Annotated in this window: 47 protein-coding genes, 2 tRNA genes, 3 rRNA genes and 1 pseudogene (2 of these 53 running past the window's edge); 16 read left to right on the top strand and 37 right to left on the bottom strand. The window is 63.2% G+C overall.

The window, feature by feature from the left end; all coding sequences use genetic code 11:
* The 18 genes from lpxC to coq7 all read right to left on the bottom strand — a co-directional run.
* A protein-coding gene (gene lpxC, locus FAZ69_RS06015) for a UDP-3-O-acyl-N-acetylglucosamine deacetylase (RefSeq protein WP_136893038.1) crosses the window boundary here: on the bottom strand, positions 1 to 208 show its 5' end (the start). The gene continues 710 nt to the left of window position 1, outside the view; the window shows 208 of its 918 coding nt (coding positions 1-208); its start codon is at positions 206 to 208; the stop codon falls past the left edge of the window.
* A gap of 237 nt (positions 209 to 445) precedes the next feature.
* Positions 446 to 955, bottom strand: coding sequence for a peroxiredoxin (locus tag FAZ69_RS06010; protein WP_136893037.1), 510 nt, complete (start codon positions 953 to 955; stop codon positions 446 to 448).
* Positions 956 to 1,248: 293 nt separating this feature from the next.
* Positions 1,249 to 2,442, bottom strand: a complete 1,194-nt coding sequence (ftsZ, locus tag FAZ69_RS06005; RefSeq protein WP_136893036.1) for a cell division protein FtsZ — start codon at positions 2,440 to 2,442, stop codon at positions 1,249 to 1,251.
* 108 nt (positions 2,443 to 2,550) lie between these two features.
* Complete coding sequence (ftsA, locus tag FAZ69_RS05995) at positions 2,551 to 3,783, bottom strand: cell division protein FtsA (protein ID WP_136893035.1); 1,233 nt, start codon at positions 3,781 to 3,783, stop codon at positions 2,551 to 2,553.
* 33 nt (positions 3,784 to 3,816) lie between these two features.
* Positions 3,817 to 4,581 carry a cell division protein FtsQ/DivIB gene (locus tag FAZ69_RS05990; RefSeq protein WP_136893034.1) on the bottom strand — a complete coding sequence of 255 codons (765 nt, stop codon included), beginning with the start codon at positions 4,579 to 4,581 and terminating at the stop codon, positions 3,817 to 3,819.
* 31 nt (positions 4,582 to 4,612) lie between these two features.
* Positions 4,613 to 5,554, bottom strand: a complete 942-nt coding sequence (locus FAZ69_RS05985) for a D-alanine--D-alanine ligase (RefSeq protein WP_136893033.1) — start codon at positions 5,552 to 5,554, stop codon at positions 4,613 to 4,615.
* A gap of 24 nt (positions 5,555 to 5,578) precedes the next feature.
* Positions 5,579 to 6,970 carry a UDP-N-acetylmuramate--L-alanine ligase gene (gene murC, locus FAZ69_RS05980; RefSeq protein ID WP_136893032.1) on the bottom strand — a complete coding sequence of 464 codons (1,392 nt, stop codon included), beginning with the start codon at positions 6,968 to 6,970 and terminating at the stop codon, positions 5,579 to 5,581.
* Positions 6,967 to 8,073: an undecaprenyldiphospho-muramoylpentapeptide beta-N-acetylglucosaminyltransferase gene (gene murG, locus FAZ69_RS05975; protein ID WP_136893031.1), complete on the bottom strand. Its 1,107-nt coding sequence runs from the start codon at positions 8,071 to 8,073 to the stop codon at positions 6,967 to 6,969. Before murG ends, murC begins: the two co-directional genes overlap by 4 nt.
* Positions 8,070 to 9,338, bottom strand: coding sequence for a putative lipid II flippase FtsW (ftsW, locus tag FAZ69_RS05970; protein WP_136893030.1), 1,269 nt, complete (start codon positions 9,336 to 9,338; stop codon positions 8,070 to 8,072). Before ftsW ends, murG begins: the two co-directional genes overlap by 4 nt.
* Positions 9,335 to 10,879 carry a UDP-N-acetylmuramoyl-L-alanine--D-glutamate ligase gene (gene murD / locus FAZ69_RS05965; RefSeq protein ID WP_169708569.1) on the bottom strand — a complete coding sequence of 515 codons (1,545 nt, stop codon included), beginning with the start codon at positions 10,877 to 10,879 and terminating at the stop codon, positions 9,335 to 9,337. The genes ftsW and murD overlap by 4 nt, the downstream gene beginning before the upstream one ends.
* Before the next feature lie 13 nt (positions 10,880 to 10,892).
* Entirely contained in the window at positions 10,893 to 12,062 is a 1,170-nt protein-coding gene (gene mraY, locus FAZ69_RS05960; RefSeq protein WP_136893029.1) for a phospho-N-acetylmuramoyl-pentapeptide-transferase, read from the bottom strand.
* Between the two features lie 17 nt (positions 12,063 to 12,079).
* A complete protein-coding gene (locus FAZ69_RS05955) occupies positions 12,080 to 13,525 on the bottom strand; it encodes a UDP-N-acetylmuramoyl-tripeptide--D-alanyl-D-alanine ligase (RefSeq protein ID WP_136893028.1) in 1,446 nt (481 codons plus the stop codon).
* Positions 13,522 to 15,069, bottom strand: coding sequence for a UDP-N-acetylmuramoyl-L-alanyl-D-glutamate--2,6-diaminopimelate ligase (locus tag FAZ69_RS05950; RefSeq protein WP_136893027.1), 1,548 nt, complete (start codon positions 15,067 to 15,069; stop codon positions 13,522 to 13,524). The genes FAZ69_RS05955 and FAZ69_RS05950 overlap by 4 nt, the downstream gene beginning before the upstream one ends.
* Positions 15,066 to 16,976, bottom strand: a complete 1,911-nt coding sequence (locus FAZ69_RS05945) for a peptidoglycan D,D-transpeptidase FtsI family protein (protein WP_136893026.1) — start codon at positions 16,974 to 16,976, stop codon at positions 15,066 to 15,068. Before FAZ69_RS05945 ends, FAZ69_RS05950 begins: the two co-directional genes overlap by 4 nt.
* Positions 16,973 to 17,323, bottom strand: a complete 351-nt coding sequence (ftsL, locus tag FAZ69_RS05940; protein ID WP_136893025.1) for a cell division protein FtsL — start codon at positions 17,321 to 17,323, stop codon at positions 16,973 to 16,975. The genes FAZ69_RS05945 and ftsL overlap by 4 nt, the downstream gene beginning before the upstream one ends.
* The gene (rsmH, locus tag FAZ69_RS05935; protein WP_136893024.1) at positions 17,320 to 18,261 is read right to left on the bottom strand and encodes a 16S rRNA (cytosine(1402)-N(4))-methyltransferase RsmH; all 942 of its coding nucleotides are present in this window, start codon (positions 18,259 to 18,261) and stop codon (positions 17,320 to 17,322) included. The genes ftsL and rsmH overlap by 4 nt, the downstream gene beginning before the upstream one ends.
* A 27-nt stretch (positions 18,262 to 18,288) precedes the next feature.
* Positions 18,289 to 18,717, bottom strand: coding sequence for a division/cell wall cluster transcriptional repressor MraZ (gene mraZ / locus FAZ69_RS05930; protein ID WP_136893023.1), 429 nt, complete (start codon positions 18,715 to 18,717; stop codon positions 18,289 to 18,291).
* A 389-nt stretch (positions 18,718 to 19,106) separates the two neighbouring features.
* A complete protein-coding gene (gene coq7 / locus FAZ69_RS05925) occupies positions 19,107 to 19,748 on the bottom strand; it encodes a 2-polyprenyl-3-methyl-6-methoxy-1,4-benzoquinone monooxygenase (RefSeq protein ID WP_136893022.1) in 642 nt (213 codons plus the stop codon).
* 637 nt (positions 19,749 to 20,385) lie between these two features.
* Between coq7 and FAZ69_RS34415 the strand changes: the two genes are divergently transcribed.
* Positions 20,386 to 20,601 (top strand): hypothetical protein, encoded by a 216-nt coding sequence (locus tag FAZ69_RS34415; protein ID WP_136893021.1) that lies wholly within the window; start codon positions 20,386 to 20,388, stop codon positions 20,599 to 20,601.
* Between the two features lie 116 nt (positions 20,602 to 20,717).
* Here FAZ69_RS34415 and FAZ69_RS05915 read toward each other — a convergent pair whose 3' ends face one another.
* Positions 20,718 to 22,391 carry a long-chain fatty acid--CoA ligase gene (locus FAZ69_RS05915; protein ID WP_136893020.1) on the bottom strand — a complete coding sequence of 558 codons (1,674 nt, stop codon included), beginning with the start codon at positions 22,389 to 22,391 and terminating at the stop codon, positions 20,718 to 20,720.
* A gap of 154 nt (positions 22,392 to 22,545) precedes the next feature.
* Positions 22,546 to 24,624, bottom strand: coding sequence for a molybdopterin-containing oxidoreductase family protein (locus FAZ69_RS05910; RefSeq protein ID WP_136893019.1), 2,079 nt, complete (start codon positions 24,622 to 24,624; stop codon positions 22,546 to 22,548).
* A 202-nt stretch (positions 24,625 to 24,826) separates the two neighbouring features.
* On the opposite strand from FAZ69_RS05910, the gene FAZ69_RS05905 reads away from it, so the two are divergent.
* A complete protein-coding gene (locus FAZ69_RS05905; protein ID WP_136893018.1) occupies positions 24,827 to 26,026 on the top strand; it encodes a M20 aminoacylase family protein in 1,200 nt (399 codons plus the stop codon).
* On the opposite strand, the pseudogene tnpC reads toward FAZ69_RS05905, so the two are convergent.
* The 7 genes and pseudogenes from tnpC to FAZ69_RS05865 form a co-directional block, all read right to left on the bottom strand.
* Positions 25,991 to 27,562, bottom strand: a pseudogene (gene tnpC / locus FAZ69_RS05900) (IS66 family transposase). The gene FAZ69_RS05905 and the pseudogene tnpC overlap by 36 nt on opposite strands.
* 380 nt (positions 27,563 to 27,942) lie before the next feature.
* Positions 27,943 to 28,055, bottom strand: a 5S ribosomal RNA gene (gene rrf / locus FAZ69_RS05890).
* Positions 28,056 to 28,237: 182 nt separating this feature from the next.
* A 23S ribosomal RNA gene (locus tag FAZ69_RS05885) occupies positions 28,238 to 31,118 on the bottom strand.
* Positions 31,119 to 31,442: 324 nt separating this feature from the next.
* Positions 31,443 to 31,518, bottom strand: a tRNA-Ala gene (locus FAZ69_RS05880).
* 46 nt (positions 31,519 to 31,564) lie between these two features.
* Positions 31,565 to 31,641, bottom strand: a tRNA-Ile gene (locus FAZ69_RS05875).
* Between the two features lie 65 nt (positions 31,642 to 31,706).
* Positions 31,707 to 33,237, bottom strand: a 16S ribosomal RNA gene (locus FAZ69_RS05870).
* Together the 16S, 23S and 5S rRNA genes with 2 tRNA genes alongside form the textbook arrangement of a ribosomal RNA operon.
* A gap of 469 nt (positions 33,238 to 33,706) precedes the next feature.
* On the bottom strand, positions 33,707 to 34,483 hold the full coding sequence (locus FAZ69_RS05865; protein ID WP_136893017.1) for an enoyl-CoA hydratase: 777 nt from the start codon (positions 34,481 to 34,483) through the stop codon (positions 33,707 to 33,709).
* 135 nt (positions 34,484 to 34,618) lie between these two features.
* On the opposite strand from FAZ69_RS05865, the gene paaN reads away from it, so the two are divergent.
* From paaN to paaK, 5 genes are all read left to right on the top strand, one after another.
* A complete protein-coding gene (paaN, locus tag FAZ69_RS05860; RefSeq protein WP_136893016.1) occupies positions 34,619 to 36,328 on the top strand; it encodes a phenylacetic acid degradation protein PaaN in 1,710 nt (569 codons plus the stop codon).
* Between the two features lie 94 nt (positions 36,329 to 36,422).
* On the top strand, positions 36,423 to 37,625 hold the full coding sequence (pcaF, locus tag FAZ69_RS05855; protein ID WP_136893015.1) for a 3-oxoadipyl-CoA thiolase: 1,203 nt from the start codon (positions 36,423 to 36,425) through the stop codon (positions 37,623 to 37,625).
* Between the two features lie 73 nt (positions 37,626 to 37,698).
* Entirely contained in the window at positions 37,699 to 38,490 is a 792-nt protein-coding gene (paaG, locus tag FAZ69_RS05850) for a 2-(1,2-epoxy-1,2-dihydrophenyl)acetyl-CoA isomerase PaaG (protein WP_136893014.1), read from the top strand.
* A 1-nt stretch (position 38,491) separates the two neighbouring features.
* Positions 38,492 to 38,947: a hydroxyphenylacetyl-CoA thioesterase PaaI gene (gene paaI, locus FAZ69_RS05845; protein WP_136893013.1), complete on the top strand. Its 456-nt coding sequence runs from the start codon at positions 38,492 to 38,494 to the stop codon at positions 38,945 to 38,947.
* A gap of 118 nt (positions 38,948 to 39,065) precedes the next feature.
* Positions 39,066 to 40,370: a phenylacetate--CoA ligase PaaK gene (gene paaK / locus FAZ69_RS05840; protein ID WP_136893012.1), complete on the top strand. Its 1,305-nt coding sequence runs from the start codon at positions 39,066 to 39,068 to the stop codon at positions 40,368 to 40,370.
* A gap of 87 nt (positions 40,371 to 40,457) precedes the next feature.
* Here paaK and mltA read toward each other — a convergent pair whose 3' ends face one another.
* Positions 40,458 to 41,612, bottom strand: a complete 1,155-nt coding sequence (gene mltA / locus FAZ69_RS05835; protein WP_500809259.1) for a murein transglycosylase A — start codon at positions 41,610 to 41,612, stop codon at positions 40,458 to 40,460.
* Between mltA and FAZ69_RS34590 the strand changes: the two genes are divergently transcribed.
* Positions 41,611 to 41,751 (top strand): hypothetical protein, encoded by a 141-nt coding sequence (locus FAZ69_RS34590; protein WP_498063349.1) that lies wholly within the window; start codon positions 41,611 to 41,613, stop codon positions 41,749 to 41,751. The two genes, mltA and FAZ69_RS34590, sit on opposite strands and share 2 nt — an antisense overlap.
* 40 nt (positions 41,752 to 41,791) lie before the next feature.
* Here the strand turns inward: FAZ69_RS34590 and apaG are convergent, their stop codons facing one another.
* A complete protein-coding gene (gene apaG, locus FAZ69_RS05830; RefSeq protein ID WP_136893010.1) occupies positions 41,792 to 42,166 on the bottom strand; it encodes a Co2+/Mg2+ efflux facilitator ApaG/CorD in 375 nt (124 codons plus the stop codon).
* 208 nt (positions 42,167 to 42,374) lie between these two features.
* Between apaG and rpe the strand changes: the two genes are divergently transcribed.
* The 7 genes from rpe to FAZ69_RS05795 all read left to right on the top strand — a co-directional run bounded on the left by rpe (position 42,375) and on the right by FAZ69_RS05795 (position 48,787).
* Positions 42,375 to 43,061 carry a ribulose-phosphate 3-epimerase gene (gene rpe / locus FAZ69_RS05825; RefSeq protein WP_136893009.1) on the top strand — a complete coding sequence of 229 codons (687 nt, stop codon included), beginning with the start codon at positions 42,375 to 42,377 and terminating at the stop codon, positions 43,059 to 43,061.
* 2 nt (positions 43,062 to 43,063) lie between these two features.
* Positions 43,064 to 43,807, top strand: a complete 744-nt coding sequence (locus FAZ69_RS05820; protein ID WP_136893008.1) for a phosphoglycolate phosphatase — start codon at positions 43,064 to 43,066, stop codon at positions 43,805 to 43,807.
* A 363-nt stretch (positions 43,808 to 44,170) separates the two neighbouring features.
* Positions 44,171 to 45,664: an anthranilate synthase component I gene (trpE, locus tag FAZ69_RS05815; RefSeq protein WP_136893007.1), complete on the top strand. Its 1,494-nt coding sequence runs from the start codon at positions 44,171 to 44,173 to the stop codon at positions 45,662 to 45,664.
* Positions 45,665 to 45,677: 13 nt separating this feature from the next.
* Positions 45,678 to 46,271, top strand: a complete 594-nt coding sequence (locus tag FAZ69_RS05810) for an aminodeoxychorismate/anthranilate synthase component II (protein ID WP_136893006.1) — start codon at positions 45,678 to 45,680, stop codon at positions 46,269 to 46,271.
* Between the two features lie 14 nt (positions 46,272 to 46,285).
* Positions 46,286 to 47,320 (top strand): anthranilate phosphoribosyltransferase, encoded by a 1,035-nt coding sequence (gene trpD / locus FAZ69_RS05805; protein ID WP_136893005.1) that lies wholly within the window; start codon positions 46,286 to 46,288, stop codon positions 47,318 to 47,320.
* Between the two features lie 30 nt (positions 47,321 to 47,350).
* Positions 47,351 to 48,136: an indole-3-glycerol phosphate synthase TrpC gene (gene trpC, locus FAZ69_RS05800; RefSeq protein ID WP_136893004.1), complete on the top strand. Its 786-nt coding sequence runs from the start codon at positions 47,351 to 47,353 to the stop codon at positions 48,134 to 48,136.
* A 24-nt stretch (positions 48,137 to 48,160) separates the two neighbouring features.
* Complete coding sequence (locus FAZ69_RS05795; protein WP_136893003.1) at positions 48,161 to 48,787, top strand: CYTH domain-containing protein; 627 nt, start codon at positions 48,161 to 48,163, stop codon at positions 48,785 to 48,787.
* Between the two features lie 115 nt (positions 48,788 to 48,902).
* On the opposite strand, the gene FAZ69_RS05790 is transcribed toward FAZ69_RS05795, so the two are convergent.
* Positions 48,903 to 49,307 carry a fimbria/pilus outer membrane usher protein gene (locus FAZ69_RS05790; protein WP_136893002.1) on the bottom strand — a complete coding sequence of 135 codons (405 nt, stop codon included), beginning with the start codon at positions 49,305 to 49,307 and terminating at the stop codon, positions 48,903 to 48,905.
* 379 nt (positions 49,308 to 49,686) lie between these two features.
* Between FAZ69_RS05790 and FAZ69_RS05785 the strand changes: the two genes are divergently transcribed.
* A complete protein-coding gene (locus FAZ69_RS05785; protein ID WP_136893001.1) occupies positions 49,687 to 50,484 on the top strand; it encodes a uracil-DNA glycosylase in 798 nt (265 codons plus the stop codon).
* 152 nt (positions 50,485 to 50,636) lie between these two features.
* On the opposite strand, the gene FAZ69_RS05780 is transcribed toward FAZ69_RS05785, so the two are convergent.
* From FAZ69_RS05780 to FAZ69_RS05750, 7 genes are all read right to left on the bottom strand, one after another.
* Positions 50,637 to 51,350 carry a DUF1120 domain-containing protein gene (locus FAZ69_RS05780; protein WP_136893000.1) on the bottom strand — a complete coding sequence of 238 codons (714 nt, stop codon included), beginning with the start codon at positions 51,348 to 51,350 and terminating at the stop codon, positions 50,637 to 50,639.
* 50 nt (positions 51,351 to 51,400) lie between these two features.
* Positions 51,401 to 52,096 carry a DUF1120 domain-containing protein gene (locus FAZ69_RS05775; protein WP_136892999.1) on the bottom strand — a complete coding sequence of 232 codons (696 nt, stop codon included), beginning with the start codon at positions 52,094 to 52,096 and terminating at the stop codon, positions 51,401 to 51,403.
* Positions 52,097 to 52,322: 226 nt separating this feature from the next.
* Positions 52,323 to 53,084, bottom strand: coding sequence for a fimbria/pilus chaperone family protein (locus tag FAZ69_RS05770; protein WP_240702125.1), 762 nt, complete (start codon positions 53,082 to 53,084; stop codon positions 52,323 to 52,325).
* A 203-nt stretch (positions 53,085 to 53,287) separates the two neighbouring features.
* Positions 53,288 to 53,863, bottom strand: a complete 576-nt coding sequence (locus FAZ69_RS05765; protein ID WP_136892998.1) for a DUF1120 domain-containing protein — start codon at positions 53,861 to 53,863, stop codon at positions 53,288 to 53,290.
* A gap of 15 nt (positions 53,864 to 53,878) precedes the next feature.
* Complete coding sequence (locus FAZ69_RS05760; protein WP_136892997.1) at positions 53,879 to 56,461, bottom strand: fimbria/pilus outer membrane usher protein; 2,583 nt, start codon at positions 56,459 to 56,461, stop codon at positions 53,879 to 53,881.
* A gap of 322 nt (positions 56,462 to 56,783) precedes the next feature.
* Positions 56,784 to 57,380, bottom strand: a complete 597-nt coding sequence (locus FAZ69_RS05755) for an FMN-dependent NADH-azoreductase (protein ID WP_136892996.1) — start codon at positions 57,378 to 57,380, stop codon at positions 56,784 to 56,786.
* A gap of 144 nt (positions 57,381 to 57,524) precedes the next feature.
* Positions 57,525 to 57,671: the 3' portion of a M61 family metallopeptidase gene (locus FAZ69_RS05750; protein ID WP_136892995.1), read on the bottom strand. 1,668 nt of this gene lie beyond the right edge of the window; only the last 147 of its 1,815 coding nucleotides appear in the window; the start codon falls outside the window, past its right edge — the gene reads right to left on this strand; it ends in the stop codon at positions 57,525 to 57,527.

Here is a 57,671-nt window from a genome sequence, read left to right as displayed (position 1 = left end):
CGTCCTTCTGCAACACCGAAGCAAGACGCGTGTCGCCGATCGACATGGCCGATGCCGGAATGTCGACGGGAACCGGCAAATCGACGCGCGAGAACACGATGCCCGTGTTCTCGGGAGCGGGGCGAAGCGTCAGGTCGACCTTGCGGCCCGAATGCAGGCCGATACCAACGGTCTTGACGATCGATTTGATGGTGCGTTGCTTCAGCATGGTGTGTTCTGTTCGATTGAAAATCCTAATCAGGATTTTTTAGTCCATAGCTCGGATTATACTCCATTCACTCCGCTGCAGTGCGCAATGGACGTTTCAAGTTGTTTCCCTGAATTACCCGCGCAAGAATGCGGAGCGGGCCGACGCCCGGAATGGAGGCATTTCCGGTGTCGGCCCGTGTTACGGCCTGTCATAAAAGTCAGACAAAGCGTTGCCCTGCGGCAACGCTCGGCGGCTTCATGACGGGCTCAGCGTGGCAAGGATGCTGGCCGCATCGCTGACTTCGAACTTGCCGGGCGCCTCGACGAACAGCGCCTTGACCACGCCGTCGTCGATCACCATCGCGTAGCGCTGGGAACGGATTCCCATGCCGCGCGCCGACAAATCCTGCTCCAGACCGAGCGCCCGAGTGAAAGCTGCGCTTCCGTCCGCCATCATGCGCACCTTGCCCGCGGTGTGCTGATCGCGTCCCCAAGCGCCCATCACGAATGCGTCGTTGACGGACACGCACCAGATTTCGTCGATGCCGGCCGCAAAAAAGCGCTCGGCATGCTCGACGTAGCCCGGGACGTGCTTGGCCGAACACGTCGGCGTGAACGCGCCCGGCAATCCGAAGATCACCACGCGCCTGCCCGCCGTCAGTGCCTGCACCGCAAAGCCGTTCGGCCCGAGGGTGCAGCCCTCGCGAGCGTCTTCGACGAACTCGAAGAGCGTCGCGTCAGGCAGCTTGTCGCCCACTTGAATCATGCTCGATCCTTCACATCGATGCGGCCATCGACCGGCTCGCTCGTTGCCACACGTGTTAACGTGCTGCTCATAACCGCGCATTATTGCGCGTTTTCCCGCATTGCGCTTATGGCGTCGTCAGGTTATCGGCGACAGTCCAGCTACCCGCCGGGCGTTTGCGCCGCGGGCACCTGTCCGGGCCGCCCGTCCCCGCGGGACGCGGCCTCTTTCGCCGTTGCCTGCCGCGCGCCGCGCCCGGAGCTTTGCTCAGCGCTCGAAAGCCGCGCCGCGACGAAGACCCGAGCCTCGCGCGCTCAGTCCGCCTGCTTGCGCAGGAACGCCGGGATGTCGTACGTGTCGACGCCCTTTTCCTGCAGCGCCTGCACGTGCGATGCCGCCGTTTCGCGCGAGTTGCGCCACACAGCCGGCGTGTCGAGCGCACCGTAGTCTGCGGTGTGCACGTTCGCCGGCGCGTAGCTGTGCTGCACGGCGCTGATCGGCTGGTTGTCGGTGCCGGTGCGCAGGAGCGTCATCGGCGCCGATTGCTGCTTCTTCGCCGCGCGGCCGAGGCCGGTTGCGACGACCGTCACGCGCAGCGCATCGCCCATCGCATCGTCGTACACCGCGCCGAAGATCACCGTCGCGTCTTCCGCCGCGTAGCTCTTGATCGTGTTCATCACTTCGCGCGTTTCCGACAGACGCAGCGAACGGCTCGACGTGATGTTGACCAGCACGCCGCGCGCGCCCGACAGGTCGACGCCTTCGAGCAGCGGGCTCGCCACGGCCTGTTCCGCAGCGAGACGCGCGCGATCGACGCCGGCCACCGTCGCCGTGCCCATCATCGCCTTGCCCTGCTCGCCCATCACCGTCTTCACGTCTTCGAAGTCCACGTTCACGAGACCGTCGACATTGATGATTTCAGCGATGCCTGCGACCGCGTTGTTGAGAACGTCGTCCGCGCACTGGAAGCACTTGTCCATCTCGGCGTCATCGCCCATCACCTCGAACAGCTTGTCGTTCAGAACGACGATCAGCGAGTCGACGTGATCCTCCAGTTGCTGCGAACCTGCTTCCGCCACGCGCATCCGCTTGCCGCCTTCGAACTCGAACGGCTTGCTGACGACGCCGACGGTCAGGATGCCCATCTCTTTCGCGATCTGCGCGACGACCGGCGCCGCACCCGTGCCGGTGCCGCCGCCCATGCCCGCGGTGATGAACACCATGTGCGCGCCGAGCAGGGCGTCGGCGATGCGCTCACGCGCTTCTTCCGCTGCCGCGCGGCCCATTTCCGGCTTGGCGCCTGCGCCGAGACCGGTGTTGCCGAGCTGAATCACGTTCGACGCGCGCGAGCGCGACAGCGCCTGGGCGTCCGTGTTCATCACGATGAAATCGACGCCTTGCACGCCTCGGTTGATCATGTGCTGCACGGCATTGCCGCCAGCGCCGCCAACGCCCACCACCTTGATGATGGTGCCGTTGGTTTCCGTTTCCAGCATCTGGAATTCCATGTTGCCTCCGTCAAGAAAAAAGTCTTGCTCGGCCGTTATTCGGCAAAGGAGCGGGCACTCCCTTGTCGCGCGCCAGCCGCCGGCACCGGCGCGAATTTCGAGAACCGTTTAGAAATTGCCCAGGAACCAGTCCTTCATCCGCACGAAGACCTGGCCCATCGAACCCGACTGCACCGCGACCTTGCGGCCGCGCATCCGTTGCGAGCGTCCTTCGACGAGCAGACCCATCGCCGTCGAGTAGCGCGGATTGCGCACCACGTCCGCGAGGCCGCCCGCGTATTCCGGCACGCCGATGCGCACCGGCTTCAGGAAAATGTCTTCGCCGAGCTCGACCATGCCCGGCATCATCGACGCGCCGCCCGTCAGCACCACGCCCGAGCTCAAAAGCTCTTCGTAGCCCGACTCGCGCACCACCTGCTGCACGAGCGAGAACAGCTCCTCGACGCGCGGCTCCACCACCGCCGCCAGCGCCTGCCGCGACAGCGTGCGCGGACCGCGCTCGCCCAGCCCCGGCACTTCGATCATCTCGTCCGGATCGGCGAGCGCCTGCTTGGCGATGCCGTAGCTCACCTTGATGTCCTCGGCGTCCGGCGTCGGCGTGCGCAGCGCCATGGCGATGTCGCTCGTGATCTGGTCGCCCGCGATCGGAATCACCGCCGTGTGGCGGATCGCGCCTTCGCTGAAGATCGCGATGTCGGTCGTGCCGCCGCCGATGTCGACGAGCACCACGCCGAGTTCCTTTTCGTCCTCCGTCAGCACCGCCAGCGACGACGCGAGCGGCTGCAGGATCAGGTCGTTCACCTCGAGCCCGCAGCGGCGCACGCACTTGACGATGTTCTGCGCCGCGCTCACCGCGCCCGTCACGATGTGCACCTTCACCTCGAGCCGGATGCCGCTCATGCCGATCGGCTCGCGCACGTCTTCCTGGCCGTCGATGATGAATTCCTGCGTGAGGATGTGCAGCACCTGCTGATCGGTCGGGATGTTGATCGCCTTCGCGGTTTCGATCACGCGCGCGACATCCGTCTGCGTCACTTCCTTGTCCTTGATCGCCACCATCCCGCTCGAATTGAAGCTGCGGATGTGGCTGCCGGCGATCCCCGTGAACACGTTCGTGATCTTGCAGTCGGCCATCAGCTCGGCCTCTTCGAGGGCGCGCTGGATTGATTGCACAGTGGCCTCGATGTTGACCACCACGCCTTTCTTGAGCCCCTTCGACTCGCTCTGGCCGAGGCCGATCACCTCGTAATGGCCTTCGCCCTTCAACTCGGCGACGACGGCCACCACCTTCGCCGTCCCGATGTCGAGGGCAACCAGCAGGTCCTTATAGTCTTTGCTCATAGCGTGCTCATTGCGTGTGATGTCCTGTTGCCTTTAGTGCGTCAATGGCTTCTTGCCCTTGTCCGTATCGCTGATGAAGCGCATCCCCGCCGCGCGAATCGCAAACCCGTTCGGATAACGCAGGTCGGCGTATTCGATGTCCTTGCCCCAGCGCTGCGTCACGGCCGCCCAGGCCGACATCAGCCGCCGGGTGCGGTCGGCGAGCGTCTGAGGGTTGCGCTCCCGTCCGTATTCGATTTCCGTGCCGTTCGAGAGCTTCACCGTCCACGCGTAGCGCGGCGACAGCATCACCTCTTCTGGCGTCGCGTTGAGCGGCGCAAACCACTTCTTGAAGTCCTGATAGCGCGCGACGACTTCCTTGGCCGTGCCGTCCGGGCCGTCGAAGGCGGGCAGTTCCTCGTCCAGCTCGCCCTGGTTCGCCGTGAACAACTCGCCGTCGACGCTCACCAGTTGATCCGCGCCCCACGTTCCAAGCGGTTTGTACTCCTCGAGCGTGACAGCCAGCGCATTCGGCCAAACCCGGCGCACGCTCGCGCGGCGCACCCACGGCATCTGCTCGAACTGCTGGCGGGCGGCGTCGAGATCGACGGTGAAGAAATTGCCCTTCAGGTGTCCGACGACGCTCGTGCGCACCGTCGGCGAGTTGATGTGCTCGGTGTCGCCGTCGATGCTGATTTCGCGCAGCGCGAAGTTCGGGCGCTGGATCAGCCAGATGCCGCCCGCCGCCAGCAGCACGAGCGCCAGCAACGCGTACAGCGCGTTGGCGGCGAGGTTGAGCTGGCGAGCGTTGTTCCACATGGCGTTGCTTCGATCCCTATTGCTTGTTGCGTCAGTTCTTCAAGGTCAGCGCCAGCACGGCGACGACCAGTTCCTGGTAGCTGATGCCGACCGCGCGCGCCGCCTTCGGCGGCAGCGAGTGGTCCGTCATGCCCGGCGCCGTGTTCACTTCGAGGAAGTACGGGTTGCCGTTCGCGTCGAGCATGAAGTCGGCGCGGCCCCAGTCGGTGCAGCCGATCACGTCGAACGCGCGGCGCGACAGCGCCTTCAGGCGCGCTTCCTCCGCCGGAGAAACGCCGCACGGAATCAGGTACTGCGTGTCGTTGGCGATGTACTTCGCGTGGTAGTCGTAGAACTCCCCCGCCGGGACGATGCGGATCAGCGGCAAGTCGAGCTCGCCCGCGATGCACGCCGTGTACTCGCCGCCGCCCTCGATGCTCTTCTCGACGACGATGATCTTGTCGAACTTGGCGGCTTCTTCGAGCGCGGCGGGCAGCGCGTCTGCGCTCTTCACCTTGATGACCGCGACGCTCGAGCCTTCGCAGGCCGGCTTCACGAAGAGCGGCAGGCCGAGCTTCGCGACGATGTCCGCGGCGCGCGCCGCGTAGTCGTCGCCGCGCAGCACGGCTTCGAACGGCGGCGTCGGTACGCCCATCTGCTGCCACACGAGCTTGGTGCGAAACTTGTCGAGCCCGAGTGCCGAGCCGAGCACGCCGCTGCCCGTGTACTCGATGCCGTAGAAGTCGAGTGCGCCCTGGATCTGGCCGTTCTCGCCGTAGCCGCCATGCAGCGCGTTGAACGCGCGCGCGAAGCCTTCGTCCTTCAAGGACGACAGAGGCCGCTCGGACGGATCGAACGGATGCGCGTCGACACCCGCATCGCGCAGCCCTTGCAGCACGAGCCGGCCGGAATTGAGCGACACCTCGCGCTCGGCGGACACCCCGCCGAGCAGCACTGCGACCTTGCCAAAGAGTTTCGGATCGATACCGCTCATGTCACACCTTCGCTTGTTGCACGCTCATTGCGCGCTTGATTGCGCCAGCCGGCCGGGCACGCCGCCGATCGAACCCGCACCCATCGTGATCACCACATCGCCGTCGCGCACCACCGTCGACAGCGCCTCCGGCACCTCCTCGACCGTCTCGACGAACACGGGCTCGACCTTGCCCGCCACGCGGATCGCGCGCGCGAGCGCGCGGCCGTCGGCGGCGACGATCGGCGCCTCGCCGGCGGCGTAGACCTCGGTCAGCACCAGCGCGTCGACAGTCGAGAGCACCTTGGCGAAATCCTCGAAGCAGTCGCGCGTGCGCGTGAAGCGGTGCGGCTGGAACGCCAGCACCAGGCGCTGATCGGGGAACGCGCCGCGCGCGGCCGCGATCGTCGCCGCCATCTCGACCGGGTGATGACCGTAGTCGTCGATCAGCGTGTACTTGCCGCCACCCGCCGCGGCGACTTCGCCGTAGCGCTGGAAGCGCCGGCCGACGCCGTTGAATTCCGCGAGCGCCCGCTGGATATCGGCATCCGAGACCTCGAGTTCAGTCGCGATCGCAATCGCCGCGAGCGCGTTCTGCACGTTGTGCGTGCCCGGCATGTTCAGGACGATGTCGAGCGGCGCCGCGTCTTCGCGCATCGCCGTGAAGTGCATCCGGCTCTCGTGCGCGGTCACGTTGACGGCGCGCACCTGCGCGTCGGGCGCGAAGCCGTAGCGGATGATCGGCTTCGAGACAAACGGCAGGATCTCGCGCACGTTCGGATCGTCGACGCACAGCACGGCGATCCCGTAGAACGGCAGCCGGTGTGTGAACTCGATGAACGCCTGCTTGAGCCGCGCGAAGTCGTGGCCGTAGGTGTCCATGTGATCGGCGTCGATGTTCGTGATGACTTCGATCACCGGGAACAGGTTCAGGAACGACGCGTCCGACTCGTCCGCCTCGGCGACGATGAAGTCGCCCGTGCCGAGCCGCGCATTCGCGCCCGCGCTGATGAGGCGCCCGCCGATCACGAAGGTCGGGTCGAGCCCGCCCGCGGCGAGCACGCTCGCCACGAGCGAGGTCGTCGTGGTCTTGCCGTGCGTGCCGGCGATCGCGATGCCCTGCTTCAGGCGCATCAATTCCGCGAGCATCACCGCGCGCGGCACGATCGGAATGCGGCGGTGGCGCGCGGCGAGCACCTCCGGGTTGTCGCTGCGCACGGCCGTCGAGACGACCACGGCGTCCGCGCCTTCGATGTTCGCGGCGTCATGGCCGACCACGACGCGCGCGCCGAGCTTCGTCAGGCGGTCGGTGACACCGTTGTTCGTGAGATCGGAGCCGCTCACGTGGTAGCCGAGATTGACGAGCACTTCGGCGATGCCGCTCATGCCCGCGCCGCCGATCCCGACAAAGTGGATATGTTTGACGATGTGTTTCATTTCGTTCCTTCCTGGCGCGCAAGCGCCACAGCCGCGCAGACCTGCGCGACACGATCGGTGGCATCGGGTTTCGCGAGCGAGCGCGCGCGCCCGGCCATGTCCGCGAGCGTCGCGCGCGACTGGCTGCGCAGCCAGTCGGCGAGCTTTTCCGCCGACAAGTCGCGCTGCTGCACCAGCACCGCCCCGCCCTGCTCCGACAGGAATTGGGCGTTCGTCGTCTGGTGATCGTCGACCGCGTATGGAAACGGCACGAACAGCGCCGCCACCCCGACCGCCGCGATCTCCGCGACCGTCATCGCGCCCGAGCGGCAGACCACGAGATCGGCGGACTCGTAGGCCTTCGCCATGTCGTCGATGAACGGCACGAGCTGCAAATCGTCGCCCGGCTGCAAACCCGCTGCTTCGTAATTCGCGCGCAATGCGTCGATGTGCTTCGCGCCCGCCTGATGCACGATGCGCGGACGCTCTTGCGGCGCCAGCTGCGCGAGCGCGCGGGGCACGACTTCATTGAGCGCCGCCGCGCCGAGACTGCCGCCGACGACGAGCACGTTCAACGGACCGCTGCGCGCCGCGTAGCGCTCTTTGGGTGCCAAAATGCGCGCAAGTTCCTCGCGAATCGGATTGCCGGTCCATTCGGCGTCCGGCAAGGCGTTCGGGAAGGCGACGAGCACGCGGCGCGCGAGCTTCGCGAGCACTTTGTTCGCGAGGCCCGCGATCGAATTCTGTTCGTGCAGCACGAGAGGACGGCCGGAAAGCGCGGTCATCACGCCCGCCGGGAACGTGATGTAGCCGCCCATGCCGAGCACGACGTCGGGCTTCACGCGCTTGAGCGCCTGGCGGCTTTCGAGGCACGCGCGCAGCAGGTTCAACGGTAAGGCAAGCTTGGTGCGCAAGCCTTTGCCGCGCAGTCCGCCGAAGCGCACGAATTCCATCGGAATGCCGTGCTTCGGCACAAGCGACGCCTCCATGCCGGCCGGATTGCCCAGCCACACGACGCGCCAGCCCCAACCGCGCATCCGATGCGCGACCGCGAGCCCCGGGAACACGTGTCCTCCGGTGCCGCCGGCCATCACCATCAGTGTGCGCTGCGGGGTCGAGCTCATACCTTCCCCCCACGCATCAGCACACGATTTTCGTAGTCCACACGCATCAAAACAGCGAGCGCGACGCAATTCAGCAAAATGCCCGAGCCGCCGTAGCTCACGAGCGGCAGCGTCAGGCCCTTGGTCGGCAGAAGGCCGAGGTTCACGCCCATGTTGATGAAGGTCTGCGCGCCGAACCACAAGCCGACGCCCTTCGCCATGAGGCCGGCGAACGTACGGTCGAGCGCGAGCGCCTGGCGGCCGATCTCGAACGAGCGGCGCACGATCCAGTAGAACAGCAGGATCACGACCATCACGCCGACGAAGCCCAGCTCCTCGCCGATCACCGCGAGAATGAAGTCGGTATGCGCTTCCGGCAGGTAGTTGAGCTTTTCGACGCTGCCGCCGAGCCCCACGCCGAACCACTCGCCACGGCCGAACGCGATCAGCGAGTGCGTCAGCTGATAGGCCTTGCCCTGCGCGTAGCGGTCGTCCCACGGATCGAGGTAGGCGAAGATCCGCTCACGCCGCCACGGCGACGCCCAGACGAGAATCGTGAAGGTGCCGACCGCCGTCGCAACCAGACCGCCGAACAGCTTGCCGTTCACGCCGCCGAGGAACAGCACGCCCATCGCGATCGCGGCGATCACCATGAACGCGCCCATGTCGGGCTCGAGCAGCAGCAGCGCGCCGACCACGCCGACCGCGAACGCCATCGGCAGGAAGCCCTTCGCGAAGCTGTGCATGTACTCCTGCTTGCGCACCGTGTAGTTCGCCGCGTAGATGGTCACCGCGAGCTTCATGATTTCCGACGGCTGCATGTTCGTGATGCCGAGCGGAATCCAGCGGCGCGCGCCGTTCACGCCCTTGCCGATGTGCGGGATCAGCACGATCACGAGGCCCAGCAGCGCGAGCAGGAAAAGCTTGGGCGCGTACTTGTCCCACACGGACACGGGAATCTTGAACGTGACGATCGCCGCGATCACGCCGACCGCGAGCGAGGCGATATGGCGCACGAGGAACGCGTAGTCGTGATAGGCCGCGTACTTCGGCGAATCCGGCATGGCGATCGACGCCGAGTACACCATCACGACGCCGAGCCCGAGCAGCGCGATCACGACCCACAGCAGCGAGTGATCGTAGTCGAGCATCCGCGAGCGCATCGGACGCATGCCGCTGACCGCGCTCGCGAGGCCGCTGCCCGATGTGTGCGCGCCCTCGGCCGCCTTGCCGACTGCACCGCGCTGCCCTGAAAGGCGCGAGCCGAAGCGTTCGGACCAGCTCATAGCATCGTCCCCCGTTCTGCGGCAATGTCCTCGACCGCGCTCTTGAACACCGCCGCGCGATGCGCATAGCCCTTGAACATGTCGAAGCTCGCACAGGCCGGCGACAGCAGCACGGCGTCGCCCGGTTCGGCGAGCTGGGCCGCCGCGCGCGTCGCGGCTTCCAGCGTGGCGTGGTCGGCGAGCGTCACGCCGGCGCCGGTGAGCGCCTCGCGAATGTGCGGCGCGTCGCGGCCGATCAGCATCACCGCGCGGCACCAGCGCGCCACCGGCGCTTCCAGCGGCGCGAAGTCCTGGCCTTTGCCGTCGCCGCCCGCGATCAGGATCACGCGCTGCGCGAGGCCGTCGAGCGCGGCGACGGTCGCGCCGACGTTCGTGCCCTTGCTGTCGTCGACATAATCGACGCCATCGAGCGAAGCAATCAGCTCCACGCGATGCGGCTCGCCGCGGTACTCGCGCAGCCCATGCAGAAGCGGCGCGGCGGGCAGGCCGATCGCGCGCGCGAGCGCGAACGCGGCGAGCGCGTTGGCGGCGTTGTGCAAGCCGCGGATGCGCAGCGCGTCGGACGGCATCAGGCGCTTCATCGTCAGCTCGCGCGGGCCGGTTGCTTCACGCTTGCGGCGGCGGGTCGACGCAGGCTCTTCGACGGGGTCGCGATCGTGCGCCTCGACGAGCCAGGTCATGCCGTTCTCGCGCAGCAAGCCGTAGTCGCCTTCATGCACCGGCTCGTTCAAGCCGAACGTCACCACCTGCGCTGCGCTGTCGTCCGAGGGCGCCTGCTTCGCTGTATCAGCCGCGGGCGCGAGCGCCATCACGCGCGCGTCGTCGCGATTGAGCACGCGCACTGTCTGCGGCCCGAAGATGCGGCCCTTGGCGGCCGCATAGGCATCGAGCCCGCCATGCCAGTCGAGGTGGTCCTGCGTGATGTTCAGCACGACGGCCGCATCCGGTGCGAACGTATGCGCCGTTTCGAGCTGGAAGCTCGACAGCTCGAGCACCCAGACATCGGGCAGCGCGGTGTTGTCGATTGCTTCGGTGAGCTTGTCGAGCGCGGCCGGGCTGATGTTGCCCGCCACCGCCACCTTCTTGCCCGCGCGCTCGCACAGCAGGCCGGTGAGGCTCGTCGTCGTGGTCTTGCCGTTCGTGCCGGTGATCGCGATCACCTTCGGCGCGTAGCCGCTTTCGCCGAGCTTCTTCAGCGCCTGTGCGAAGAACTCGAGCTCGCCCCACACCGGAATGCCGCGCTCGCGCGCGCTTGCGATGAGGGGGCGCAGGTCGTCGGCGAGCGGCGAGAGGCCCGGGCTGATCGCGACGAGCTCGATCCCGCCGTCGAGCAGCGCGGGCGAAAACGTGCCGCCGATGAACTCGGCGTCGATCCGGTGCGCCTCGAGCGCGGAGAGGTTCGGCGGCGTCTCGCGCGTATCGGCAATGCGCAGCCGGCACCCGTGCCGCGCGCACCAGCGCGCCATCGCGAGGCCGGATTCGCCGAGCCCCAGCACGAGCACCATCGGACTTTGCCGATCGACAAACATCTCGCCAAACATCGCTTGCTTTCCTTTACCGCAGCTTGAGGGTGGACAGGCCGAACAGGCACAGCATCAAGGTGATGATCCAGAAACGCACGACCACCTGCGTCTCCTTCCAGCCGGACAACTCGAAATGGTGGTGCAGCGGCGCCATCTTGAAGATGCGCCTGCCTTCGCCATAGCGGCGCTTGGTGTACTTGAACCAGGTGACCTGCAGCATCACCGAGACCGTCTCCGCGACGAAGATTCCGCCCATGATGAAGAGCACGATCTCCTGGCGCACGATCACAGCGATGGTGCCGAGCGCGCCGCCGAGCGCCAGCGCGCCGACGTCGCCCATGAAGACCTGCGCAGGGTGCGTGTTGTACCAGAGAAAAGCGAGGCCGGCGCCGCCCATCGCCGAGCAGAAGATCATGAGCTCGCCCGCGCCCGCGATGTGCGGAAACAGCAGGTATTTCGAGTAAATCGAGCTGCCCATCACGTACGCGAACACGCCGAGCGACCCGCCGACGAGCACCACGGGCATGATGACGAGGCCGTCGAGGCCGTCGGTCAGGTTGACCGCGTTGCTCGCGCCGACGATCACGAAATAGGTGAGCGCGATGAAGCCCCAGACGCCGAGCGGATAGCTGATCGACTTGAGGAACGGCAGCATCAGGTCGGCGTGCGGCGGCAGGCCCATCGAGAACCCGCTCTTCACCCAGTCCATGAAGAGGTCGAACACGCGCACGTTGCTCGCCTCGGACACGCTGAACGCGAGATAAACCGCCGCGAAGATGCCGATCACCGACTGCCAGAAATACTTCTCGCGCGAAGACATGCCGCGCGGATCCTTATAGACGACCTTGCGATAGTCGTCGACCCAGCCGATCACGCCGAAGCCGAACGTGACGAGCATCACGATCCAGATGAAGCGGTTCGTGAGATCGGCCCACAGGAGCGTCGAGATGGCGATGCCGATCAGGATCAGCACGCCGCCCATCGTCGGCGTGCCGGATTTGACGAGGTGCGTCTGCGGGCCGTCCTTGCGCACGGCCTGGCCGACCTTCATCGCGGTCAGCTTGCGGATCACCCACGGGCCGAGGACGAGCCCAATGATGAGCGCGGTGATGCTCGCCGCGACCGCGCGAAACGTCAGGTAACTGAATACGCGCAAGAAGCTTGCGTCATTCTGCAGCCATTGCGCCAGTACCAATAGCATTGCCGGGTCCTTCTCTTTCAGTGTGCGCCGGGCGCTGCGCCCGGTGCGGCAGGTTGCAATTGCGAAGCGGTAACCGCTTCCACGACGCGCTCCATCTTCATGAAGCGCGAGCCTTTGACGAGCAGCGTCGCGCCTGCGCCGAAGCCCGCTTGCAGCAGGTGCGCGACGAGCGCGGAGACGTCGTCGAAATGGTGCGCGGCTTGGGACGCGCTCGCGCCGCCGGTGCCAACGCTGAACGCCGCGCAGGCGTCGCGCGAGGCGTCGCCCAACGCGTAGAGCGCGTGGATGCCGCGCTCGCGCGCGTAGGCGCCGACTTCGCGATGAAACTCCGGCCCATGGTCGCCTACTTCACCCATGTCGCCCATCACGAGCACGCGCGGCGCGGCTTGTGCCGCCAGCACGTCGATCGCGGCGCGCATCGAATCGGGGTTCGCGTTATAGGTGTCGTCGATGACGGTGGCGCCCGCGAGCGCGCCGAGCGCCGCGCGCTTCACCTGCAGACGCCCTTTCACCGGCTCGAACGCTTCGAGACCGCGCTTGATCGCCTCGAGCGGCACGCCGGACGCGACCGCCGCCGCCGTCGCCGCGAGCGCGTTGCGCGCGTTGTGCTCGCCGAGCACTTGCAGCGTCGCTTCGAACGCGCCGTCGGGCGTCGCGACGCGCAAACGGTTGCCTTCGAGCTCGCCCGTTACCGCCGCGGGCGTTTGACGGTCCTCCGCGTGCAGCGCGAAATCTACGATGCGGTTACCCGTCGCGGCAATACGCCAAATAGCCGCGTAGGCGTCCTCGGCAGGAAACACCGCGACGCCCGCAGGCCCGAGCGCGTGGATCACGCTCGCATGCTCGAGCGCCACCGCCTCGACGGTCGCCATGAATTCCTGATGCTCGCGCTGCGCATTGTTCACGAGCGCAACGGTCGGCTCGGCGATCTTCGCGAGCACGGCGGTTTCGCCGGGATGGTTCATCCCAAGCTCGACGACGGCAAGCTTGTGTGCCTCGCTCAGGCGGAACAGCGTGAGCGGCAGGCCGATCTCGTTGTTGAAATTGCCGGCGGTCGCAAGACGCGCCTCCATGCCGGCCGCTGCGGCGAAGATCGACGAGATCATTTCCTTGACCGTCGTCTTGCCGTTGCTGCCCGTCACGGCGACGAGCGGAATCGCAAAGCGCCGGCGCCACGCGCGCGCCAGGGCGCCGAGCGCGACGCGCGTATCGTCGACGCGCAGCGCCGGCACCCGCCATTCGCCGGGGCTGCGCGACACCAGCGCTGCGCTCACGCCTCGCGCGGCGACGTCGGGCAGGAAGTCGTGCGCATCGAAGCGCTCGCCCTTCAGCGCGACGAACAGGTCGCCGGGACCGGCCGCGCGGCTGTCGGTGGAAATGCGCTCGAAGGTCGTCGCGCCGTCGCCGAGCACGGTCGCGCCGGGAATCGCCAAAGCCGCTTCGTTCAGGGAAAACATCGTCATTCGCCGCCTCCACGAGTGTGCGTCGCCCGCGCGGCCAGCGCGAGACGAGCGTGGTCCTGATCGGAGAAGGCGCGCTTCTTGCCCATGATTTCCTGCGTCGCTTCGTGCCCTTTGCCCGCGAGCACGACCACGTCCTCGCGCGCCGCGCTGCGCACGGCCTGGAGGATCGCGCTCGCGCGGTCTTCGATGCGGCGCGCCTTGCCCGCATCTTTCATGCCGGAGGCGATCTGGTCGATGATCTTCTGCGGGTCCTCGCTGCGCGGGTTGTCGCTCGTCACGACGACCGTATCGGCCAGCCGCTCCGCGATCGCCCCCATCAGCGGACGCTTCGTCGCGTCGCGATCGCCGCCGCAGCCGAACATGCAGACGAGCTGGCCGCCGCGCGCCTCGGCCATCGGGCGCAGCGCGTCGAGCGTTTTCTCGAGCGCGTCGGGCGTATGCGCGTAGTCGATCACGACGAGCGGCTCGTCGTTCTGCAAGCGCCCGCCGAGCCGCTGCATGCGGCCGTTCACGGGCTCGAGCTTCGACAGCTCGGCAAGCGCCATCGCGAACGGCACGTCGGCGGCGAGCAGCGCGCCGAGCACGCCAAGCAGGTTGCTGACGTTGAACGCGCCGAGCGTCGCGACTTCGACGTCGGCCTCGCCCCAGTCGGACGAAAGATGGAACGCGGTGCCGACAGGCGTCGCGCGGACGTGCGAGGCCAACAGCACTGCATCGGCCTGAGGAGCATCGGCAAGCGCCCCATCGATGCCGTAAGCGATCGTGCGAACCTTGCCGCGCGTTTGCGCGATCAGGCGCCGGCCCGCTTCGTCATCGCGGTTGATCACCGCGCAGCGCAGATCCGGCCAGTCGAAGAGACGCGCCTTCGCCGCCTCGTACGCCTCGAACGTGCCGTGATAGTCGAGATGATCCTGCGTGAGATTCGTGAACACGGCGATATCGAACGCCGTGCCGTTCACGCGCCCTTGATGCAGCGCGTGCGACGACACCTCCATCGCCACCGCCTGCGCGCCCGCGCCGCGAAGCTGCGCGAGGCTGCGTTGCAGTTGCGGCGCGTCGGGCGTCGTGAAGCCGGTATGGACGAGGTGCCCCGGCATGCCGCTGCCGAGCGTACCGATGATCGCGCACGGTTTTCCGGCGGCCGTGAGCGCCGCCGCAATCCATTGCGAGCAGGACGTCTTGCCGTTCGTGCCGGTCACGCCGACCACGAGCATCGCCTCGCTCGGTGAGCCATACCAGCCGCTCGCGATGGCTCCGGCCAGCTCGTTCAGCGCCGGAACGGCGAGCGCGGTCGCGGGATCCGCGATGCCGCCGTCGAAGCCTTCCGGCTGATACAGCACCGCGGCGGCGCCACGCTCGATCGCGCTGTCGATGAACGGACGGTTGTCAGCGCCATCGACGGCGTAGGCAAGAAACACGTCGCCGGCCGCCAGCGTACGTGTATCGCCGTGCAGGTTCGCACCGGGCGCAGCGTGCGCGCGCAGCCAGTCGAGCGCATCGGCGATCTGCTGGTGCGCCGGATGTTGACGGCGAGCAGCGCTCATCGGACGACTCCTGGGCGAATCTTGGCGTTATCGGATACGGTGATGTGCTTGACTCCGTCTTGCGGCGCGGCGGGCGTCTGTTTCGCGCCGCCATGAACCTCGACGGCCGTTTTCTGCGCGACGGCAACGGCGGACGATGCGCCGGCCGCCGGCGCCGCCTTGGCCGAATCGTCGGACACGACCAGCTGCTTGACGGGCATGTCGGGCGGCACGTTCAGCGAGCGCAGCGTGTCGCCGACGATGCCCGAGAACACCGGCCCCGATACCTGGCCGCCGAAGTGGCTGCCGGCCGTCGGCTCGTCGACAGAAACGGCGACGACGATGCGCGGATTCGGCATCGGCGCCATGCCGATGAACGACGCGCGGTACTTCGATTTGTCGTACCCATGCGCGCCGTGCTTGTAGGCGGTGCCGCTCTTGCCGCCGACGCGGTAGCCCGGCACCGCCGCATCCGGCGAGGTGCCCTGGGCCGACACGACCGATTCGAGCATCGTGCGGACTTCGCGGGCCGTGGTCGGCGAGAAGATTTGCGCGCCGGCCGCCGGCTGGTCGCCCGGCGTCTTGAAGATCGACACCGGCACGATCTGGCCGTCGTGCGCAATCGCAGTGTACGCGCGCGCGAGCTGGAACAGCGACGCCGAAAGGCCGTAACCGTACGACATCGTCGCCTGCTCGATGCGCCGCCAGCTCTTCCACGGACGCAGACGCCCCGGCGCCGCACCGGGGAAGCCGACCTTCGGCGCCTGGCCGAGGCCGATGCTCGTATACATATTCCACATCTCTTCCGGCCTGAGCGTCATCGCGATCTTGGTCGCGCCGATGTTGCTCGATTTCTGGATCACGCCGCCGACCGTCAGCACGCCGAACCCGCTGTCGTCGGTGATCGTCGCGCCGTCGAGCGTGAAATGCCCGTTGCCGGTGTCGACGAGCGTATTCGGCGACACGCGGTGCAAATCGAGCGCGAGCGACACCGTAAGCGGCTTCATGATCGAGCCCGGCTCGAACACATCGGTCAGCATCCGGTTGCGCAACTGCTCGCCGGTCAGGTGCGAGCGATCGTTCGGGTTATAGGTCGGATAGTTGACGAGCGCGAGCACTTCGCCGGTCCTCACGTCGATCACCATCGCCGCGCCGGCCTTCGCCTTGAACTTCTCGACGGCCGCCTTCAGGTTGGCGTACGCAATGTATTGGATCTTGCTGTCGATCGACAGATCGACATCCGCGCCGTTGTGCGGCACGACCTGCTCGTCGACGTCCTCGATGACGCGGCCCATCCGGTCCTTGATCACGTGGCGGATGCCCGGCGTGCCCACCAGGACTTTCTGGTCGCCGAGCTCGACGCCTTCCTGGCCCTCGTCCTCGACGTTCGTGAAGCCGATCAGGTGCGCCGTGATCTCGCCTTCCGGATAGAAGCGCTTGTACTCGTCGCGCTGATAGATGCCCGGGATATCGAGCGCCGTGACCTTGTCGGCGACGTCGACCGGCACCTGCCGCTTGATGTAGACGAATGTCTTGTCGCCGGAGAGCTTCGCGCGCAGCTCCGTTTGCGACATGTCGAGCAGCTTCGAGAGCTGGGCGAGCTTGCCCGCGCCGAGATCGTCCGGCACCGATTCGGGAATCGCCCAGATCGCGCGCACCGGCAGGCTGGTCGCAAGCACGAGCCCGTTGCGATCGAGGATCTTGCCGCGCGTGGCCGGCATTTCGATCGTGCGCTGATAGCGGCTCTCACCTTGCTTCAGATAAAACGAGTTGCCCGGCCCCTGAATCCAGAACGCGCGCCCGGCCAGCGCCACGAACGCCATGAAAAGCAGGAACACGACGAGCTTCGAGCGCCACATCGGCAGGCGCACCGACAGCACCGGACTCGACGAGAACGTCACGCTCTTGCGGTTCGGCGACTTTTTCATCGCATGCCTCCGCGGCGCGATGCGCCCGGCGCCGATGCGGGCGCGGAGGTCGGCACCGGCGCATCCTCGGCCACCGCTTCACCGCGCGCGAGCGTCAGGTACTGCGTGCGGCCGGTCGTGACCGTCTGCATCTTCAGGGAATCGGTGGCGACCTGCTCGATGCGCGAAGTCTTCGACAGCGCGCTCTGCTGATATTGAAGCTGTGCGTAGTCCTGCTGGAGCTGGCGCTCCTGCGCCTGCGCCCGCTGCAGCTCAATGAAGATCCGGCGCTGCTGGTTCGTCGCGTTGACGACCGACAGCGCACAGCCCAGGGCGACGATCAACAGGAAGATATTGAGGCGGCTCATGGCGCGACGCGCTCCGCGACGCGCATCACCGCCGAGCGGGCGCGGGGGTTGGCCTCGACTTCGGCGTCGCTTGCGAACACGCGGCCGAGCACCTTGAGCGGCGGGCTGGGCAGATCGACGGCGCGGATCGGCAGGCGGCGATCGACCGCGGGCGCACTCGCGTGCGCCTGCATGAATCGCTTGACGATTCTGTCCTCGAGCGAATGAAAGCTGATGACCACCAGCCGCCCCCCTTGCTCCAACAACGACAATGCAGCCTCTAGTACGACTTGCAGCTCCGCAAGCTCTTGATTGACGTGAATCCGTATAGCCTGAAAGGTGCGGGTTGCCGGGTCCTTACCCTTCTCACGTGTTTTGACGGCGTTAGCCACGATTTGGGCAAGCTCCCCCGTGGTGACGAGAGGCCCAAGACGGTCGGACTCTGCCCGGCGAGCAACAAGCGCCTTTGCAATCTGAACAGCAAACCGTTCTTCCCCATAATCTCGTATCACCTCCGTCAGTTCCTGCTGCGTTGCCCGTGCGAGCCAGTCGGCAGCGGACTCGCCGCGCGTCGGGTCCATCCGCATGTCGAGGGGTCCATCGGCGCGAAAACTGAAGCCCCGCGCCGGGTCGTCGATTTGCGGCGACGACACGCCCAGATCCAGCAACACCCCCGACACCCGCCCTACCCCGCGCGCCGCGACTTCGCGGGACAGCGCGGCAAAACTCTCGTGCACGATCTCAAAGCGCTTGTCTTCGATTTCCTGCGCCGTGGCGATCGCCTGCGGGTCCTTGTCGAACGCGAGCAACCGGCCCGCCTCGCCCAACCTCGCCAACACCGCCCGGCTGTGCCCGCCGCGCCCAAACGTTCCGTCCACGTAGACGCCGTCCGGCCGCGTGATGAGCGCATTTACCGCTTCTTCCAGCAGCACCGTGCGATGCCGCAATTCGTTTCCCATCGCAGGCGTCCTATCTGTAAACCGCGATCAGAACGTGAAATTCTTCAACGCTTCCGGCATGCCCTGCGCCATCGCCGCCTGTTCCTTCGCGGCGTACGTCTGCGCGTCCCACAACTCAAAGTGGCTGCCCATGCCCAACAACATCACTTCCTTCTCCAACCCTGCGGCCAATCGCAATTCCGGCGACACGAGAATCCGCCCGGCGCTGTCGAGATCGATATCCGACGCGTTGCCGAGAAAAATCCGGCGCCACCAGTGCGCATCCATCGGCAACGCGGCGATTTTCTGGCGGAACAGCTCCCACTCCGGGCGCGGAAACAGCAACAGGCAGCCGTCCGGGTGCTTGGTCAGCGTCACCCGTCCTTCTGCCTGTCCTTGCAGCGCTTCCCGATAGCGAGACGGAACCGACATCCGCCCTTTCGCATCGAGCGTCAGCGCCGACGCCCCTTGGAACACTTTTCCATCCCCCGTTCAGCGCACCGAGCTCCGGTCGCGCGATCTCAAAAATCTAGCCGAAACGACCCGATAAATCACACAAAAATACACTTTCTCACACTGTCTCCCACTTTAGAGTAACGCCCAAGGCCGGTCAAGGGAGCAAACCGTTTTTTTGACGAATTTTGTTTGTTAGAACAAGGACTTACGTTCGGTCCCTCATGTCACGCACAAATCTTGAAAATCGTTATAAATGAACGAGCTACTGCATCTTGTGAAGGTGATACGTGAGAAGCCCGGGGCAAATGCGTGGACGACAAGCGTTCTGCGGAGATGGGAGGGGGCGGAAGACGGGCGAATTCGAGATGCATGGACGGACGATGCGGGGAGCATCGTCCGAAGCTGGCGTTTCACACGTAGTAGGCGGTGCGGGTCATGACTTTCGACGCCGCGCGCATCAGCGCGCGAACCGGAAACGGCAGTTCGACGCCGCCCGATTCCGTCGCCGTCTTGCCGTGGGAAATCTCGTCGACGCGCATTTGATCGACGATCGCGCGCGACTCGCGGTCCGCCTCGGGCAGCTTCTTGAGATGGCTCTCGAGATGCCGCTCGACCTGACGTTCGGTCTCCGCCATGAAGCCGAGGCTCACCTTGTTGCCAAGGCTGCCCGCCGCAAAGCCGATGACGAGAGCGCCCGCGTACCAAAACGGATTAAGCAGACTCGGCCGCGAATCGAGGTCGGCCAGCCGGCGCGCGGTCCATGCGAGATGGTCTTCCTCCTCGCTCGCCGCATGCTCGAAGGCCGCCTTGAGCGACGCCGAGTTGGTCGCCAGCTTTTGAGCCTGGTAGAGCGCTTGCGCGCACACTTCGCCGACATGATTGACTCGCATCAGCCCTGCCGAATGCGCACGCTCCGCGGGCGTCAACTGCACCGGTTCGGCGGACTCGGCTTCCACCGCGGGCGGCGTCGGAACGGGACGGCTCATGCGGCTAACGCCTGCCATCGACCGCAAACCCCGGTCAAATTCGGTGATCAATTCGTCTAGCGTCATCCGCCTCTCCCTGATTCAAAACTTAGTCCGAACGGCCCATCCGCCCCTCTCGCATCGCAAGCCATCGCCACCATGGGTGGCCGCGATGCTCCATGAGCACTGTCGCTCATCATAAAAAAGAGCGGTAAACCCTAAAGTTTAGACGATGTCGCACAAATGAAACGGGAAGCTTCCAAGTGGCTTTCTCATCCTTGCCATATGTATGCGCTTTGTTACATTACACACCGCTTTTCGCGATATTGCTTTCATACAACGATTAGCATTCGCAACTATTTGTCTTCTCAAAAAAGAGACTCGAATCAGCGAGCGATGGAATGAAGAAATCGCTTGTCGCGCTCGCAGCGTTGAGTTCGTTTGCCGCCGCAGTCCACGCCCGAACCTCGACAACCTGAACAACCGCAACCAAGACGCAGCAGGTCATCTCCGCCGGCGGCGCCTATTCATACGGCGCCGCGACAGTCGGGGCGACATACGGCAACGTGCGATTCAAGGACCTGGACTCCGTGAGCGGAGCCGGACTGAACCCGAGCAATTTCACGGGCACCGCGACGTTCAACAACGCCGAAGTCAACTTCAAATACCAATCGACCGCGTCGCTCCTGCTTGGCGTCGCGTACGCCTACACGCAAGGCCCAACATGCCGGCCGACAACGGCGCGAAATATCACCAGGTCAACTTGGGCGCCGACTACTTCCTCTCGAAACGCACGGACATCTATTTGATCGGCGCATGGCAGCATGCTTCCGGCTACGACTCGACGAACACTAGAGCAGTCGCGGCAATCAACAACCTGCCGGCGTCGTCCACGCAAAATCTGGCCGTCGCGACCGCAGGCATCCGGCGTAAGTTCTGACGTTCGAATCAAGCCCAAAGGCCCTCGGCCGGTCATCCGGCGAGGGCCTTTTCCTTCTTTCGCAACGCATTGTGGTGCGTATTGCGCTCCCGCCGCATGCGCAAGCAGCGCTCTCCCTACCGCGCCCCGTCGCGCAGTTCGCGGCGCAAAATCTTGCCGACATTCGATTTCGGGAGCTCGCTGCGAAACTCGATGAGCTTCGGACGCTTGTAGCCCGTCAACTGCTCCTTGCAGAACGCGAACACGTCGGTATCGGTGAGCGCCGGGTCCTTCTTGACGATGAAAAGCTTCACCGCCTCACCGGAATGCTGGTCCGGGACCCCCACCGCAGCGACCTCGAAAACCCCCGGATGCTTCGCCACCACGTCCTCGATCTCGTTGGGATAAACGTTGAAGCCCGACACCAGGATCATGTCCTTCTTCCGGTCGACGATCTTCACGTAACCGCGCTCGTCCATCACGCCGATGTCGCCCGACTTGAAGAACCCGTCGGCCGTCATGACCTTCGCCGTTTCGTCCGGCCGGTTCCAGTAGCCCGCCATCACCTGCGGACCGCGAATGCAGATCTCTCCTGCCTGCCCGAGCGGCAGCTCGTTGCCTTCGTCGTCGCGAATCGAGACCTCGGTCGACGGCAGCGGCACGCCGATCGTGCCGCTATACTCGGTCGCCGTGACCGGGTTGCAGGTCACACACGGCGAAGTCTCCGAAAGGCCGTAGCCTTCGACGATGGGGGCACGCGTCGCCGCATACCAGCGCTTCGCCACCGCCTCCTGCACCGCCATCCCCCCGCCGTTCGCCACCATCAGCTTCGAAACATCGAGCTTCGAAAAGTCCGGATGATTGAGCATCGCGTTGTATAGCGTGTTGACGGCCGGGAACGTATTGATCGGATAATCCTTCAATTGCTTGATCATCCCGGCGATGTCACGCGGATTCGGAATCAGGAGGCCTAGGCCGCCGGTGCGCAGCGTGAGGAACCCGCAGACGGTCAAGGCAAACACGTGATAAAGCGGCAGCGCGACCACGTTGATCACCTGCTCGACTTCGGGGTGCAGTGCATGCGCCGGCTCGTGCCACGCCGCCGACTGCAAGACGTTCGCGACGATATTGTGATGGGTGAGCGTCGCGCCCTTGGCAACCCCGGTAGTCCCGCCCGTGTATTGCAGGAACGCGATGTCGCTGGGTTTCAGTTGTGGCGCCTTGAACGCCTGGCGCTCGCCTTGGGCGACGGCGTCGTTGAACTTGACGTGACCCGGCAGGCTCCACGCCGGCACCATCTTCTTGATACGCCGCACGACGAAGTTGACGATCAGTCCCTTCGCGCCCATCAGGTCGCCCATCGACGCCACGATCACATGCTTGACCGACGTATTGCGCACGACCGCCTGCAGCGTCGTGGCGAAATTTTCGAGGAGGATGATTGCTTCGGCGCCGCTATCCCTGAGCTGATGCTCGAGTTCGCGCGGCGTATACAGCGGATTCACGTTCACGACCGTATAGCCCGCGCGCAGAATTGCCGCGATCGCCACCGGATACTGCAGCACGTTCGGCATCATGACCGCGATGCGCGCGCCTTGCGCGAGCCCCTTCGACTGAAACCAGGCGCCGAGCTTGCGGGACTGCTCGTCGAGCTCGCCGTAGGTGATCGACTTGCCCATACAGACGAACGCCGGCTTGGCTCGATAGCGGTCGAAGCTCTCCTCGAGTAGTTCGCCGACCGAAGCATACTGAGCAGGATCGATCTCGGCGGGAACGCCAGGCGGATATGACTTCAGCCAAATTTTGTCCATCGGGCGTCTCCTCTGATTTTCGAATGGTCGTGCTAAAAAACGCATCCTAACGGCTCGCCTGGCCGGAAACAACCGGGTTAGATACTGTTCTCGAACGTCTCCTCGAATTTAGACCGGCGTTTCAGGCGGGTTGCGTCGGACGGTTTACGAGTTGTCAGACGCGCTCGACTTCGACAAGACAATCGTAGAAGGTCGCGGAACCGCCTAGGTCGGTCAGCGCCTGGCTCGTGACTTGATTGGCGTTTCGTCCGTCGGGGGCGAGTTTCTTCCACCAGATCGACAAACCGACCACTACGCCTCGGCGCGCACGATCGGTCACGCGGGCGCGCACCTGCATCGAGCCGCGGTCGTTGTACACGCGCACGATGTCGCCCTCGCCGATGTTGCGCAGCGCCGCATCGCCGGGATGCATGTCGAGATGCGGTTCGCCTTCCGTCGCGCGCAAGCTCTCGACGTTGACGAAGCTGCTGTTCAGAAAGTTGCGCGCCGGCGGCGAAATCATCGCAAGCGGATATCGCGCAGCCAATTCCGGCGCGCCGTCGGTGGATTCATGCGGAGGCAGGTAATCGGGCACCGGATCGGCGCCTTCGGCAGCAAGTCTCGCGCTGACGAATTCGCATTTGCCCGACGGCGTGCGAAAACCGCCATTGGCGAACGGCGCATCCGGCAATTTCAGCTTGATCCAGCCGGCCTGCTTCAACGCATCCCAATCCGCGCCGTCGAATGCCGGGTCGCTCCAGCGAAGCGCCGTGCGAGCGACCTCTTCGTCGCTTTCGTAGAGCGCCGGCTCCTGCAGCCCCATCTTCCGGGCAATGCCGCGAAAAATCTCGGTGTTCGGCAATGCTTCGCCGACGGGCGGTATAGCGGGCTGGTTCACCATCACATGCGTGTGCCCGTAGGACTTGTGCAGATCGAAATGCTCGAGCTGCGTGGTGGCCGGCAGCAACAGATCGGCGTAGTCGGCCGTATCGGTCTGAAAATGCTCGAGGACGATCGTAAACAGATCCTCACGCGCGAAGCCCGCCGCAACGCACTCCGAATCCGGCGCCACCGCAACCGGGTTCGAGTTATAGACGATCAACGCCTCGATCTTCGGCCCGAAGACGTCGTTGCCAGGATGAAGCAGCGCGTCGCCGATGGCGTTCATATTGACGACACGAGGCTGGTTCGCCGGCCATCCGGGTATCAGATCGGGACGCTGAAGGGCATGCGCATCGACAGGCGCCCACCCTGACGACGACATCAACAATCCCCCAGCCCGATCGCGCCACGCGCCGCTCAGCGACGGCAGGCACGCGATCGCGCGGGTTGCGTTGCCGCCGCCGCGCACGCGCTGCATCCCGTAGTTCAAGCGAATTGCGGCCTTGCGTGTCTTGCCGTAGAGCCGGGCCAGGTCGACGATTTCACGCTCCTCGACACCGCAAATGTGCGCGACGCGCGACGGCGGATACGTCATGGCGCGCGCTTTGAGTTCGTCGAAACCCAACGTATGCCCGGCGATATACGCATGGTCCAGCAGGTCCTCGACGATGAGGACGTGGATCATCCCCAGCGCGAACGCGCCGTCCGTGCCTGGGCGCAGCGCAATGTGCTGATGGCATTTTTCTGCCGTGAGCGAGCGGTAGGGATCGATGGCGACGAGCCGAGCCCCCCGACGCTTCGCTTCCTGGACGCGGGTCCAGAAATGCAAATTCGACGCGATCGGGTTGGCGCCCCAGATCAGAATCAGTTCGCTTTCTTCGAAGAACTCGGTGAGCATGCCGATGCTGGCGCCATACGTGTATTTGAGGCCCGCTGCTCCGGCTGCCGCGCAGATCGTGCGATCCAGTCGCGACGCCCCCAGTTGGTGAAAGAACCGCTGAGCGATGCTGTCCCCTTGCACGAGCCCCATCGTGCCGGCGTAGCTATATGGCAAGAGCGCTTGCGGCTCGCGTGACGTGATTTCAGTCAGCCGCGAAGCCGCGAACGTGAACGCTTCGTCCCAACTAATCGGCTCGAAACTGCCCTCTCCCTTGCGGCCGACGCGCTTGAGCGGCGTCGTCAGACGCTTCGGGTGATGAACGCGCTCGGCATAGCGGCTGACTTTGGTGCAAAGCACCCCTTGAGTCGGCGGATGATCCGGATCGCCGGCCACTTTGATCGCCCTCCCCTTCTCTACCGTGACACGCATCGCACAAGTGTCGGGGCAATCGTGCGGGCAAACAGCGCGTGCGAATTCGGTGGGGGCGTTCATTGTCGGTGTCCGTGCTGGTGAGGGCTGTCGATTGGGCCGCTTAACCGCACTGCGGCGACGCCATGCAATTTTATTACGCTCGAGGCCATTACGCCCTTGGGCCGTTATTGATCTGAAATCGCCTCAAAACCACATGAGCGTAGAATGAACCAATCAGGATTCCCGTCCTCGAGACGCAACGCACAACGAAGTCGAAGGCATCATGAAACTGATCCCAGAAATTCACGCGGCGCACGGCGAAATCCAAACGCTTCGACGAACGATCCACGCCCATCCCGAACTTCGTTACGAAGAAATTCAAACCGCTGATCTGGTTGCCCAGCGCCTGACGGAATGGGGCATCGAGGTCCACCGCGGCTTTGGCAAAACCGGCGTGGTGGGCGTCCTGAAGCGCGGCACCGGAACTCGATCGATTGGCCTTCGCGCCGACATGGATGCACTGCCGATTCAAGAGCTCAACTCTTTCGAACATCGCTCGCAAAATGCCGGAAAGATGCATGCCTGCGGCCACGACGGACATACGGCGATGCTGCTTGGCGCCGCGCAATATCTTTCGAAACACGGCGATTTTGACGGCACGATCGTCTTCATCTTTCAACCGGCCGAAGAAGGGGGAGCTGGCGCCAAGGCTATGATCGACGACGGCTTGTTCACGAGATTTCCGGTCGATGCCGTCTTCGGCATGCACAACTGGCCGGGGATGCCGGCCGGTCACTTTGGCGTGACCGAAGGCCCGATCATGGCCTCGAGCAACGAGTTTCGGATCGACATCAAAGGGGTCGGCGCGCATGCCGCATTGCCACATAACGGCCGGGACCCGGTGTTTACCGCAGTTCAAATCGCGAATGCGCTGCAGAGCGTCATCACGAGAAACAAGAAGCCGCTCGATACGGCGGTCCTTTCGATCACCCAAATTCATACTGGCGACGCAGTAAACGTCGTGCCCGACGATGCCTGGCTGGCAGGTACGGTGCGCACGTTCACGACCGAAACGCTCGACCTGATCGAATCGCGTATGCGAAAGATCGTCGAGGCCACGGCGTCGGCTTACGATTGTTCCGCCGAGGTGACGTTCCATCGCAACTACCCACCGACGATCAACAGTCCCGAGGAGGCGCGATTCGCGGCTGAGGTCATGCGGGAGATCGCGGGTGCGGCTCACGTGGATGACGCCGTCGAACCGACGATGGGCGCAGAGGATTTCTCCTTCATGCTACTAGCGAAGCCTGGCTGCTACGCTTTTCTCGGCAATGGCGATGGAGGACATCGAGAAGCAGGTCACGGCGCCGGACCATGCATGCTGCACAACGCGAGTTATGACTTCAACGACGAGTTGCTCCCCATTGGCTCGACCTATTGGGTTCGACTAGCACAGCGTTTTTTGTTTGCCCGGAAGGTGTGACACGATCGTCGCCTTCGCGCCTAACGCGATCACGTTCCAGGGCAACAGTTCGTCGATGCGGTTAATCGGATGGTCAGCGATATGAGTCAGGCCGTATTCGAGGTAGGCGCGCGGGTTGATCCCGTTGAGCTTGCACGTCCCGATCAGACCGTACATCGCAGCAGCCCGCTCGCCACCGCTATCGGAGCCGGTGAACAAGAAGTTCTTGCGACCCAAACTCACACAGCGCGGCGCGTTTTCGGCCAGGGCGTTGCTGATCTCGGCACGGCCTTCCTCGCAGTACAGCACGAGTGCATCCCACTGGTTGAGCGAGTAACGGATCGCTTTCGCCAGATCGGATTTCCTCGATAGCGTGGCGAGCTTGTCCGTCATCCACGCCTTGATGGCCGCAAGCAGCGGCACGCTTTTCTCCTGCCGCACGCGCAGCCGTTCAGCAGCGGCTTTGCCACGGATGTCGGCCTCGATGCCGTAGAGTTCGCCGATCAGTTCGAGCACCTGCCGGGTCGCGTCGGTTGGCGTGCGGTCGAGAACTTCGTAGAGGTACCGTCTCGCATGATCCCATGCATGCAGCTTCACGGATCTTGCCGCTCTCGTACAGTTCGTTGAAGCCGCTGTAGGCGTCGGCCTGCAGGATGCCCTCGAATCCGGCCAGATGGGTCTGGGGATGAATGCCCTTGCGGTCGGGCGAGTAGGCAAACCACACCGCCGCTGGTTCCGCCGAGCCCGAACGACTGTCGTCGCGCACGTACACCCAGAGCCGTCCGGTCTTCGTCTTCTTGTTGCCCGGCGCAAGCACCGGGATCGGCGTGTCCTCCGCGTGCAGCTTCGCAGTTGCCGTCGTGTAGCGGCGCAGCGCCGCGGTCAGCGGCTCGCAAAGTGCGTCGCACTGGCCGACCCAACGTCCCATGCTGGCCGGATCGAGCTTCACGCCGTCGCGTGCGGCAATCTGCGACTGCCGGTACAACGGCGTGTGGTCAACGTACTTCTAGACGAGGATGTCGGCCAGCAGGCTCGGATGGGCGATGCTGCGCGTGATCGGCAGGCCGGGCGTGGGCGGCTGTGAGACGTGGTGGCCGCACGAACAGACCGTCTTGCGCCGGATCGTGCGAATCACCTTGAACGCCGCCGCCACTCGGGCGAGTTGCTCGGACACGTCTTCTCCGAGTGGCTGCATGGCGCTGCCGCACGTCGGGCAGGTCGCCTCAGCTTCCAGCACGCGTTCTTCGCGCGGCAGATGCGGCGGCAACGCCTCTTTCGGCGACGCGTCGCCGAAAGGCGGGCTCGCGCTCGATTGGCGGGCGCGTCGCACATCGGCGACGCCACGCTCACCCGTCAGATCTTCGAGCGCGGTTTCGAGCCGCGCGACCTCCCGGTCCAACTGCTCGGACTTGCGTCCGAACTGCATGCGCTTGAGCTTGTCGATCTGCGCCTTGAGCTGCTTGATCTCAAGATCGCGTTCGGCAAGCTGAGCACGAGCCTCGACCGCAAGGTCCGCAGGGTTTCAACATCGTCAGGAAGTTCGGCGCCGTTCGACATGGGGCGCAGTTTGCGAGCCTTCCTCGCGGTTTACAACATCGACAGTGCAGCAGTACGACGCGGTTGCCGCCAATCGATACCTTCGAGCAACATCGACAGTTGTGCCGCCGCCAGATGGACCTTGCCGCCATCGGCCTCCGGCCGGTGGTCGAAGGCATCAATAGCGTCGACGACTAACGCTCGACACTGTCCAGAAAACCCAAGCGGATCACAGCTTCACTCCGACGCCGCCTGAACTCAACACGCTACGTTCAATTGTTCGATATCAACACGCTGTCAAGAACGGTCGTGGTCGGACGCTTACGATAGAAGCGTTTTTGTGTGGGTTGTAAACGGCCACAACCCCACCTTTATGGGGTGGGGTTGTGGTTATGAGAGGAGCCTGACGATTACCTACTTTCACACGGGAATCCGCACTATCATCGGCGTGGAGTCGTTTCACGGTCCTGTTCGGGATGGGAAGGGGTGGTACCAACTCGCTATGGTCATCAGGCATGACTTGTTGCTGCCTCGCGCGTGGGCGCGGCAGCCAATCTGGGAAGAAGTCTAGGGTTAGCCTAGGGAGTAATGGATGGGGTTGTGATTGGGTGGCACAACGATCACTCAACCAGAGCTTTGCATGGGTCCAGAGTAAGCGCTCAAGCGCTGACACTGGCCGTAAAACAGACTGGTTATAGGATCAAGCCGTACGGGCAATTAGTATCGGTTAGCTTAACGCATTACTGCGCTTCCACACCCGACCTATCAACGTCCTGGTCTCGAACGACCCTTCAAGGGGATCAAGTCCCCGGGGATATCTCATCTTAAGGCGAGTTTCCCGCTTAGATGCTTTCAGCGGTTATCTCTTCCGAACATAGCTACCCGGCGATGCCACTGGCGTGACAACCGGTACACCAGAGGTTCGTCCACTCCGGTCCTCTCGTACTAGGAGCAGCCCCCTTCAAATATCCAACGCCCACGGCAGATAGGGACCAAACTGTCTCACGACGTTTTAAACCCAGCTCACGTACCTCTTTAAATGGCGAACAGCCATACCCTTGGGACCGGCTACAGCCCCAGGATGAGATGAGCCGACATCGAGGTGCCAAACACCGCCGTCGATATGAACTCTTGGGCGGTATCAGCCTGTTATCCCCAGAGTACCTTTTATCCGTTGAGCGATGGCCCTTCCATACAGAACCACCGGATCACTATGACCTGCTTTCGCACCTGCTCGACTTGTCGGTCTCGCAGTTAAGCACGCTTATGCCATTGCACTATCAGCACGATTTCCGACCGTACCTAGCGTACCTTCGTACTCCTCCGTTACACTTTGGGAGGAGACCGCCCCAGTCAAACTGCCTACCATGCACTGTCCCCGACCCGGATCACGGGCCAAGGTTAGAACCTCAAACAAACCAGGGTGGTATTTCAAGGACGGCTCCACCGAAACTAGCGTTCCGGTTTCATAGCCTCCCACCTATCCTACACAGATCGGTTCAAAGTCCAATGCAAAGCTACAGTAAAGGTTCATGGGGTCTTTCCGTCTAGCCGCGGGGAGATTGCATCATCACAAACACTTCAACTTCGCTGAGTCTCGGGAGGAGACAGTGTGGCCATCGTTACGCCATTCGTGCAGGTCGGAACTTACCCGACAAGGAATTTCGCTACCTTAGGACCGTTATAGTTACGGCCGCCGTTTACCGGGACTTCAATCAAGAGCTTGCACCCCATCATTTAATCTTCCGGCACCGGGCAGGCGTCACACCCTATACGTCCACTTTCGTGTTTGCAGAGTGCTGTGTTTTTATTAAACAGTCGCAGCCACCAGTTTATTGCAACCCCTTCACCCTTCTGGCGCAGGCCAGTCAAGCTACAGGGGCGTACCTTATCCCGAAGTTACGGTACCAATTTGCCGAGTTCCTTCTCCCGAGTTCTCTCAAGCGCCTTAGAATACTCATCTCGCCCACCTGTGTCGGTTTGCGGTACGGTCATTGTTAAACTGAAGCTTAGAGGCTTTTCTTGGAACCACTTCCAATTGCTTCGCGACCGAAGTCGCTCGCGCCACACCCTTGAATTGCGCGCCCGGATTTGCCTAAGCGCCTTCTCCAATGCAGCGACCGGGACGTCCAACACCCGGACAACCTTCCGCGATCCGTCCCCCCATCGCATTTAACAATGGTGCAGGAATATTGACCTGCTTCCCATCAGCTACGCATTTCTGCCTCGCCTTAGGGGCCGACTCACCCTACGCCGATGAACGTTGCGTAGGAAACCTTGGGCTTACGGCGAGGGGGCCTTTCACCCCCTTTATCGCTACTCATGTCAGCATTCGCACTTCCGATACCTCCAGCACGCTTTTCAACGCACCTTCGCAGGCTTACGGAACGCTCTCCTACCATGCGTGCAAGCACGCATCCGCAGCTTCGGTATATGGCTTAGCCCCGTTACATCTTCCGCGCAGGACGACTCGATCAGTGAGCTATTACGCTTTCTTTAAAGGATGGCTGCTTCTAAGCCAACCTCCTGACTGTTTTAGCCTTCCCACTTCGTTTCCCACTTAGCCATATTTGGGGACCTTAGCTGGCGGTCTGGGTTGTTTCCCTCTTGACACCGGACGTTAGCACCCGATGTCTGTCTCCCGTGATTGCACTCTTCGGTATTCGGAGTTTGCTATGGCGAAGTAATCCGCAATGGACCCTTCAACCATGACAGTGCTCTACCCCCGAAGGTGATACACGAGGCACTACCTAAATAGTTTTCGGAGAGAACCAGCTATTTCCAAGTTTGTTTAGCCTTTCACCCCTATCCACAGCTCATCCCCTAACTTTTCAACGTTAGTGGGTTCGGTCCTCCAGTACGTGTTACCGCACCTTCAACCTGGCCATGGATAGATCACTTGGTTTCGGGTCTACGCCCAGCAACTGAACGCCCTATTCGGACTCGCTTTCGCTACGCCTGCCTTAATCAGTTAAGCTTGCTACTGAACGTAAGTCGCTGACCCATTATACAAAAGGTACGCCGTCACCCCTTGCGAGGCTCCGACTGTTTGTATGCATGCGGTTTCAGGATCTATTTCACTCCCCTCCCGGGGTTCTTTTCGCCTTTCCCTCACGGTACTGGTTCACTATCGGTCGATCACGAGTATTTAGCCTTGGAGGATGGTCCCCCCATCTTCAGACAGGATTTCACGTGTCCCGCCCTACTTGTCGTACACTTAGTTCTTTCATACTGTTTTCGCCTACAGGGCTATCACCTGCTATGGCCGCACTTTCCAGAGCGTTCGGCTAACAATACAAATAAAGAGTACAAGGCTGATCCCATTTCGCTCGCCACTACTTTGGGAATCTCGGTTGATTTCTTTTCCTGCGGTTACTTAGATGTTTCAGTTCACCGCGTTCGCTTCACATAGCCTATGTATTCAGCTATGGATACTCCATTCGGAGTGGGTTTCCCCATTCGGACATCTTCGGATCAATGCTCGTTTGCCAGCTCCCCGAAGCTTTTCGCAGGCTACCGCGTCCTTCATCGCCTGTGATCGCCAAGGCATCCACCACATGCACTTGTTCGCTTGACCCTATAACGAGTATGTCTCTCGGCCATCGTTAGCGCGTTAGCGCTTACGACGGCCCGATGCAAAGCTCGCTACAGGCTGAGTTTTCGCGTTGTGCCGTATTCCAAATCCGTCTTCACGACGGCCTTGAGATACATCGATACAATCACAACCCAGATCGCGATTCACGCCCATCTCTAAGCGCTTCACGCGATCCATTACTACTTCTTCCAGATTGTTAAAGAACGACAGCCGATAAGTCTTTCAACCTACCGCTCTGACTGGCTCAATCGCCAATGAGAAACACTCGCTCGAAACTCACATTTCCGAACGCTTCTCGTTGGTGATTGGTGGAGGATGACGGGATCGAACCGACGACCCCCTGCTTGCAAAGCAGGTGCTCTCCCAGCTGAGCTAATCCCCCGTACCTGACACTCCAAGGGATCCGATCTCCAGCCACCGCAGACAATTGGTGGGTCTGGTTGGATTCGAACCAACGACCCCCGCCTTATCAAGACGGTGCTCTAACCGACTGAGCTACAGACCCCTTAAGCCTGTCTTTATCTACAGCCGATAAGCGTGAGCGCTTAACTTGGACACGTTAAGCTCGAGAAAGGAGGTGATCCAGCCGCACCTTCCGATACGGCTACCTTGTTACGACTTCACCCCAGTCATGAATCCTACCGTGGTGACCGTCCTCCTTGCGGTTAGACTAGCCACTTCTGGTAAAACCCACTCCCATGGTGTGACGGGCGGTGTGTACAAGACCCGGGAACGTATTCACCGCGGCATGCTGATCCGCGATTACTAGCGATTCCAGCTTCATGCACTCGAGTTGCAGAGTGCAATCCGGACTACGATCGGTTTTCTGGGATTGGCTCCACCTCGCGGCTTGGCAACCCTCTGTTCCGACCATTGTATGACGTGTGAAGCCCTACCCATAAGGGCCATGAGGACTTGACGTCATCCCCACCTTCCTCCGGTTTGTCACCGGCAGTCTCCCTAGAGTGCTCTTGCGTAGCAACTAAGGACAAGGGTTGCGCTCGTTGCGGGACTTAACCCAACATCTCACGACACGAGCTGACGACAGCCATGCAGCACCTGTGCGACGGTTCTCTTTCGAGCACCCCCACCTCTCAGCGGGATTCCGTCCATGTCAAGGGTAGGTAAGGTTTTTCGCGTTGCATCGAATTAATCCACATCATCCACCGCTTGTGCGGGTCCCCGTCAATTCCTTTGAGTTTTAATCTTGCGACCGTACTCCCCAGGCGGTCAACTTCACGCGTTAGCTACGTTACTAAGGAAATGAATCCCCAACAACTAGTTGACATCGTTTAGGGCGTGGACTACCAGGGTATCTAATCCTGTTTGCTCCCCACGCTTTCGTGCATGAGCGTCAGTGTTGGCCCAGGGGGCTGCCTTCGCCATCGGTATTCCTCCACATCTCTACGCATTTCACTGCTACACGTGGAATTCTACCCCCCTCTGCCACACTCTAGCCCGCCAGTCACCAATGCAGTTCCCAGGTTAAGCCCGGGGATTTCACATCGGTCTTAGCGAACCGCCTGCGCACGCTTTACGCCCAGTAATTCCGATTAACGCTCGCACCCTACGTATTACCGCGGCTGCTGGCACGTAGTTAGCCGGTGCTTATTCTTCCGGTACCGTCATCCCCCGGCCATATTAGGACCAAGGATTTCTTTCCGGACAAAAGTGCTTTACAACCCGAAGGCCTTCTTCACACACGCGGCATTGCTGGATCAGGGTTGCCCCCATTGTCCAAAATTCCCCACTGCTGCCTCCCGTAGGAGTCTGGGCCGTGTCTCAGTCCCAGTGTGGCTGGTCGTCCTCTCAGACCAGCTACAGATCGTCGCCTTGGTAGGCCTTTACCCCACCAACTAGCTAATCTGCCATCGGCCGCCCCTATAGCACGAGGTCCGAAGATCCCCCGCTTTCATCCATAGATCGTATGCGGTATTAATCCGGCTTTCGCCGGGCTATCCCCCACTACAGGACACGTTCCGATGTATTACTCACCCGTTCGCCACTCGCCACCAGGATTGCTCCCGTGCTGCCGTTCGACTTGCATGTGTAAGGCATGCCGCCAGCGTTCAATCTGAGCCAGGATCAAACTCTTCAGTTCAATGCCTGTTACTGTTTTCGATTCAATTAAGAATCGGTCGCTCACTCAACGTACTGACGATGATTAATCCGTCTTTCGACAGACAAACCTTCCTCTAATACTGTGTGAGACTTGATACTTTCGCTATGTCGGCAAGCTCCGAAGAACCCGCCCGCGTCGCCATCAAGCGCCCACACTTATCGGCTGTAAATTGTTAAAGATCGCATCGCTCAACAGCACCCAACTTCGCTACCGTCTTGCGTCGCTGCATCAGCAGCAGAGAAACGAAATTATGAAGAACCTTTTGCACCCCGTCAACAAGTTTTTTTAACCACTCAACTCGCCGACCGCGCCGAAAGCCCCGTCAACCCTGGGCCTCCCGCCTTCCTCCCGTCCCCCGCGCCTCGCTACCAAACCTTGGCCGAAGCGCGAAAGACCAGGATTCTAGTCCCCACCCAACACGCTGGCAAGCGGTTTTTTGAAGTCGCATCTATCGATGCTTGAACACAGGTTTGCGCTTTTCGACGAACGCCGCCATTCCCTCCTTCTGATCTTCGGTCGCAAAAAGCGAATGGAACAGACGCCGCTCAAAATGAACGCCCTCTGCAAGCGTCGTCTCGTAAGCACGATTCACCGACTCCTTCACCATCATCACCGCGGGCAAAGGAAACTCAGCAATCGTCGCCGCCGCTGCCACCGCCTCTTCGATTACCGACACAGCCGGAACGACTCGCGACACCAGCCCTGCCCGCTCGGCCTCCGCGGCGTCCATGAAGCGCGCGGTCAAGCACATGTCCATCGCCTTCGCCTTTGAAACAGCGCGCGGCAAACGCTGCGTACCGCCCGCCCCGGGCATGATTCCGAGCTTGATCTCCGGCTGGCCGAACTTGGCCGAGTCCGCCGCGATGATGATGTCGCACATCATCGCCAGTTCACAACCACCCCCGAGCGCAAATCCCGCAACGGCCGCAATGATCGGCTTGCGGATCGTGCACACGGTTTCCCAATTGCGAGTGATGTAGTCGCCTTTGTAGACATCCACATAGGAATAGGTCGCCATCATCCCGATGTCCGCGCCCGCCGCGAACGCTTTTTCGCTACCGGTCAACACGATCGCACCAACGCCGTCGTCTGCATCGAATGCCTTGAGCGCAACGCCCAACTCGTCCATCAGCGCATCGTTGAGCGCATTGAGCGCCTTCGGGCGATTCAGCGTCACCATTCCGACCCGCCCCCGGGTTTCGACCAGAATGTTTTCGTAAGCCATGCATCCTCCATATAGATCAATGAAATGCGAAAACGCTTCGCGCATGCATTTGTTTGATGCTACCATTCTCCGACCAACCGGTCGGTCAATTAATCGGCAGAATCTCTCAATCGCTCAGCCATCGTTCCCTCCGCCATGACACACGTCCTATTCACGAAGCACGAAGACACGCTGAACAACGCCCTCGCCGCCATCGAGACACGCGGCTACTGGAGCCCGTTTGCAGAAATGCCGAGTCCCAAAGTGTACGGGGAAACCGGCGCCGCCGATGGAGAAGCCGCCTTCAAAGCGCGGCTCAACCAGGCGTTTCAACTCGACCAGCCGACCAACGGCGAAACCATCGGTGCCGAGCAGTCGCCGTTCGGCTTCCAGCTGGGAGTTCGCTATCCGAAGGCGGACGTCGATACACTCATCGCCGCGGCCAAGACAGCCCAGCAAAGCTGGCGTGCGGCAGGCCCCAAAACGTGGGTTGGGGTCAGCCTCGAAATCCTCTCCCGCCTGAATCGCGCCAGTTTCGAGATTGCGCACAGCGTGATGCACACGACCGGCCAAGCATTCATGATGGCCTTCCAGGCGGGCGGCCCGCACGCCCAGGACCGCGCGCTCGAAGCAATCGCCTATGCGTGGAACGAGCTGCGCCGCATTCCCTCGGAAGCGCACTGGGAGAAACCGCAAGGCAAGAACCCGCCACTCTCGATGCAAAAGCGCTATGCGATTGTTCCGCGCGGCATCGGCCTCGTTCTCGGATGCTGCACTTTTCCGACCTGGAACGGCTACCCTGGCCTGTTTGCCGACCTGGCCACGGGCAACGCGGTCATCGTCAAACCCCATCCGGGGGCAATTCTGCCGCTTGCCATCACTGTCCGCATCGCGCGTGACGTATTGCGCGAAGCGGGTTTCGATCCGAACGTCGTCACGTTGCTGGCGACGGAGCCGAACGACGGCGCTCTCGTCCAAGATCTCGCGCTGCGCCCCGATATCAAGCTGATCGACTTCACCGGCAGCACCCAGAACGGCACCTGGCTCGAACGTAATGCTCACCAAGCTCAGGTGTACACCGAAAAAGCGGGCGTCAACCAGATCGTGATCGACTCCGCCGACGACATCAAAGCGGTCGCACGAAACATCGCGTTCTCGCTCGCGCTCTATTCGGGCCAGATGTGCACGGCACCTCAGAACATCTATGTGCCGCGCGACGGCATCCGCACCACCGACGGCCACATGAGTTTCGACGACATCGCCCAGGCGCTCGCGGGCGCCGTGCAAAAGCTCGTAGCCGACCCGGCCCGCGCGGTCGAACTGCTTGGCGCGATCCAGAACGACGGCGTCGCACGCCGGATCGAGGAAGCGCGCTCGCTGGGCCGCGTGCTCGTCGAGAGCCAGCCGCTCGAGCACCCCGTGTTCTCTGGTGCGCGTGTTCGCACGCCGCTCGTTCTGCAATTGGATGCCGCCAAGGACGCGAGCACATTCACCGGTGAGTGGTTCGGCCCCATCTCGTTCGTGATCGCTACCGATTCGACAGCCCAGTCGCTCGACCTCGCAGGCTCCATCGCTGCGGAACACGGTGCCTTGACGCTCTCCGTCTATAGCACCGACGACGCGAAGATCGAAGCCGCGCATGAGGCATCGATCCGCGGCGGCGTTGCGCTTTCCATCAACCTGACGGGTGGCGTCTTCGTCAATCAGTCGGCGGCGTTCTCCGATTTCCACGGCACCGGCGCGAACCCCGCGGCCAACGCGGCGCTCTCGGACGCGGCCTTTGTCGCGAACCGCTTCCGAGTCGTGCAAAGCCGGGTTCATGTTGCCCCGAAAGCCGCTGGTGCGGAAGCCGGCCAAGCGGCATAGACCGTTTGACCGAATCGAACCGCACTGCCTTCGTCACTACTATGAGTTGAAGCGCGTGCCTTAAGCGCACGCGCACCGCTCGCTGGGAATTCCGATGACCGATGCATTTATCTGCGATGCGATTCGCACGCCGTTCGGCCGCTACGGCGGTGTCCTGAAAGACGTTCGCGCCGACGATCTCGCCGCCGTACCCATCAAAGCGTTGATCGAACGCAATCCGGACGTCGACTGGCGCGCGCTCGACGATGTCATCTACGGCTGCGCCAATCAAGCCGGGGAGGACAACCGCAACGTCGCGCGCATGGCCGCGCTGCTGGCGGGCTTGCCGACCGACGCGCCGGGCGCGACGCTGAACCGCCTGTGCGGCTCCGGCATGGACGCGGTCGGCACCGCGGCGCGCGCGATCAAAGCAGGCGAAGCTCGCTTGATGATCGCGGGAGGCGTGGAAAGCATGACGCGTGCGCCGTTCGTCATGGGCAAAGCCGCGAGCGCCTTTTCGCGCCAGACTGAAATTCATGACACGACGATCGGCTGGCGCTTCGTCAACACGCTGATGAAGCGCGATTACGGCATCGATTCGATGCCGCAGACGGCCGAAAACGTCGCTGCCGATTTCTCGATCAGCCGTGCCGATCAAGATGCGTTCGCCGTGCGCAGTCAGCAAAAAGCAGCTCGCGCGCAACGGGACGGCACGCTCGCGCAGGAAATCGTGCCGGTCGATATCCCGCAGAAGAAAGGCGATTCGATTCAGGTCACGCTCGATGAGCATCCGCGCGAAACGTCGCTGGAGGCGCTCGCCAAGTTGAAGGGTGTCGTACGCCCCGACGGCACGGTCACGGCCGGCAACGCCTCGGGAGTCAACGACGGCGCATGCGCGCTGCTGCTCGCCAATGCGGAAGCCGCCGAGCAATACGGCTTGCGGCGCCGCGCCCGCGTCATCGGCATGGCGACGGCCGGCGTCGAACCGCGCGTCATGGGTATCGGTCCGGCACCAGCTACGCAGAAGCTGCTCGCGCAACTCGGCATGTCGCTCGAGCAATTCGACGTCATCGAGTTGAACGAGGCCTTCGCCGCCCAAGGGCTCGCGGTGCTGCGCATGCTCGGCCTCGCCGACGACGACGCACGCGTGAACCCGAACGGCGGAGCCATTGCCCTTGGGCACCCGCTGGGCGCGTCCGGGGCACGCCTCATCACCACCGCGCTATACCAGCTCGAACGAACCGACGGGCGCTACGCCCTTTGCACGATGTGCATCGGCGTCGGCCAAGGCATCGCACTCGCGATCGAGCGCGTTTGAAAAAAGCGCATGTGAGCGAACCGCAGGCGCTCACATGCGCTGCCAGATTTGGAGCCAAAGAGGAGACACTTTGATGCCCTATGAAGCGATTCGCGTCGACATCGACGCGTCAGCCCACGTCGCAATAGTGACGCTGAACCGCCCCGACAAGCTCAACAGCTTCACTCGCGCGATGCATCAGGAACTGATGGCGGCGCTGGACGACGTCGAGAAGGCCAACGCGCGCGCGCTGGTGCTGACCGGCGCCGGCCGCGGCTTTTGCGCCGGCCAGGACCTCGCGGACCTCGATTTCACGCCCGGCGCGATGACAGACCTCGGTGAGATCATCGACAAGCATTTCAATCCGCTGATCCGCCGCCTGCAGGCGATGCCGCTGCCCGTCATCGCGGCCGTCAACGGCACGGCCGCCGGCGCGGGCGCGAATCTCGCGCTTGCCTGCGACCTGGTGCTTGCAGGACGCTCGAGCAGCTTCATTCAGGCGTTCGTCAAAATCGGCCTGCTGCCGGACTCGGGGGGCACAGCCTTCCTGCCGCAACGCATCGGCATGGCGCGCGCGCTGGGGCTCGCCATTACCGGCGACAAGCTGAGCGCCGAGCAAGCGCTCGGCTGGGGCCTCATCTGGCAAGTCGTCGACGATGCGGAACTGCCCGGCGCAGCCGCACAGCTTGCCGCCCGGCTAGCGCAACAGCCCACGCGCGCGATTGCTGCGATCAAGACCGCGATGCGCGCCAGCACGACGCAAACGCTCGACCAGCAACTCGATCTCGAGCGCGACCTGCAGCGCGAGCTCGGCAAGTCGCACGACTATGCCGAGGGCGTGCTGGCCTTCATCGAAAAACGCGCGCCGCGCTTCGAAGGACGTTGAGATGTCTTCCCAAGCCCACGAATCCCTCTCGCCCGACGAACTGGCGCGGGCCACCGCACAAGCCATGTTCGACGCCGACACATGCAGCCGCGCGCTCGGCTTCGAGCTGCTGGAAGTACGCGCCGGTTACGCGCGCATGCGCATGACGGTTCGTCCGGATTTCCTCAACGGCCACAACATCTGCCACGGCGGACTCATGTTCACGCTGGCCGATTCGACGTTCGCCTTCGCGTGTAACTCCTACAACATCAACACCGTCGCATCGGGCTGCTCGATCGAATTCCTGCGACCCGTCCACGGCGGCGACGTGCTGACGGCCGAGGCCGTCGAGCAAGTCCTGAGCGGACGCACCGGCATCTACGACATCCGCGTGACCAATCGCGCCGGCGAAACGGTTGCGATGTTTCGCGGCAAGTCGGCGCATATCAAGGGTCACGTGATCCCCGTCGATCACTAGCATCGGCTCGGCGCCGTCCCGGCACTTCGACCGCGCCACCGATCCGCCCTGATGAAAGCTATCGCGAAGCGCATCGCAACTTCGCGCCCCATATCAGTAACGATGTAGGAGACACCCGATGACTACCTCACTCCCGCTCGAGCCGATAGAAAAGGCGAGCCGCGACGAACTCGCGGCGCTCCAGCTTGATCGGCTGAAATGGTCCCTCAAGCACGCCTACGAAAACTCCCCGGTCTACCGGCGCAAGTTCGACGATGCAGGCGTACACCCGGACGATTTGAAGTCGCTCGCCGATCTGTCGAAGTTTCCATTCACGACCAAGCGCGACCTGCGCGACAACTATCCGTTCGGAATGTTTGCCGTGCCGCAGGAACAGCTTTCGCGCATCCACGCATCGTCCGGCACGACGGGCAAGCCGACGGTCGTCGGCTATACGGCGCGCGACATCGACACCTGGGCCAATCTTGTGGCCCGCTCGATCCGGGCCGCAGGCGCGCGGCGCGGCGACAAGGTCCATGTGAGCTACGGCTACGGGCTCTTCACGGGCGGTCTCGGCGCGCATTACGGCGCGGAGCGCGCGGGCCTGACGGTGATTCCGTTCGGCGGCGGCCAGACCGAAAAGCAGGTCCAGCTGATCCAGGACTTCAAGCCCGACATCATCATGGTGACGCCGAGCTACATGCTGTCGATCGCCGACGAGCTGGAGCGGCAGGGCGTCGACCCCGCGCATTGCTCGCTGCGCATCGGTATTTTCGGCGCGGAGCCGTGGACCAACGACATGCGCGTCGCGATCGAAAAGCGCATGGGCATCGATGCCGTCGACATCTATGGGCTATCCGAGGTAATGGGCCCCGGCGTCGCCTCGGAATGCGTCGAAACGAAGGATGGCCCGACGATCTGGGAAGACCACTTCTATCCGGAGATCGTCGACCCGGAAACCGGCGAAGTGCTGCCCGACGGCGAGCTCGGCGAACTCGTGTTCACGTCGCTCACGAAAGAGGCGCTGCCTGTCGTCCGCTATCGCACGCGCGACCTGACGCGCCTGTTGCCCGGCACCGCGCGCACGATGCGCCGCATGGAGAAGATCACCGGGCGCTCCGACGACATGATGATCGTGCGCGGCGTGAACGTGTTTCCGACGCAGATCGAAGAGCTTCTGTTGAAGCAGCACGCGCTCGCGCCGCATTATCAGATCGTGCTGACGAAGGAAGGGCCGCTCGACGTGTTCACGCTCAACGTCGAACCCTGCCCCGAAACCGCGCCCGATTCAACGTCGCTGAACAACGCCAGACAGGCGCTCGCCTACGACATCAAGGCCCTGATCGGGATCAGCGCCGTAGTGAACGTGTTGCCGGTCAACGGGATCGAGCGGTCGGTGGGGAAGGCCAGGCGCGTGATCGACAAGCGCAAGCTCGGCGTTTGAAGCAGGGCGCTCGCTCGAGCGAAAGCGACGGATACGGCGCGCGGCAACACCGCGCGCCTCAATCAAGCCACGCCCGTACGAAGCGCCTCAGGAATTCGGCAGCAGCAGCCACATCCGCCCGGTCTGCTTCATCTTGCCGGCCAGATCGCCGGCGTCGTCGCCGAGTCCCCAGAAGTAGTCGGCCCGCACGCCGCCCTTGATCGCGCTGCCGGTGTCCTGAGCGAAGACGAGCCGATTCATCGGCGCGTTCGTCATCGGCCGCGTCGTCTGCAGGAAGACCGGCGTGCCGAGCGGGATCGACGACGGATCGACCGCGATCGAGCGCTCCGGCGTCAGCGGCACGCCGAGCGCGCCGATCGGCCCATCCGAGCCGCCGCCAGGCGCCGTCTCGGTCGACGGCATCTCGCGGAAGAAGACAAAACGCGGGTTCGTATCCAGCAAGGCATCGACACGCCCCGGATTCGCGCGCGCCCAAGCCTTGATCCCTTGCATCGTCGCCTGCGAGGGTGTCAGCTCGCCGCGATCGAGCAGCCAGCGGCCGATCGATTTGTACGGCTGGTTGTTCGTGCCGCCGAAGCCGACCCGCATCACGCTGCCGTCCTCCATCACGATGCGCCCCGACCCTTGCACCTGCAGAAAGAACGCCTCGATCGGGTCGTCGACCCACACGAGCTCGTTGCCCTCGAGCACGCCCGAACGCTCGAGTTGCGCGCGCGCCGGCAGCGCCGCGCCGGCACGATAGCCGCTCGGCCAGCGATAGAGCGCGTATTGGTAAGGGCCGCGGCGCGTGCGGGCGCCGTGCAGCAGCGGTTCGTAGTAGCCGGTCACGAGGCCGTCCAGCGTGCCGTCGCTGTTGGCGAACTGGAACGGCGTGAAGTAGGTTTCGAAGAACGTTCGCGCGCTCGCGAAGTCGAGGTCGTCGAGTTGCGCTACCGCCGCGCACGCGCGCCGCCAGTTCGGCTGCTGGGCAAGGCGCAGGCAATTCTGGCGCAGCGCGGCCGTCGCGCCGATCAACGTATCGTCTTCCCAGCCGGGCACCTGCTGCCACGCGACGGGGGTCAGGCGCGCCGCCGCCACTTGGCCAGGGATGGTCGCCGCGCCCGTCGGCGGCGAAACCGTCGGCCGCACCACCGAGCTGCCGCCGCACGCGGCAACCAGCACGGCGGCAGCGACCGCCGCGGCCCAGCCCGCTGCCCGAAAGCCGATACGCTTACAATGTTCGTTCTTGATGGAAACCGCCATGTCTGATTTGCTCAACGAATATCCGATGCTGATCTTCGCGCTGGAAGCGTTTCTGGCGCTGGCCCTATTGATTTTCATCGTCGTATGGACGGCGTCGGGCAGAAAGAAGAATCCGGGCAACAAGCGCCCGCTTCGATAGGCGTACCGAAAGGCGGATGAAGCACGCGCCAGGATGGAATTCAATGCAGCGTGCGCGGCATTTGCAGCGCGAACTCCGGAATTGTCGTCTCGAAGCGCTCGCCGTCTTCGGCCACGCAAAAGTATTCTCCGCGCATCGTGCCGACCGGCGTCGCAATCACCGCCCAACTCGTGTATTCGAATTGCTCGCCCGGCTTCAGAAGCGGCTGATGACCGACGACGCCGAGCCCCTTCACCTCCTGGACGTGCTTCTCGCTGTCGGTGATGACCCAATGGCGCGAGATCAGTTGCGCGGTCACCTGGCCCGTATTGCGGATCGTCAGCGTGTACGCGAACGCATATTGGCGGCGCTCCGGGTCCGACTGCTCGGGCAAGTAACGCGTCTGCGCCGACACGCTGAATTGATACTGGCTCATCGTGATTCCGTTCTGAAAGAGACGTGCCGGCCCCGCGCCGCCGCGGCATTGCGCCTGCCGGCCAAGGACCGCTCTGGTTTGGCATTCTGATGGATGCAGCCCCCGCCCGCAACCGAGCGCGCCCGCAGTAGCCCGCCCTGGCCTGCGCGAAACGGTAAAATACCGGCTTTACCCGCCGATTCCGGCCTCTTCGCCATCCACTAGCGCCATGACGCAATTCCGCATCGCACCCAGCATCCTGTCGGCCGATTTCGCACGGCTTGGCGAGGAAGTCCGCAACGTCGTCGCCGCAGGCGCCGACTGGATCCACTTCGACGTGATGGACAATCATTACGTGCCGAACCTGACGATCGGCCCGCTCGTCTGCGAGGCAATCCGCCCGCACGTGCAAGTGCCGATCGACGTGCACCTGATGGTGCGTCCCGTCGACCGCATCGTGCCCGATTTCGCCAAGGCCGGTGCGAACCTGATCAGCTTCCATCCGGAAGGCTCCGATCATATCGACCGCACGCTGTCGCTGATCCGCGATCACGGCTGCAAGGCAGGCCTCGTGTTCAACCCGGCCACGCCGCTCAACTATCTCGACCACGTGATGGATCGCGTGGATCTCGTGCTGATCATGTCGGTGAACCCCGGCTTCGGCGGCCAATCGTTCATTCCCGAGGCGCTCAACAAGCTGCGTGAAGCGCGCGCGCGCATCGACGCGCACCGCGAGCGCACCGGGCGCGAGATCCATCTCGAAGTCGACGGCGGTGTGAAGGCCGACAACATCGCCGAGATCGCCGCGGCGGGCGCGGACACGTTCGTCGCCGGCTCCGCGATCTTCGGCAAGCCCGACTATCGCGCGGTGATCGACGACATGCGCCGCGCGCTCGCCACCGTCAAGGCGGCCTGAGCATGGCGCAAGCGGCCCCGGCATTCGCTCCGCCCCGCTTCACCGGGCCTCGCCTGCAAGCGGCGATCATCGATCTCGACGGCACGATGATCGACACCGCCGACGATTTCACCGCCGGCCTGAACGGCATGCTCGCGCAACTCGACGCGGCGGAAACGTCGCGCGAGGAAGTGATCGGCTATGTCGGCAAGGGCTCCGAGCACCTGATCCGCAGCGTGCTCGCGCCGCGTTTTTCGGCCGCCGAAGCGCAAGGCCGCTTCGAAGAAGCGCTTGCGCTATACCAAGCGGAGTACGCGAAGATCAACGGGCAGAGCACGCGGCTCTATCCCGATGTCGAGACTGGTCTGGCCGCCATGCGCGACGCGGGCCTGAAGCTCGCGTGCGTGACCAACAAGCCGCGCCGGTTCGCCGTCGAGCTGCTCGAGCAATACGCGCTGATCGGCTATTTCGCGGTGGTGCTCGGCGGCGACAGCCTGCCGCGCAAGAAGCCCGATCCGCTGCCGATGCTTACCGCCTGCGAGACGCTCGGCGTCGCACCGCAAGCAGCCGTGGCGATCGGCGACTCGGAGAATGACGCCCTCGCCGGCCGCGCCGCAGGCATGGCGACGCTCACCGTTCCCTACGGCTACAACCATGGGCAAGCTATACAAACGATAAAATCAGATGGTATAGTTGCCTCGCTGTTCGAGGCCGCAAATGCCGTCTCGGCTTACAATGCGGCGCTCAACGCAGCATCTCAATCCTGACCTAACCGTCGTCCATCTTCATGTTTCTGAATAAAAAACGGAGTCTGAGCAGCATCGACCGGGGAGCTTGGCCCTGGCGTCGCTGGTCGCGCTAACCTCTCTTGAGGTACGCTGGAGTTCGTCTTCAGCACCCGTTTTTTACTTCGCTGCGCGCTCGCGCTCCATTCGCCGTATCGTTTGAACCGAGGCCCGCATTCCCTGCGGATGCTGCATACGCGGCCGTTTTCCGGTTGACGATACGCGCGTCGCTCGAGCCACCCCGCGCCGGTTGGCAACTTCTTGCCGCATCACGCCCGACCGGCCGCGCAGCGCCCACGCTTTGTCTGGCGCTCGCCGCGCCGGCCGTACGAACAGGATCGGAACATGACCGAACTCGAATTCCAATCCCTCGCAAACGAGGGCTATAACCGCATTCCGATGATCGCCGAGGCGCTCGCCGATCTCGAAACGCCGCTGTCGCTGTACCTGAAGCTCGCGCAGGCCGAACGCGGCGGCGCCAATTCGTTCCTGCTCGAATCCGTCGTCGGCGGCGAGCGCTTCGGGCGCTACTCGTTCATCGGGCTGCCGGCGCGTACGCTGGTTCGCGCGAAAGGCGGCGTCTCGGAAGTGGTCAAGGACGGCAAGGTTGTCGAAACTCACGAAGGCGATCCGCTCGAATTCATCGCACAATTCCAGGCCCGTTTCAAAGTCGCTCAACGCCCCGGCCTGCCGCGTTTCTGCGGCGGTCTCGCCGGCTACTTCGGCTACGACGCGGTGCGCTACATCGAGAAGAAGCTCGCGCTCACCGCGCCGCCCGACGACCTGAACCTGCCCGACATCCAGCTGCTGCTGACCGAAGAGGTCGCCGTCATCGACAATCTCGCGGGCAAGCTCTACCTGATCGTCTATGCGGACCCGTCCACGCCCGAGGCGTACACACGCGCAAAGCAACGCCTGCGCGAATTGCGCCAGCGGCTGCGCACGACCGTGCAGCCGCCCGTCACATCGGCGAGCGTGCGCACCGAGATCTATCGCGAGTTCGCCAAGGACGACTACCTCGCCGCGGTTCGCCAAGCGAAGGAATACATCGCGGCCGGCGAACTGATGCAAGTGCAGGTCGGCCAGCGCCTCATCAAGCCGTATCGCGACAATCCCCTCTCGCTCTACCGCGCGCTGCGTTCGCTGAACCCGTCGCCGTACATGTACTACTACAACTTCGGCGAGTTCCACGTGGTAGGCGCGTCGCCGGAGATTCTCGTGCGCCAGGAAAAGCGCGGCGACGACCAGATCGTCACGATCCGTCCGCTCGCCGGCACCCGTCCGCGCGGCAACACGCCCGAGCGCGACGCCGAGCTCGCCACGGAGCTGCTCAACGACCCGAAGGAAATCGCCGAGCACGTGATGCTGATCGATCTCGCGCGCAACGACGTCGGCCGCATCGCGCAGATCGGCTCGGTGGCCGTCACGGACAAGATGGTCATCGAAAAGTACTCGCACGTGCAGCACATCGTGAGCTCGGTCGAAGGCAAGCTGAAGCCCGGTGTCACGAACTACGACGTGCTGCGCGCGACGTTCCCGGCCGGCACGCTGTCGGGCGCGCCCAAGGTGCGCGCGATGGAGCTGATCGACGAGCTGGAGCCGGTCAAGCGAGGGCTGTACGGCGGCGCTGTCGGCTACCTGTCGTTCACCGGCGAAATGGACCTGGCGATCGCGATCCGCACCGGTCTCATCCACAACGGCAATTTGTATGTGCAGGCGGCGGCGGGAATCGTCGCGGATTCGGTGCCCGAATCCGAATGGCAAGAGACCGAGAACAAGGCGCGCGCCGTGCTGCGCGCCGCCGAGCAAGTGCAAGACGGCCTCGATAGCGACTTCTGACCGGAGACAGACCATGCTGCTGATGATCGACAACTACGACTCGTTCACCTATAACCTGGTCCAGTACTTCGGCGAACTCGGCGAAGACGTGCGGACCTACCGCAACGACGAAATCACGCTCGACGAAATCGAGAAGCTCAACCCCGAGCGCATCTGCTTGTCGCCCGGGCCGAGCAATCCGCAGCACGCGGGCATCACGCTCGACGTCCTGCGCCGCTTCGCCGGCAAGAAGCCGATTCTCGGCGTGTGCCTCGGCCATCAGGCGATCGGCGAGGCATTCGGCGGGCGCGTCGTGCGCGCGAAGACGATCATGCACGGCAAGGTGAGCCAGATCGAAACCGACTGCAAAGGCGTCTTCGCCGACCTGCCGAAGCATTTCAACATCACGCGCTACCACTCGCTCGCGATCGAGCGCGAATCGCTGCCGGACTGCCTGGAAATCTCCGCCTGGACCGACGACGGCGAGATAATGGGCGTGCGCCACAAGGAATTCGCGATCGAAGGCGTGCAGTTCCACCCCGAGTCGATTCTGTCCGAGCACGGCCACGCGCTGCTCGAGAACTTCGTGAAGAGCGCGAAAGCCACCGGCGCGCACCGCAGCGCATGAAGAGGGACGAGATCATGACCATCACGCCGCAGGAAGCGTTGCAGCGCACGATCGAGCATCGCGAGATCTTCCACGACGAAATGCTGCACCTGATGCGGCTCATCATGCGCGGCGACCTGTCGCCGGTGATGGCGGCTGCGATCATCACCGGCCTGCGCGTCAAGAAGGAGACGATAGGCGAGATCGCCGCCGCAGCGACGGTGATGCGCGAATTCGCGAACCACGTCGAAGTGGCCGACAACTCGAATTTCGTCGACATCGTCGGTACGGGCGGCGACGGCTCGCACACGTTCAACATCTCGACGGCAACGATGTTCGTCACGGCCGCCGCCGGCGCGAAAGTCGCGAAGCACGGTAATCGCGGCGTATCGAGCAAGTCGGGCAGCGCGGACGTGCTTGAAGCGCTGGGCGTCAATATCGACCTGCAGCCGGAGCAAGTCGCCGCGTCGATCGCCGAAACGAGCATGGGCTTCATGTTCGCGCCGAACCATCATCCGGCGATGAAGAACATCGCGCCGGTGCGCCGCGAACTCGGCGTGCGGACGATCTTCAACATCCTCGGGCCGCTGACGAATCCCGCCGGCGCGCCGAACCAGCTGATGGGCGTGTTCCATCCGGACCTCGTCGGCATTCAGGTGCGCGTGATGCAGCGGCTCGGCGCGAAGCACGTGCTCGTCGTCTACGGCAAGGACGGCATGGACGAGGTCTCCCTCGGCGCGGCGACACTCGTCGGCGAGTTGCGCGACGGCGAGGTGCACGAGTACGAGATCCATCCCGAGGACTTCGGCTTGCAGATGGTGTCGAACCGCTCGCTGAAGGTCGAGAATGCGAGCGAATCGAAGGTGATGCTGCTCGAAGCGCTCGACAACAAGCCGGGCGTCGCGCGCGAAATCGTCACGCTGAACGCGGGCACGGCGCTTTACGCGGCGAACGTGACGGCGTCGATCGCGGACGGCATCCAGGTCGCGCGCGAAGCGATCGCAAGCGGCACGGCCCGCGCGAAGGTCGACGAGCTGGTGCGCTTCACGCAGCAGTTCAAGGCCAACTGAGCCGACATCCAAGAAAACGGAATCCCCACTATGAGCGACATTCTGGAACGCATCATTGCAGTCAAGCACGAGGAAGTCCGCGCGGCGCAGCAAAGCGCGCCGCTTGAAGAGTTGCGCCTGGCGGCCTCGGCCCGCAACAAGCGCGACTTCGTCGGCGCCCTGCGCGCCAAGCACGCAGCCGGTCAAGCCGCGGTCATCGCCGAGGTCAAGAAAGCGAGCCCGTCGAAAGGCGTGCTGCGCGAGCACTTCGTGCCCGCCGACATCGCACGCTCCTACGCGAAGCACGGCGCCGCGTGCCTGTCGGTGCTGACCGACGTGCAGTTTTTCCAGGGCAGCGCCGCCTATCTGGAAGAAGCCCGCGCCGCGTGCGACCTGCCCGTGCTGCGCAAGGACTTCATCGTCGATCCGTACCAGATCGTCGAGGCGCGCGCGATGGGCGCCGACGCGGTCCTGCTGATCGCCGCCGCGCTGGAAACGTCGGAGATGCAGGATCTCGAAGCGCTCGCGCATTCGCTCGGGCTCGCGGTGCTCGTCGAAGTACACGACAGCGCCGAGCTCAAGGAAGCGCTCACGCTAATGACGCCGCTCATCGGCATCAACAACCGCAATCTGCGCACGTTCGAGACGTCGCTGCAAACGACGATCGGCATGCTCGATTCGATCCCGGAAGACCGCATCGTCGTGACCGAATCGGGCATCCTGTCGCGCGCGGACGTCGAACGGATGCGCGAGTTGTCCGTGCATACGTTCCTCGTCGGCGAGGCGTTCATGCGCGCCGAGGAGCCCGGCGCGGAACTTGCACGGATGTTCTTCTGATTCTTCATGGAATGAGGCAGCGCCATGAGCATCGAACGCGAAATCAAGCTCGCCTTGCCGGCCGACCAGATCGAGGCGGCAACGCAATTCTTCGTTGCACACACGGGCAAGACCGGCATCAAGGTGGCGCTCAGCAACGACTACTTCGATACGCCGGCGCTCACGCTCGCGAAATCGCTAGGCGCCTTGCGTCTGCGCAAGACGCCGCATGGCTGGCTGCAAACGTACAAGACGGTGGGCAGCGCCGAAGGCGGGTTGCATCGGCGGCATGAGTGGGAGATCCCGGTCGCCGGGGAAGGTCTGGAGATCGACGCGCTCGTGGCGGCATGCAACGACGCGGCCTCCGCCGACGCGCTGCGCGCCGCCGCGCCGGAGCTGATCGAGCTCTTCAGCACGAATTTCACGCGCACGCTCTGGCACGTCGTGCACGGCGACACGGAAATCGAAGCCGCGATCGATCAAGGGGAGATCACGGCTGAAGTCGAAGGCCAAACCCGCCGGGCGCCGATCAGTGAGATCGAGCTTGAATTGAAGCACGGCGACGAAGCCGCGCTCCATGCGCTTCAGGCCGAGCTGACGGCGGCGTTGCCAGGCGTCGCGCCCGACGACGTCAGCAAGGCGCAACGAGGTTATCGGTTGCGCGAGCGCTGAACGCCACGCCGCCGCCGGTCAGCTTCTGGCGTAGGCCGCCGTGAAGCCGTCGGCGACGCGGAGCCCCGCGCCAAGTGCTCCCTGCCGAACGCGCCGACGAGCATCGCGTAAGCAGTCACCGAATCGACAGGAAACGAAAGCGCGTACCGGACCGCCAGGCTGACTGGCTCGCGCCGAATGTCGAGTCCCGCGCCGGAAGGCTTTTTGATCGGCGCGCGGCTGCCCGGGCCGTCGAGGCCTGCCGCATCGGCCAGCCGCGCTTGCCCTGCGGCGAGTAAGAAGCCGCCGCCGGCGGCGCCGTATCGATGAGCGACACCGCCTCGGCAACGGTCGTGCGCCGCTTGCCGTTGCAGTCCACCGTCGTCACCTCCACCGCCGACGTGCGATCGATCAGCGCAAGGTTCGTCAACGCGAACGGGCCGGCGGGAACCACTGTCGAGCGGATCAGTTGCCCGGCCTGGCGGATCTCGATCCGTTCCGGGCCTTGCGCCGCGAACGCTGCCCGGCGCGGACGAGGAATCGAAGCCGGTCAGCTTGTCCGCGCCCACGGGCGATTCGGATTCGGTCTGAGCCGATGCCGACATGGCGTGCACGCCAACCGCCACGGCAGTCAGTGCCAAACGATACGAGCGGGAGCGACGCAACGGCGTCGGAGCGGATTGGCGATGGAGGGCGAAGGCGTCAGTCATACGCGCACCAAGAGAGAAGTCCGGATACGCTTATTCTGTGGATTCCACTCTCAGGACATGATCAGACCATTTCTAAAATGTCCCATTTCCACAGAAAATCCGTAAGAACATTCTCAACACGAAATCGATTCTCGCCATCGCTCAAACGCCTCGCGCGATACGCCTTTTTCGCCTTGAAGCCCATGACGTTTGCTGCGACACTTCTGCGCCATGACCTCCGCCTCCCGCCCCCCTTCCCGCGCGCAGCAAGCCTCGCTGTTCGGTTCGCCGCCTGCCGCGACGCCCTCCGCCACCACTCTCGAAGCGCAGTTCGAAGCGTTGCCGCCCGCGTGGCGCGCCCATCTGCGGCCGTTCCTCGACAGCGACGCTTACGCGCCGCTGTGCCGCTTCGTCGACAGCGAGCGCGCGGAGGGCAAGACGATCTACCCGGCGGACGTGTTTCGCGCGCTGCGCCTGACGAGTCCCGACGACGTGAAGGTCGTCATCCTCGGCCAGGACCCTTACCACGGCGAGGACCGCGGACACCCGCAGGCGCACGGGCTCGCGTTCTCGGTGCCGCCCGCCGTGCGGCCGCCGCCATCGCTGCGCAACATCTTCAAGGAAGTCACCGCGAACTTCGGCTATGAGACGCCCCGGCACGGCTGTCTGGATGCGTGGGCCAGGCAAGGCGTGCTGCTGTTGAACACGGTGCTTACCGTCGAGCGCGATTCAGCGGCAAGCCACGCGAAGCGCGGCTGGGAAAAGTGCACCGATACGCTGATTCACGAACTCGCGATCCGTCACGACGGACTCGTGTTCATGCTGTGGGGCGCGCATGCGCAGGCCAAGCGCGCGCTGCTGGAAGACAAGCCGCATTGCGTGCTCGAGGCGCCGCACCCGTCGCCGCTATCGGCGCATCGAGGCTTTCTCGGCTGCCGCCACTTCGTGATGGCGAACGACTATCTGGAAACACACGGACGCAAGGCCATCGATTGGCGCTTGCCGGAAGAGGCGGAATTGCTCGCGTAGCCGCAAAACCTGCAGTATCGGATCCACCATTGAAAAATGCCTCACACCACGACGGTGTGAGGCATTTCCTTTAGAAATCGCCCGGTTCAAGCGGCGTTTTCATTCAGCCGTAAGAAAAACGCGCAGCGCCCGGCCGTTACGCGTCCTCACGCTTAGTTGTACGCTACCGTGAACGTAGCCGAACCGTCCAGCGCCACGTTCGACGACACCGGCAAATCGGTCGTGTTGTTCAACGCCGCCTTCACCGTCACCGGGAAGACAAACGTCTTCGCTACCACTGGCTTCGAGCCCGACGCCGATGCGCCAGTCGAGTAGTACGTCGCGCCACCAGGCGTCGTGAACACCGGCGTCGTCGAGATCGTCCATGCGCTCTTGTCCGTCGACGACATCACGGCCGCTTGCTTCGTGCTTGCGCCAGCGGTGTCGGTGGTCGTGCCCGCGCCCATCGAGATCGTGTACGCGCCGATGTTCTTAGCCGAATCACCGGTGCCGGACGTGCCAAGGCCGTACACTTGGGTCGCGGTCGCACCCAGCGCCGTCTGCATCGGCGCATCCTTAATCGCGCTGGCTGCACGGTTGTCGGTCACGCTGACATAAGCGTTGGTCGCGCTGCCGCATACCACGCTCAGGTTCTTGGTCTGCGACGTCAATGCCGTGTAGGCCGTCTTCGACAGCGAGGCAGCGGCAATATTGCCGTAGTCGACGCTACCGCCGCCATCGAACGATACATTGCAAGCGCCGGGAGTCAGCTTACCGGTAACCGTCAGCGTCGTCGTGACGCCCTCGGCGAACGCCGGAGCGGTGGCCAGTGCCGCAGCGCCCACAAGGGTCAACGCGGCGGCTTTGGCGATCATCATTTGCTTCATAGATTCCTCTGAAAAACTAGTCAATAGCTCGAGCTACGCTCTACGGCCGATTACCAATAGTTGACGTTGAAGGTCGCCTGGCCGTTCAGGCTCACGTCCCCAGTCAACGGCAGCGCACTGCCCTTGTTGATTGCCGCGGTCACGGTAATCGGGAAAACGAATACCTTTCCGGCGACACCATAGCTATCGGCTTGGGTTGCAGCGTATCCAATCTTCCCAGTGCCATCGATAAACCTCGCAGTAGAGGTGTTATACGTAGTGCCGCTGCCCGGTACCACCCAGCCGAACAGATAAGACGCGCCATCAACCGTCGGCTTCGAGTCAACAGTCAACACGTAGGAGCCAAGCTTGACCGCGTTGCCGTTGATAGTTGTCGAGCCCAAGCCGTATACGTTGTTGGCCGACCCGGTGCCCAGCGCCGCCAAAACGTCCGCGCCAAGACTGGACGCAGCGCTGTTATCCATGACGTTGAAACCGACATTCTTATTGGTCGAGCAGGTAACCGTGAGCGTTACCGATTTCGTGCCGATCTTCGTGTAGTCGTTGGCCGTCAGATCTGCAGTCTTGATCGTGCCGAAATCGGCCACGCCACCACCCGAAAAGCTGGGCACACAAGCGCTGGGGATGATCGTGCCTTTGACCGACAGGTCGGCGGTATCGGCCGCGAAAGCAGAAGCGCCTGCCACGAGCAGTGCTCCGCCGAGGGTCGCGGCAGCGAGAGCCTTGACCAACTTAGTTTGTTTCATATTCTTCCCACAAAAAATGTGATTCGATCGTGTTACCCAAGAGCACAGGCGTTGCCGATTTACCGATAACACTTGGCACTCGCGCAACGATTTACGCTTCGGCTCGATTTCCAGCCCCGAGTCGATTGGGCAAGTAAATTCTAATCACCCAAATCGCATATATTATTAGGAATACTCTTAAATTTTTTTATTTTTACTGGATTGCTCCGAGATCAACACCAAAAAGTTATTTCCCAGCCGCTTCAGACGAGGCCGCCTGCGGTTCAGAACCGATGGACACCGTATAGGATTCCGCGGCATAGCCGTACGCGGTAAATGGCGTAATTACGGCGCTCTTCAGCGCATCAAGAGACACGGCTTCCTTGGCATCCGTCTTCGTCAGTTCGACCTGCGCGCGCTCGCCCGGTACGAGATAAGTCTTGGCCAACCCCGCTGACACATTACCGGGCTGCAACACAAGCTTTTGCTCCATCCGCACGACGTAAGGGCTGTCGTTGACGACGGCCAGCTTGTCACCGTCGCGGTACCACTTCAGGCGCTTCCACGGCTCGTTGTCCACGGCAAGCGACTTCGGATGAATGACGATCGGCAGGCTTTGGCGCACCGTCAGCGTGACCTTGGCTTTGCCGTCGTCCTTCTTTTCCGGAATGCCGTCGAAGGTGACGCGCGCGTACCGCTCGACCTTCAACGGCTCGGTGTTCGTCAACATGAAGCGCACAAGCTGCGTCTTATCGGGTTCGACGCGTGCAACCGGCGGCGTGAGAACCAGAGGCGGGTTCTTGTCTTCCGGCACGGCTTGAATGGTCGAATAAAGCAGCGCGGGAACCGGATCGGTGTTCCTGAGGTTCATCGATGCCTCGCCGTTGTCTTCATCGATCAGGACTGCAGTTGATTCCGGCAGCATGCCCGCGGCATGCGTCAGTTGAGCAGACGCGCTCAGGAAGATGACGGTCGCGGCTGCGGCCATTTTTTTGTGCATGGGTTTCATGATGAATTTCAGACGAAGAGGTGAATGATGGAGATTTCGGTGCACTTGCTGGCCTTAAGCAAAGCGACCCTGTGCGCAGTCCCGAAAACGACGCGCCGTAATTCGTACTCTGTGCGCCGATGAATCTATTATCTAAATTCCCAGCCTAAGATTGAATAAGATCTTTCCTAAATTGATTAGGTTAATTGATGGCTTTTTAGGAATTACGGCGTGATCAGCTGCAGTTTCATGATCGCGTCAAGCGCGACTTCCTGATTGATGCGCACGGCGTCCATGGGGATGACCGGAGCAATTTCCAACGTGATATCCAGATGCTTGCCGCTCAGCAATTGCTGACCGCTGACCGGCGCAAAAAGGTCGGACGGCTGCAATGTGAGATCGCCGGAGGGAGCGGCAGTCGGCGGCGCGCCGGCCGACTGCAAGCGCGCCAATTGCACCGTCTCCCCATCGAGTCGCGCGCTCGTTACACGCACCGTATACGCGCCCTTGTCCCCGAATTTCAATTGGCTCGCGTCTTTCACCTGCCCTTGGAAACCCACACTCATTTGCGCCGCATCGGGACAGGTCGCCGATAACGTCCGACGCATGGGGCTGGGCCTGAACTCCGTCGCGCCGCCGGTGGAAGTCGGACGCATCGCTCCGAAATCGACGACAGAATCGAAAGACGTCAGGGTGCAACCCGGCGCCGCAAGGGCCTCAGGCGCCCCCAAGCCGGCGAGCACCGGCAGAGCAAACGGCAACGCGAAGCGAACGAACAAAGCGCGATTCATACTCGGCATATTTGCCTCCATCAATCAGAAATCACAGACCGCCGTCGTGGAATCGAACGGGCGGTCGAGGTCGGGTTTGACCGGCAGCTCGTAACGCAGCTTGCAGATCTTGTCGTCGCTCAACTTGACGTGCAGGTTCTTCGCGGCGTCGTTGTTGAGGAAGACGACGCCGTCGCCCACAGACGTGGTGAGGTATTGATCCTTGTCGTCGAGCACCGCCAGCGAAGGCGGAAGCGGAACGCCGTCGGGCGTCGTCACGCGCAGCAGCACGCGGCGCGTCTTCACCACACCAAAGTTGACGAAGTTGACCGAGCCCCGGCCGGCATCGACAAAATCGATGCCGTTGTTCAAATCGGCGTTACGCGGCAGGCTCTTCGTGAGCACCTCGATGCGCGAACGCTGGTAAGCGGGCAGCATCGGAACCACAGCGCGCCCGCGCGGATCCGTCCAGACCGTGCCCTGCGGCGTGCTGATGCGCACGCCCGAAAGCTCGCCTGCGGAAACCACGCCGAATGTGTCGCCGATCGCATAGGGCGAAAACGTCACGCCTTCGCGCGTCGCCACGACCCCGCCTTGCAGTTGCCCCGTGTACGCGCCATTGCTCCAGCCCGATTGCGAATACGACATCGAAGCCTGCGTGTAGCGCGGCAGCACGTTCACGGTACCGCTCAGGTTCGGGCCGTCGGCCCCGGGATTGGTTTCGGCGCGCGCGCTGTAATTCCAGTAGTCGTTGACGGTCTGCGACACGCTCGTGCCGAAGCGCGTCCGTCCACCGGTATTGGTGCTGTAGCCCTGCACGTTCACGCTTCCCAGCGGGATGCTGAGCGTAGCGTAGAACTGCAGGTCGTTATTCAGGCTTGCCGCTCCGTTCGAGTAGCTCTGCCGGTTGAAGCTCTTCTGCAAGTTCAACGACGCGGTGACGCGGCCGAACATGCGGTTCCAGCCGAGCGTCGCGTATTGCGAACTCGGGGCGTTGTAGTTCGATGCGTACGAATACGACATCGCGAAGCCGCCGAGCAATGGGTGGGACCAGTTGGCGGATGCCGTGTACTGGCTGCGAGTCCGCGCATACGGGGTACCCAATATCGACAGGTTGGTCGTATCGGCAAGCGAACGATAGCCGGGCGTCTGCTGGGTCGCGCTGAAACTGGCGGACAGCGTGTCGGTCAGCTGCGTGCTAGCGCTTGTGCTGACGTTGAAGCCGCGAGCGTGGTCGACCTGCGAATTCGACATAAGGCTTTGGACGTTCGCAGACGTGCTGCCGGAAACGGCAACGTCCAGGCTGCCCGCAAGCGCCTGATAGTCCTGCGCCACCAGCGCACCGGTGGCGACGCGATAGCGCGTGCCGATGTTCCAGCCCTTGGAAGCCGTCGCGACGAGCGGCGCGCGCAGGTCGCCGCCGCCGCTGCCGAGATTGCGCACCTTGCCGACCGCCACCGACAAGCCCTGCGGCGCCCGCTGCCCCGCAGTGAGCGATGCTGCGGGCACGGTATAGGTACGCGCCGCGCCGCCATCCGTTTCGGTCACCGTGATCTGCACGTCGGCGGATGCGCTCGTCAGCGGCAAATTCGACAGCGTGAACGGGCCGGCCGGCACCACCGTCGAGTAAATCAGCATGCCCAACTGGTGGACTTCGACCCTCGACGGACTGTTGGTTATGCCCTGAAACGAAGGGCCGGCCGGGGCCGGGATCAACGCGGAGTCGGGGAAATACTGCACACCCGTGAGCGACGGCACCGCAAACAGGCTGCCGCTGACGTTGATCTGCCCGGCCTGCATCATGCCGCCCGTGCGCACGAACGTCTTCTGCGCGTAGGTGTACATGTCGCTGATGTTCGACTGGCCGTCTTGCAGCGTGAAGGTGTGCCGGCTGCGCACGATCCAGTCGCCGGCGTTCAAGCCGAATTCGCTGTCGGCGAGCGTGTAGCGGCTGTTCGCCCCGCTGCCCGTGGTCGACATCGACATCACGTTGTAGTTGAAGACGCCGCCCACGCCGCCCGACGCGTATTTGTCGACGGGCTTCGCATCGCTGTTCAGCGCCTCGGCCGGAACGATCAGGCGCACGGCGTTCGCGCCCGGATCAAGGTCGGTGGTCGCCTGGGGAAACGCCTCGCGATAGTCATAGCAAGCGGCGGCGTTGCCAGCCGCGCTCTGTCCCTCACCTTCCTTGCCGCCTTCGGCCTTGTCGCGCTTCAGCGCGTCGGGAACGATGAGCCCCGCTTGCTCAAGCAGCGTTCGGTCGAAGCACAGGTGGCCTTGGTCGTCGAATGTCGCGGTGGCGCTCCCGCGCCGCTCGTCGTTGACGAACAGCGACACACGTTGCGACCCCGGCGTAAAGCGCGGCGCCTGGCTGAAGTACGCCGCAAGCGCCGGGTCGATGCCGCGGGCGCGCAGCGCGTCGGCGTCGAACTCCGTGGCGGACGCATCCTGAATTTGCGGCCTGGGCGGCAAGGAGGCGACGACTTGCGAAGCGCTCTCGCTTGCGTGCGCGGACACATGGCAGAAGGTCGAAAGGGTCGCGAGGGCAATGGGCGACAGCGCAGCAGAGCGCGCCCGCGCCCGGTAGTCGTGCATCGAACCGTTGCGCGGGGTAATGCGATGGTTCATGACGCACACATCCCGGTAAATTCACGGGATCAATTGTTGCGGCGCACCCCTTCGCACTCCATGAGACTATTCCTAAATTCTCAAAGAATTAGCATAAGAAAACGAGGCGATATGAGGCGCAAGATGGCGCCTTCTCGGAACAGCAGCAGTCGCGCCGTTAAGAAAGAACGGCTTTTGGGGACAGGAGCACGCTTTCGGCGCGTAAACGACTTCGCCCCCTGCGAAGAGGGGGCGAAGGATCTCGAAACGTCGAGGGAGGGGATTGCAATGTCGCAGCGGAGCTCCGCTCCGATGTTTCGCGATACGGCGCGAAACTGCCGGATTAAACCGCCGCGATCGCCTCGCGCGCACCAGCCAGTGCAGCATTGGCGGCGTCCGGGCCCATGTTCAGGCCTTCGGCATAGATGAAGCTGACGTCGGTCATGCCCAGGAAGCCAAGGAATGTCTTCAGGTACGGCGTCTGGGTGTCGTTCGGCGTGCCTTGGTACTTGCCGCCGCGCGCGGACACCACGAACACTTTCTTGCCCTTCACCAGGCCTTGAGGACCGTTCTCGGTATAGCTGAACGTGACGCCGACGCGCGCGATCCAGTCGAAATACGTCTTCAGCTGGGACGAGATGCCGAAGTTGTAGAGCGGCGCGCCGATCACGATGATGTCGGCGGCTTGCAGCTCGGCGATCAGTGCATCGCTCTTCGCGGCGATCGCGGCTTGCTCCGCCGTGCGCTTGTCGGCCGGCGTGAAGAATGCGCCGAGGACGGCTTCGTCGAGGTGCGGCAGCGCGTCGGCGAGCAGGTTGCGCACGACGACTTTCGCGCCGGCGTTCGATTGTTGCAGCTTTGCCGTCAATTCGTTGGCGAGCAGCGTGGATTGAGCGCCTTGCGAGCGGGCGGAGGAATTCAGTTGCAGGATCGTGGTCATGGTCGGCTCCAGAGGGGGCGCGCATCGTTGCGCGAGTGGAGCCATTGTATTTTTTAGCGGCAAGCGAAAAAGTGGGTATACGGCGACGGATTGTTGCAACAATAGAACAATCGAGGGGAGCGGCTGCACCGCTCCCCCGCGCGCTCACCCCCGCAGCCAGCGCTCGCGCCCCTTGCGCTGCGCCGCAGGCTCGGCGCGCTTGCCGCCCGCCTCGCCCACCGTCAGCTTGTAGCGCAACGCCTCCGGGCCGTCGAGCTTCACCCGCGCGACGCGCAGCTCGTCGCGCCGGAA

Origin of the sequence: Trinickia terrae (genome assembly GCF_005144415.1) — a bacterium.
Taxonomy (GTDB): domain Bacteria; phylum Pseudomonadota; class Gammaproteobacteria; order Burkholderiales; family Burkholderiaceae; genus Trinickia_A; species Trinickia_A terrae.
This window is presented reverse-complemented; position numbering and strand designations above follow the sequence as displayed.

Bases quoted from the DNA above. Each gene is read 5' to 3' on its own strand.
- FAZ69_RS06010 (WP_136893037.1), bottom strand. From the start codon at position 955: ATGATTCAAGTGGGCGACAAGCTGCCTGACGCGACGCTCTTCGAGTTC.
- ftsZ (WP_136893036.1), bottom strand. From the start codon at position 2,442: ATGGAATTCCAGATGCTGGAAACGGAAACCAACGGCACCATCATCAAG.
- ftsA (WP_136893035.1), bottom strand. From the start codon at position 3,783: ATGAGCAAAGACTATAAGGACCTGCTGGTTGCCCTCGACATCGGGACG.
- FAZ69_RS05990 (WP_136893034.1), bottom strand. From the start codon at position 4,581: ATGTGGAACAACGCTCGCCAGCTCAACCTCGCCGCCAACGCGCTGTAC.
- FAZ69_RS05985 (WP_136893033.1), bottom strand. From the start codon at position 5,554: ATGAGCGGTATCGATCCGAAACTCTTTGGCAAGGTCGCAGTGCTGCTC.
- murC (WP_136893032.1), bottom strand. From the start codon at position 6,970: ATGAAACACATCGTCAAACATATCCACTTTGTCGGGATCGGCGGCGCG.
- murG (WP_136893031.1), bottom strand. From the start codon at position 8,073: ATGAGCTCGACCCCGCAGCGCACACTGATGGTGATGGCCGGCGGCACC.
- ftsW (WP_136893030.1), bottom strand. From the start codon at position 9,338: ATGAGCTGGTCCGAACGCTTCGGCTCGCGCCTTTCAGGGCAGCGCGGT.
- murD (WP_169708569.1), bottom strand. From the start codon at position 10,879: ATGTTTGGCGAGATGTTTGTCGATCGGCAAAGTCCGATGGTGCTCGTG.
- mraY (WP_136893029.1), bottom strand. From the start codon at position 12,062: ATGCTATTGGTACTGGCGCAATGGCTGCAGAATGACGCAAGCTTCTTG.
- FAZ69_RS05955 (WP_136893028.1), bottom strand. From the start codon at position 13,525: ATGACGATGTTTTCCCTGAACGAAGCGGCTTTGGCGATTCCCGGCGCG.
- FAZ69_RS05950 (WP_136893027.1), bottom strand. From the start codon at position 15,069: ATGAGCGCTGCTCGCCGTCAACATCCGGCGCACCAGCAGATCGCCGAT.
- FAZ69_RS05945 (WP_136893026.1), bottom strand. From the start codon at position 16,976: ATGAAAAAGTCGCCGAACCGCAAGAGCGTGACGTTCTCGTCGAGTCCG.
- ftsL (WP_136893025.1), bottom strand. From the start codon at position 17,323: ATGAGCCGCCTCAATATCTTCCTGTTGATCGTCGCCCTGGGCTGTGCG.
- rsmH (WP_136893024.1), bottom strand. From the start codon at position 18,261: ATGGGAAACGAATTGCGGCATCGCACGGTGCTGCTGGAAGAAGCGGTA.
- coq7 (WP_136893022.1), bottom strand. From the start codon at position 19,748: ATGACGCTAGACGAATTGATCACCGAATTTGACCGGGGTTTGCGGTCG.
- FAZ69_RS34415 (WP_136893021.1), top strand. From the start codon at position 20,386: ATGCCGGCCGACAACGGCGCGAAATATCACCAGGTCAACTTGGGCGCC.
- FAZ69_RS05915 (WP_136893020.1), bottom strand. From the start codon at position 22,391: ATGGACAAAATTTGGCTGAAGTCATATCCGCCTGGCGTTCCCGCCGAG.
- FAZ69_RS05910 (WP_136893019.1), bottom strand. From the start codon at position 24,624: ATGAACGCCCCCACCGAATTCGCACGCGCTGTTTGCCCGCACGATTGC.
- FAZ69_RS05905 (WP_136893018.1), top strand. From the start codon at position 24,827: ATGAAACTGATCCCAGAAATTCACGCGGCGCACGGCGAAATCCAAACG.
- FAZ69_RS05865 (WP_136893017.1), bottom strand. From the start codon at position 34,483: ATGGCTTACGAAAACATTCTGGTCGAAACCCGGGGGCGGGTCGGAATG.
- paaN (WP_136893016.1), top strand. From the start codon at position 34,619: ATGACACACGTCCTATTCACGAAGCACGAAGACACGCTGAACAACGCC.
- pcaF (WP_136893015.1), top strand. From the start codon at position 36,423: ATGACCGATGCATTTATCTGCGATGCGATTCGCACGCCGTTCGGCCGC.
- paaG (WP_136893014.1), top strand. From the start codon at position 37,699: ATGCCCTATGAAGCGATTCGCGTCGACATCGACGCGTCAGCCCACGTC.
- paaI (WP_136893013.1), top strand. From the start codon at position 38,492: ATGTCTTCCCAAGCCCACGAATCCCTCTCGCCCGACGAACTGGCGCGG.
- paaK (WP_136893012.1), top strand. From the start codon at position 39,066: ATGACTACCTCACTCCCGCTCGAGCCGATAGAAAAGGCGAGCCGCGAC.
- FAZ69_RS34590 (WP_498063349.1), top strand. From the start codon at position 41,611: ATGTCTGATTTGCTCAACGAATATCCGATGCTGATCTTCGCGCTGGAA.
- mltA (WP_500809259.1), bottom strand. From the start codon at position 41,612: ATGGCGGTTTCCATCAAGAACGAACATTGTAAGCGTATCGGCTTTCGG.
- apaG (WP_136893010.1), bottom strand. From the start codon at position 42,166: ATGAGCCAGTATCAATTCAGCGTGTCGGCGCAGACGCGTTACTTGCCC.
- rpe (WP_136893009.1), top strand. From the start codon at position 42,375: ATGACGCAATTCCGCATCGCACCCAGCATCCTGTCGGCCGATTTCGCA.
- FAZ69_RS05820 (WP_136893008.1), top strand. From the start codon at position 43,064: ATGGCGCAAGCGGCCCCGGCATTCGCTCCGCCCCGCTTCACCGGGCCT.
- trpE (WP_136893007.1), top strand. From the start codon at position 44,171: ATGACCGAACTCGAATTCCAATCCCTCGCAAACGAGGGCTATAACCGC.
- FAZ69_RS05810 (WP_136893006.1), top strand. From the start codon at position 45,678: ATGCTGCTGATGATCGACAACTACGACTCGTTCACCTATAACCTGGTC.
- trpD (WP_136893005.1), top strand. From the start codon at position 46,286: ATGACCATCACGCCGCAGGAAGCGTTGCAGCGCACGATCGAGCATCGC.
- trpC (WP_136893004.1), top strand. From the start codon at position 47,351: ATGAGCGACATTCTGGAACGCATCATTGCAGTCAAGCACGAGGAAGTC.
- FAZ69_RS05795 (WP_136893003.1), top strand. From the start codon at position 48,161: ATGAGCATCGAACGCGAAATCAAGCTCGCCTTGCCGGCCGACCAGATC.
- FAZ69_RS05785 (WP_136893001.1), top strand. From the start codon at position 49,687: ATGACCTCCGCCTCCCGCCCCCCTTCCCGCGCGCAGCAAGCCTCGCTG.
- FAZ69_RS05780 (WP_136893000.1), bottom strand. From the start codon at position 51,350: ATGAAGCAAATGATGATCGCCAAAGCCGCCGCGTTGACCCTTGTGGGC.
- FAZ69_RS05775 (WP_136892999.1), bottom strand. From the start codon at position 52,096: ATGAAACAAACTAAGTTGGTCAAGGCTCTCGCTGCCGCGACCCTCGGC.
- FAZ69_RS05770 (WP_240702125.1), bottom strand. From the start codon at position 53,084: ATGAAACCCATGCACAAAAAAATGGCCGCAGCCGCGACCGTCATCTTC.
- FAZ69_RS05765 (WP_136892998.1), bottom strand. From the start codon at position 53,863: ATGCCGAGTATGAATCGCGCTTTGTTCGTTCGCTTCGCGTTGCCGTTT.
- FAZ69_RS05760 (WP_136892997.1), bottom strand. From the start codon at position 56,461: ATGAACCATCGCATTACCCCGCGCAACGGTTCGATGCACGACTACCGG.
- FAZ69_RS05755 (WP_136892996.1), bottom strand. From the start codon at position 57,380: ATGACCACGATCCTGCAACTGAATTCCTCCGCCCGCTCGCAAGGCGCT.